The sequence below is a fragment of the Sulfuricurvum sp. RIFCSPLOWO2_12_FULL_43_24 genome (assembly GCF_001829605.1).
Lineage (GTDB): Bacteria > Campylobacterota > Campylobacteria > Campylobacterales > Sulfurimonadaceae > Sulfuricurvum.
In genome coordinates this window covers 1-57,334 of the sequence record NZ_MIBT01000093.1, presented here as the reverse complement: position 1 = coordinate 57,334, position 57,334 = coordinate 1, and the positions used below count along the sequence as shown (strand labels likewise).

Annotated in this window: 58 protein-coding genes and 6 tRNA genes (1 of these 64 cut by a window edge); 28 read left to right on the top strand and 36 right to left on the bottom strand. The window is 43.6% G+C overall.

The features are described from left to right. From A3G19_RS08975 to A3G19_RS08945, 7 genes are all read right to left on the bottom strand, one after another. Positions 1-913 carry the 5' portion of an MgtC/SapB family protein gene (locus A3G19_RS08975; protein ID WP_015652500.1) on the bottom strand. Its footprint begins 338 nt before the window's first position, so 913 of the gene's 1,251 nt are visible here — the first part of the coding sequence; it begins with the start codon at positions 911-913; the stop codon falls past the left edge of the window. Between the two features lie 70 nt (positions 914-983). After that, positions 984-2,249: a hypothetical protein gene (locus A3G19_RS08970; protein WP_015652501.1), complete on the bottom strand. Its 1,266-nt coding sequence runs from the start codon at positions 2,247-2,249 to the stop codon at positions 984-986. Next, on the bottom strand, positions 2,242-2,484 hold the full coding sequence (locus A3G19_RS08965) for a DUF2249 domain-containing protein (RefSeq protein WP_015652502.1): 243 nt from the start codon (positions 2,482-2,484) through the stop codon (positions 2,242-2,244). Before A3G19_RS08965 ends, A3G19_RS08970 begins: the two co-directional genes overlap by 8 nt. Further along, a complete protein-coding gene (locus tag A3G19_RS08960) occupies positions 2,484-2,915 on the bottom strand; it encodes a hemerythrin domain-containing protein (protein WP_015652503.1) in 432 nt (143 codons plus the stop codon). The genes A3G19_RS08965 and A3G19_RS08960 overlap by 1 nt, the downstream gene beginning before the upstream one ends. 74 nt (positions 2,916-2,989) lie before the next feature. Next, positions 2,990-5,821 (bottom strand): translocation/assembly module TamB domain-containing protein, encoded by a 2,832-nt coding sequence (locus tag A3G19_RS08955; protein ID WP_294872153.1) that lies wholly within the window; start codon positions 5,819-5,821, stop codon positions 2,990-2,992. Then, positions 5,818-7,512 (bottom strand): outer membrane protein assembly factor, encoded by a 1,695-nt coding sequence (locus A3G19_RS08950; protein WP_015652505.1) that lies wholly within the window; start codon positions 7,510-7,512, stop codon positions 5,818-5,820. Before A3G19_RS08950 ends, A3G19_RS08955 begins: the two co-directional genes overlap by 4 nt. A 45-nt stretch (positions 7,513-7,557) precedes the next feature. Continuing rightward, a complete protein-coding gene (locus A3G19_RS08945) occupies positions 7,558-8,010 on the bottom strand; it encodes a hypothetical protein (RefSeq protein WP_041192359.1) in 453 nt (150 codons plus the stop codon). A 122-nt stretch (positions 8,011-8,132) separates the two neighbouring features. Between A3G19_RS08945 and A3G19_RS08940 the strand changes: the two genes are divergently transcribed. Beyond that, a complete protein-coding gene (locus A3G19_RS08940; protein WP_291750911.1) occupies positions 8,133-8,288 on the top strand; it encodes a hypothetical protein in 156 nt (51 codons plus the stop codon). Here the strand turns inward: A3G19_RS08940 and A3G19_RS08935 are convergent. The 6 genes from A3G19_RS08935 to A3G19_RS08910 are packed head-to-tail and all read right to left on the bottom strand — an operon-like array spanning position 8,275 to position 14,644. Then, entirely contained in the window at positions 8,275-9,069 is a 795-nt protein-coding gene (locus A3G19_RS08935) for a Fic family protein (protein ID WP_015652506.1), read from the bottom strand. The two genes, A3G19_RS08940 and A3G19_RS08935, sit on opposite strands and share 14 nt — an antisense overlap. A gap of 41 nt (positions 9,070-9,110) precedes the next feature. Next, positions 9,111-10,457, bottom strand: a complete 1,347-nt coding sequence (locus tag A3G19_RS08930; protein ID WP_294872149.1) for a cobyric acid synthase — start codon at positions 10,455-10,457, stop codon at positions 9,111-9,113. Next, positions 10,458-11,021, bottom strand: a complete 564-nt coding sequence (locus tag A3G19_RS08925) for a hypothetical protein (protein ID WP_015652508.1) — start codon at positions 11,019-11,021, stop codon at positions 10,458-10,460. It lies immediately after the preceding gene. Then, complete coding sequence (locus A3G19_RS08920; RefSeq protein WP_294872147.1) at positions 11,022-12,815, bottom strand: TonB-dependent receptor; 1,794 nt, start codon at positions 12,813-12,815, stop codon at positions 11,022-11,024. It abuts the gene before it with no gap. Beyond that, entirely contained in the window at positions 12,773-13,021 is a 249-nt protein-coding gene (locus A3G19_RS08915; RefSeq protein ID WP_294872144.1) for a hypothetical protein, read from the bottom strand. The genes A3G19_RS08920 and A3G19_RS08915 overlap by 43 nt, the downstream gene beginning before the upstream one ends. A 51-nt stretch (positions 13,022-13,072) precedes the next feature. Then, positions 13,073-14,644: a methyl-accepting chemotaxis protein gene (locus A3G19_RS08910; protein WP_294872142.1), complete on the bottom strand. Its 1,572-nt coding sequence runs from the start codon at positions 14,642-14,644 to the stop codon at positions 13,073-13,075. 66 nt (positions 14,645-14,710) lie between these two features. On the opposite strand from A3G19_RS08910, the gene A3G19_RS08905 reads away from it, so the two are divergent. From A3G19_RS08905 to tpx, 7 genes are all read left to right on the top strand, one after another. Next, positions 14,711-16,036 (top strand): NFACT family protein, encoded by a 1,326-nt coding sequence (locus A3G19_RS08905; protein ID WP_294872140.1) that lies wholly within the window; start codon positions 14,711-14,713, stop codon positions 16,034-16,036. A 4-nt stretch (positions 16,037-16,040) separates the two neighbouring features. Further along, complete coding sequence (locus A3G19_RS08900) at positions 16,041-16,346, top strand: hypothetical protein (protein WP_294872138.1); 306 nt, start codon at positions 16,041-16,043, stop codon at positions 16,344-16,346. Positions 16,347-16,392: 46 nt separating this feature from the next. Next, positions 16,393-17,151 carry a phosphatidate cytidylyltransferase gene (locus A3G19_RS08895; protein WP_294872135.1) on the top strand — a complete coding sequence of 253 codons (759 nt, stop codon included), beginning with the start codon at positions 16,393-16,395 and terminating at the stop codon, positions 17,149-17,151. Beyond that, positions 17,148-18,224 carry a 1-deoxy-D-xylulose-5-phosphate reductoisomerase gene (gene dxr / locus A3G19_RS08890; protein WP_294872133.1) on the top strand — a complete coding sequence of 359 codons (1,077 nt, stop codon included), beginning with the start codon at positions 17,148-17,150 and terminating at the stop codon, positions 18,222-18,224. Before A3G19_RS08895 ends, dxr begins: the two co-directional genes overlap by 4 nt. Then, entirely contained in the window at positions 18,218-18,748 is a 531-nt protein-coding gene (locus A3G19_RS08885) for an alpha/beta hydrolase (protein WP_294872130.1), read from the top strand. Before dxr ends, A3G19_RS08885 begins: the two co-directional genes overlap by 7 nt. Continuing rightward, the gene (tsaD, locus tag A3G19_RS08880) at positions 18,745-19,722 is read left to right on the top strand and encodes a tRNA (adenosine(37)-N6)-threonylcarbamoyltransferase complex transferase subunit TsaD (protein WP_294872128.1); all 978 of its coding nucleotides are present in this window, start codon (positions 18,745-18,747) and stop codon (positions 19,720-19,722) included. Before A3G19_RS08885 ends, tsaD begins: the two co-directional genes overlap by 4 nt. Positions 19,723-19,825: 103 nt before the next feature. Next, complete coding sequence (gene tpx / locus A3G19_RS08875) at positions 19,826-20,329, top strand: thiol peroxidase (protein WP_015652517.1); 504 nt, start codon at positions 19,826-19,828, stop codon at positions 20,327-20,329. A 51-nt stretch (positions 20,330-20,380) separates the two neighbouring features. Here tpx and A3G19_RS08870 read toward each other — a convergent pair whose 3' ends face one another. From A3G19_RS08870 to recA, 4 genes are read right to left on the bottom strand one after another with little or no spacing between them, the layout of a single operon-like run. Next, entirely contained in the window at positions 20,381-20,998 is a 618-nt protein-coding gene (locus A3G19_RS08870) for an AMIN domain-containing protein (RefSeq protein WP_294872125.1), read from the bottom strand. A gap of 14 nt (positions 20,999-21,012) precedes the next feature. Further along, complete coding sequence (locus A3G19_RS08865) at positions 21,013-21,297, bottom strand: hypothetical protein (protein ID WP_294872124.1); 285 nt, start codon at positions 21,295-21,297, stop codon at positions 21,013-21,015. Continuing rightward, positions 21,297-22,565: a phosphopyruvate hydratase gene (eno, locus tag A3G19_RS08860; protein ID WP_294872122.1), complete on the bottom strand. Its 1,269-nt coding sequence runs from the start codon at positions 22,563-22,565 to the stop codon at positions 21,297-21,299. The genes A3G19_RS08865 and eno overlap by 1 nt, the downstream gene beginning before the upstream one ends. After that, positions 22,562-23,599 carry a recombinase RecA gene (gene recA / locus A3G19_RS08855; RefSeq protein ID WP_294872161.1) on the bottom strand — a complete coding sequence of 346 codons (1,038 nt, stop codon included), beginning with the start codon at positions 23,597-23,599 and terminating at the stop codon, positions 22,562-22,564. The genes eno and recA overlap by 4 nt, the downstream gene beginning before the upstream one ends. Before the next feature lie 177 nt (positions 23,600-23,776). Here recA and A3G19_RS08850 point away from each other — a divergent pair, with 177 nt between their 5' ends. The 5 genes from A3G19_RS08850 to ccoG all read left to right on the top strand — a co-directional run bounded on the left by A3G19_RS08850 (position 23,777) and on the right by ccoG (position 27,888). Continuing rightward, positions 23,777-24,640 (top strand): menaquinone biosynthesis family protein, encoded by an 864-nt coding sequence (locus A3G19_RS08850; RefSeq protein ID WP_294872120.1) that lies wholly within the window; start codon positions 23,777-23,779, stop codon positions 24,638-24,640. Between the two features lie 3 nt (positions 24,641-24,643). Next, a complete protein-coding gene (fliQ, locus tag A3G19_RS08845) occupies positions 24,644-24,910 on the top strand; it encodes a flagellar biosynthesis protein FliQ (protein WP_015652523.1) in 267 nt (88 codons plus the stop codon). Then, positions 24,907-25,704, top strand: coding sequence for a UDP-N-acetylmuramate dehydrogenase (locus tag A3G19_RS08840; protein WP_294872118.1), 798 nt, complete (start codon positions 24,907-24,909; stop codon positions 25,702-25,704). The genes fliQ and A3G19_RS08840 overlap by 4 nt, the downstream gene beginning before the upstream one ends. Before the next feature lie 77 nt (positions 25,705-25,781). Further along, positions 25,782-26,432, top strand: a complete 651-nt coding sequence (locus A3G19_RS08835; RefSeq protein ID WP_015652525.1) for a recombinase family protein — start codon at positions 25,782-25,784, stop codon at positions 26,430-26,432. Positions 26,433-26,445: 13 nt separating this feature from the next. Continuing rightward, positions 26,446-27,888 (top strand): cytochrome c oxidase accessory protein CcoG, encoded by a 1,443-nt coding sequence (gene ccoG, locus A3G19_RS08830; RefSeq protein ID WP_041192472.1) that lies wholly within the window; start codon positions 26,446-26,448, stop codon positions 27,886-27,888. Positions 27,889-27,943: 55 nt separating this feature from the next. On the opposite strand, the gene purM is transcribed toward ccoG, so the two are convergent. Both purM and A3G19_RS08820 read right to left on the bottom strand, forming a co-directional pair. After that, positions 27,944-28,939 (bottom strand): phosphoribosylformylglycinamidine cyclo-ligase, encoded by a 996-nt coding sequence (gene purM / locus A3G19_RS08825; RefSeq protein WP_294872115.1) that lies wholly within the window; start codon positions 28,937-28,939, stop codon positions 27,944-27,946. 57 nt (positions 28,940-28,996) lie between these two features. Continuing rightward, on the bottom strand, positions 28,997-29,197 hold the full coding sequence (locus tag A3G19_RS08820; RefSeq protein ID WP_015652528.1) for a hypothetical protein: 201 nt from the start codon (positions 29,195-29,197) through the stop codon (positions 28,997-28,999). A 160-nt stretch (positions 29,198-29,357) separates the two neighbouring features. Here A3G19_RS08820 and A3G19_RS08815 point away from each other — a divergent pair, with 160 nt between their 5' ends. The 3 genes from A3G19_RS08815 (at position 29,358) to dapF (ending at position 31,560) form a co-directional block, all read left to right on the top strand. Further along, positions 29,358-29,912, top strand: coding sequence for a spermidine synthase (locus tag A3G19_RS08815; protein ID WP_294872112.1), 555 nt, complete (start codon positions 29,358-29,360; stop codon positions 29,910-29,912). 121 nt (positions 29,913-30,033) lie between these two features. Next, positions 30,034-30,642 (top strand): dephospho-CoA kinase, encoded by a 609-nt coding sequence (gene coaE, locus A3G19_RS08810; protein ID WP_294872110.1) that lies wholly within the window; start codon positions 30,034-30,036, stop codon positions 30,640-30,642. A 168-nt stretch (positions 30,643-30,810) separates the two neighbouring features. After that, entirely contained in the window at positions 30,811-31,560 is a 750-nt protein-coding gene (gene dapF / locus A3G19_RS08805; RefSeq protein WP_294872108.1) for a diaminopimelate epimerase, read from the top strand. Between the two features lie 81 nt (positions 31,561-31,641). Here dapF and prfA read toward each other — a convergent pair whose 3' ends face one another. Together prfA and rpsT are read right to left on the bottom strand one after the other, a co-directional pair. Further along, a complete protein-coding gene (gene prfA, locus A3G19_RS08800) occupies positions 31,642-32,709 on the bottom strand; it encodes a peptide chain release factor 1 (protein WP_015652532.1) in 1,068 nt (355 codons plus the stop codon). A gap of 64 nt (positions 32,710-32,773) precedes the next feature. Next, positions 32,774-33,040 (bottom strand): 30S ribosomal protein S20, encoded by a 267-nt coding sequence (gene rpsT / locus A3G19_RS08795; RefSeq protein WP_015652533.1) that lies wholly within the window; start codon positions 33,038-33,040, stop codon positions 32,774-32,776. Between the two features lie 126 nt (positions 33,041-33,166). Here rpsT and glmM point away from each other — a divergent pair, with 126 nt between their 5' ends. From glmM to rplT, 7 genes are all read left to right on the top strand, one after another. Further along, positions 33,167-34,507, top strand: coding sequence for a phosphoglucosamine mutase (gene glmM, locus A3G19_RS08790; RefSeq protein ID WP_015652534.1), 1,341 nt, complete (start codon positions 33,167-33,169; stop codon positions 34,505-34,507). Next, positions 34,500-34,943, top strand: a complete 444-nt coding sequence (gene lspA, locus A3G19_RS08785) for a signal peptidase II (RefSeq protein ID WP_015652535.1) — start codon at positions 34,500-34,502, stop codon at positions 34,941-34,943. The genes glmM and lspA overlap by 8 nt, the downstream gene beginning before the upstream one ends. A 52-nt stretch (positions 34,944-34,995) precedes the next feature. Continuing rightward, positions 34,996-35,071: transfer RNA gene (locus A3G19_RS08780), tRNA-Val, on the top strand. 96 nt (positions 35,072-35,167) lie between these two features. After that, positions 35,168-36,976, top strand: coding sequence for a threonine--tRNA ligase (gene thrS, locus A3G19_RS08775; protein WP_015652536.1), 1,809 nt, complete (start codon positions 35,168-35,170; stop codon positions 36,974-36,976). After that, on the top strand, positions 36,973-37,506 hold the full coding sequence (gene infC / locus A3G19_RS08770; protein WP_015652537.1) for a translation initiation factor IF-3: 534 nt from the start codon (positions 36,973-36,975) through the stop codon (positions 37,504-37,506). The genes thrS and infC overlap by 4 nt, the downstream gene beginning before the upstream one ends. A 176-nt stretch (positions 37,507-37,682) precedes the next feature. After that, positions 37,683-37,877, top strand: coding sequence for a 50S ribosomal protein L35 (gene rpmI, locus A3G19_RS08765; RefSeq protein WP_015652538.1), 195 nt, complete (start codon positions 37,683-37,685; stop codon positions 37,875-37,877). A gap of 94 nt (positions 37,878-37,971) precedes the next feature. Then, on the top strand, positions 37,972-38,325 hold the full coding sequence (rplT, locus tag A3G19_RS08760; protein WP_015652539.1) for a 50S ribosomal protein L20: 354 nt from the start codon (positions 37,972-37,974) through the stop codon (positions 38,323-38,325). A gap of 94 nt (positions 38,326-38,419) precedes the next feature. Here the strand turns inward: rplT and A3G19_RS08755 are convergent, their stop codons facing one another. The 4 genes from A3G19_RS08755 to rsmA form a co-directional block, all read right to left on the bottom strand. Continuing rightward, the gene (locus A3G19_RS08755) at positions 38,420-38,662 is read right to left on the bottom strand and encodes a hypothetical protein (RefSeq protein WP_015652540.1); all 243 of its coding nucleotides are present in this window, start codon (positions 38,660-38,662) and stop codon (positions 38,420-38,422) included. 2 nt (positions 38,663-38,664) lie between these two features. Further along, on the bottom strand, positions 38,665-39,285 hold the full coding sequence (thyX, locus tag A3G19_RS08750; protein WP_015652541.1) for an FAD-dependent thymidylate synthase: 621 nt from the start codon (positions 39,283-39,285) through the stop codon (positions 38,665-38,667). Between the two features lie 127 nt (positions 39,286-39,412). Next, positions 39,413-41,536 carry a ribonuclease J gene (locus A3G19_RS08745; protein WP_015652542.1) on the bottom strand — a complete coding sequence of 708 codons (2,124 nt, stop codon included), beginning with the start codon at positions 41,534-41,536 and terminating at the stop codon, positions 39,413-39,415. A gap of 74 nt (positions 41,537-41,610) precedes the next feature. Continuing rightward, the gene (rsmA, locus tag A3G19_RS08740; RefSeq protein WP_015652543.1) at positions 41,611-42,390 is read right to left on the bottom strand and encodes a 16S rRNA (adenine(1518)-N(6)/adenine(1519)-N(6))-dimethyltransferase RsmA; all 780 of its coding nucleotides are present in this window, start codon (positions 42,388-42,390) and stop codon (positions 41,611-41,613) included. Between the two features lie 156 nt (positions 42,391-42,546). Between rsmA and hisF the strand changes: the two genes are divergently transcribed. Genes hisF through rlmN form a run of 3 tightly spaced genes read left to right on the top strand, consistent with a single transcriptional unit; the run spans position 42,547 to position 44,907 of the window. Beyond that, entirely contained in the window at positions 42,547-43,308 is a 762-nt protein-coding gene (hisF, locus tag A3G19_RS08735; protein WP_015652544.1) for an imidazole glycerol phosphate synthase subunit HisF, read from the top strand. Then, positions 43,305-43,841, top strand: coding sequence for a purine-nucleoside phosphorylase (locus A3G19_RS08730; RefSeq protein WP_294872105.1), 537 nt, complete (start codon positions 43,305-43,307; stop codon positions 43,839-43,841). The genes hisF and A3G19_RS08730 overlap by 4 nt, the downstream gene beginning before the upstream one ends. Then, the gene (rlmN, locus tag A3G19_RS08725; protein WP_294872102.1) at positions 43,834-44,907 is read left to right on the top strand and encodes a 23S rRNA (adenine(2503)-C(2))-methyltransferase RlmN; all 1,074 of its coding nucleotides are present in this window, start codon (positions 43,834-43,836) and stop codon (positions 44,905-44,907) included. The genes A3G19_RS08730 and rlmN overlap by 8 nt, the downstream gene beginning before the upstream one ends. 91 nt (positions 44,908-44,998) lie before the next feature. On the opposite strand, the gene A3G19_RS08720 is transcribed toward rlmN, so the two are convergent. Both A3G19_RS08720 and A3G19_RS08715 read right to left on the bottom strand, forming a co-directional pair. After that, the gene (locus tag A3G19_RS08720; protein WP_294872099.1) at positions 44,999-45,694 is read right to left on the bottom strand and encodes an outer membrane protein OmpK; all 696 of its coding nucleotides are present in this window, start codon (positions 45,692-45,694) and stop codon (positions 44,999-45,001) included. After that, positions 45,672-46,511, bottom strand: a complete 840-nt coding sequence (locus tag A3G19_RS08715; RefSeq protein WP_294872096.1) for a M23 family metallopeptidase — start codon at positions 46,509-46,511, stop codon at positions 45,672-45,674. Before A3G19_RS08715 ends, A3G19_RS08720 begins: the two co-directional genes overlap by 23 nt. Positions 46,512-46,645: 134 nt before the next feature. Here A3G19_RS08715 and A3G19_RS08710 point away from each other — a divergent pair, with 134 nt between their 5' ends. Continuing rightward, positions 46,646-47,866, top strand: coding sequence for an HDOD domain-containing protein (locus A3G19_RS08710; RefSeq protein ID WP_294872093.1), 1,221 nt, complete (start codon positions 46,646-46,648; stop codon positions 47,864-47,866). A 6-nt stretch (positions 47,867-47,872) separates the two neighbouring features. On the opposite strand, the gene A3G19_RS08705 is transcribed toward A3G19_RS08710, so the two are convergent. The 9 genes from A3G19_RS08705 to A3G19_RS08665 form a co-directional block, all read right to left on the bottom strand. After that, entirely contained in the window at positions 47,873-49,273 is a 1,401-nt protein-coding gene (locus A3G19_RS08705) for a diguanylate cyclase (protein WP_294872091.1), read from the bottom strand. Positions 49,274-50,338: 1,065 nt separating this feature from the next. Then, a complete protein-coding gene (locus A3G19_RS08700; RefSeq protein ID WP_294872087.1) occupies positions 50,339-51,211 on the bottom strand; it encodes a hypothetical protein in 873 nt (290 codons plus the stop codon). 3 nt (positions 51,212-51,214) lie between these two features. Then, positions 51,215-51,577, bottom strand: coding sequence for a hypothetical protein (locus tag A3G19_RS08695; protein ID WP_294872084.1), 363 nt, complete (start codon positions 51,575-51,577; stop codon positions 51,215-51,217). 1,835 nt (positions 51,578-53,412) lie between these two features. Further along, positions 53,413-54,858, bottom strand: a complete 1,446-nt coding sequence (locus A3G19_RS08690; protein WP_294872081.1) for a site-specific integrase — start codon at positions 54,856-54,858, stop codon at positions 53,413-53,415. Positions 54,859-55,294: 436 nt separating this feature from the next. Next, positions 55,295-55,379 (bottom strand) — tRNA-Leu (locus tag A3G19_RS08685). A gap of 21 nt (positions 55,380-55,400) precedes the next feature. Continuing rightward, positions 55,401-55,477, bottom strand: a tRNA-Arg gene (locus A3G19_RS08680). Between the two features lie 11 nt (positions 55,478-55,488). Next, positions 55,489-55,565, bottom strand: a tRNA-Arg gene (locus A3G19_RS08675). 53 nt (positions 55,566-55,618) lie between these two features. Beyond that, positions 55,619-55,695: transfer RNA gene (locus A3G19_RS08670), tRNA-His, on the bottom strand. Positions 55,696-55,746: 51 nt separating this feature from the next. Continuing rightward, positions 55,747-55,824, bottom strand: a tRNA-Pro gene (locus A3G19_RS08665). A 157-nt stretch (positions 55,825-55,981) separates the two neighbouring features. Between A3G19_RS08665 and A3G19_RS08660 the strand changes: the two genes are divergently transcribed. Next, positions 55,982-57,325, top strand: a complete 1,344-nt coding sequence (locus tag A3G19_RS08660) for a sodium-dependent transporter (protein WP_294872078.1) — start codon at positions 55,982-55,984, stop codon at positions 57,323-57,325. The last annotated feature ends 9 nt before the right edge of the window (positions 57,326-57,334 follow it).

The following is a 57,334-nucleotide window of genomic DNA, read 5'->3' as shown; positions in this document are numbered from 1 at the left end:
GATCAAACGGGTTTTTAAATTCGATGTTTTGAGGGATATTCTCTCGTTTCGAAGTGAAATAGAGCATCGCGATATATCCGTATCCAAAGAGTGAACCTACCACAATGGGGATGATAAAGAGACGGGTGATACCGGGATTAATGACCCACATCTCTATGCCGGCGCGAATAAGCATCATGGAGGAAGCCAGAGCGATACCTAGTGCCAGATTTTTGGCTAAAAAACCGTTTTCATGGACGCGTCGTGCCATACTCATCGCCACAGCGGTTGATGAGACCAATCCCCCAAAAAGTCCAGCCACACCGATACCGTGTGTGGAGCCTAAAATACGGATGGCAATGTAGCCGAAAAAAGAGATTCCTGCCACCAAAACGACCATAATCCAGATACGGTAGAGATTCACCAGTCCCATAGGATCGATGGTTTTATCGGGTAAAACCGGGAGAATGACAAAGGTCATAATCATAAATAAAATAGCGGCACTGAGGTCTTTTTTGGTGATGGTTTGCTCATACTCTCGGACGGTATCTTTAATGTTGAGGACAAAGAGGACAATAATCGTGATAAAGACGGAAAAGATGGGGAGGGAGTAGTTTAACATCCCACCGATGACAAATGTGACGAGGGCCGCGAACTCGGTTGTCGCCCCTTTTTCGGCGATGGAGACACTATTGACGATATACGCAGCGATGAGCAATAATCCCATCAGCACTGCGGCAATCAAAAAAAAGTAGGGAAAAAAGGTACTAAACCACGCCGATAAATACCCAAAAAGAGAGATCATCGAAAAGGTTCTGGCTCCTCCGAAATCTTGGGTTTTGTTCGAATAGATGGTGTGCATTTCACGTTGTAAGCCGATCACAAAGCCCAAGACAAGCGAGAGAATACTGTTTTGAATAAATAGCGGCTCCATATCATCATCCCTTTATGAACGTTGATTGATTATAGCGATAAGCACTTGAAAATTTTGCAATCTCGCTAAGTTATATCTGCTCGAAGCGTGTTCCGTGAATGAGGGTATGGCGGTAGAGCCGCAGCGCTTTGGTCTGATTGATTAGCAGCAGTATGAACATAGTGGCTCCGCTAAAGGCGCTAAGTCTTAGTAACTCAGGGAAAAATACGCCGCTTAAAGTGAGAACAGCCGTCAATCCAAAGAGCCAAAATAACCCTTTGGCACGAGAGTGAGGGATAATATTCGACATAATCGGAGCATCCATGTATCCGGATGAACTGAGGTGGAACCACACCAAAAAAGGGACGATTTTCCCCATCATTGCCAATATGATTGATAATGCAAACAGGGCAAAAGAGATTAAGGCCATACTTTGAAACGGCGGGTAGTCGTTGTAGGAAAATAGAGCGTATGCGATAATGGAAATCATAAGCAAAGCCATTCCAAATCCCCAAAACAAAATACTCACATCACTAACACGGCGTTTGCGCTCTTTGAGCCGTTTTACCGTAGTAACGATAAACCCGACCAATAACGCCCCCATAACGAGATCAAACATCCAAACAAACGGTAATGCTCCGATCAGCCAGATTGTTTTTAAAACCAAAGAAGCGGCAATCACTTTAAAAGCATTTCGTTTGCACCATGAACTGTACGCGGTTGTGACGTAAAACATCTCGACGACTTGAAACGCTACCGCAATGATCAGGGCCCCGACCCATCCGATCAGACCGAAGGAGTAGTGGATACTGCGGAGGGCATCGTGGGAAGCGCTAAACGCGCTGTTAGCGTATTCGCTCGCCATGATAATCCCTAAAATCGCGGTAAGAGAGAGGGCGATGAGGGCTAGCCGCATCCCCCGAAGCGTGTCATGCGTAACTCCGCCAAAGAGAAGCGGAAGGATAAGATTCGCACTATAGAGGATCGAGGCACCCAAAAAGAGGGATGCAATCACAAAGAGGAGAGGAAGGGTAGTGATAAAAGCTCCGCTCAGGGAGAGGATTCCGATCACGAAAAACAGATGAATCAAAAAAGCATTCCCTGGAGCCGACGGGATAGGGCGTCCCCCCAAAACACTCTGCATCTGAAACAGGGCACCGATCATACTCATGGTGATGATTCCTAAAAACATCAGATGAATCGCTGCAAGAGAAAAGGGATGATTGGGGATTAGAACCGTGTGAGGGTTAAAAAAGATGATTGCGCACAGGACTAACCCAAAGAGGGGAACGGTGAGAAAAAAGCGCATGACCACCGAAAGAGGAGGGGCTTGATCGAGGGAAAGACCATTATACATCGGTGTGCTCCAGTGCGAGTGTGGGACTGCGGGTAATGTAAATATGCCAAAGATCATCTCTCTCCATGACACTGAGATATCGACCGCCGTTTTTGGTAATGATCTCAAAAAGCGGGATCGGTTCACGTCGGTGGATCATATGAATCACCTCTTCACCCTTCAGTTTTTTAAAACGATCTACCGCCATTTCCAATGGGATCGGATGGTCGAATTCTCGGGTGTCGAGGAGGATCATTACGCCATATCCTTAAGTGTTTGAATCATTGACTCTGCATCGTCGCCTAAAGCGCGGTCGATCATCGGATAGAGCATTTGTTCCTCTTTCATGTTGTGCTGCTGGAGCATAATCATCATCGACTCTCCGATTCCGAAAAAATCATCATTGCGGTTTTCACCCAGAGCAAGACGCATCGATTCGAGGAGACTGCGTAACTGCTGATGTTCGTATCGCATCATTTGCGTCGGTCCCCCCATCATCCCTGTCCGTTGTTCAAAGGTGAGAAAGAGTTCACGTTCTTCCATATCGAAATGGTGATTGGTCGCTTGGTAAAACGATTCGAACAATGTTTTGGCTTCGTCAGTTTTTTTGTCTGCAAGTGCATTTTCCGCTTCGGTGTAAAGATGATCGCATGCTCTGTGATCGTCACGCATAAACTCGAAAATCATGGTTATTCCTTTATCATTTTAAGTACGACAGTATAAAAGGATCAAAGCGTATCGTTCTTGACGAATATCAAGAATTATTTTTGAATGACTTTTTTATTGTGCGGCAGGAAATCACGAAAATCTTTGATATAGATCGCGTTGATCCCCTGCCCCAACTCGTGTATATCGGCATCAAGCCGCAGCCATCGGTTCACGGTATATTGGAGTAAAACACTCGATACCGTATCGTTTTTATAGAGAATTCGGAGGTCTTTGTTGAGACGTGCTCCCACTTCAAACCCCATTCCCCCCTCAGCGGTGGTGAGAATATTCATGGTGTCGATCTGGAGTTTTGTTGCACCGCTGATAAGCCCTTTAAGCCCTGCACCGAGCATGAAGTTGGTCGCATCGGCGCGAACGGTTGTTGTTGACGTATCCCCTCCGCTTACAGCATTTGCCGGTGAGCCGAAGAGGATATAACTCATAATATCGTTTTGGCTCATAACCGGATCGGAGCTAAAGAGGAAAATCGGTGAATCGAGCGTATGTGTGACATAGATGAGGATTTTATGGTAATCAACCTCATGTCCGATTGTGAGATTCAGATACGGATTGAGTGGGACATCTCCGCCGAAATAGATCTCGGAAGGTTTGATGGTAAAGTGTTTTCCCGCTGTCGTCGCACTGCCGGTTGGGATACTCACCATCCCTAAAATTTGCATAGGATCGGTCGGTTCTTTCCAGAGAGTAATATCAGGGTTGAGACGTAAATCGAGCTCTTTGGTTTTGAAATGGATCGGTTCGCGTGCCGTGATATGAAGATTTGTAGAGAGCTTAGCACTGCTTGGAGGGCGGACGTCTTGAATGATGATAATGTCATCATCCATTACTTTGAACTGCTGCAGCGGCAAGTAGGTTATGGTCGCATCGAGTATTGTGAGCTCACCGGAGAGATTTTGGTTGGCATTGTTGTCGCGTGTAAAGATGATATCGGCCCGTGCGTGCGCTTCTCCCTCGGGGCCTTTATAGCTAAAACGCTCTGATCGGAGCCGTAAAGCAGCGCTAAGATCATTTTGGATACTTCCTGTGAGGAGCAAGCTATCATAAACCCACAACTCATCGACGATAATGCCACCTACACCATCTAGATGCATGTGCGATCTCTTGTCGCTAAAGATAGGATGATCGGCCACTTCGAAGCGGTAACGATTGAGGGTGATATTTCCATCCCGATAATCGATATTCATACTTCCCTCTGTACCGGCATAGGCGCGTTGAGAATCGAGTACGGCGGCGTACCATGGAATTTTGAGTTCACTTTTGATGGTGAGGGTATCGGTAAAATCGATGTGGGTACGGGCCCGTATTTCCGCATCGTAGTACTCACCCTGATGCAGTTCGATCGGTTCCAATTTGGAGAGGGTAGTGAACAATGAGGGGATAAGAAGATCGATGTCAACACTGTTTTGAGACGGTGAAAGGGAGCCTACGATATCAAAAAAGCCCCCTAAATAATTGCCGGAACCTTTAAGCTGTTCCCCTTTTAGGGTGGCATTAAGGGCTAAAGAAGCTCCGCTTAGCTGCAAACGTGTTGCATTGGCCTCATCATCGAGGGAGAGGAGGAGATGTTCAGGTGGTTTATGGGCCCAATTTCTCCACATCGCGGCATCTTGGGGGAGGATGAGGTTTCCATCCAGGGAATGATGGCCGTTTAGGGTCGAAAAAGTTCCCTCAAAGCGTGCATGATCGTGGAGCGCTTTGATCTCTCCACGTAATCCAGCGGTGCTTAGGAGATACGATCCTTTAGCATCGAGCTGAAGTGTGGAAGAACGGATATGTTCCGGCAATGCTGGGATAAAGGAGAGATTTTGATCTTTACTGCGGAGTGTCAAGTTGAAACGGTCGTAATCACTGCTGAAGAGCTGGAGGATGCTTCTATCGAGTTGAAGCGTTCCGGTGAGACCTTTGAGCGAATCGGTGAACTCTCCGTGCAGCGTGTTGGATGGGAGCGGATGCTCTGAGGTAATAATTCCGTCAAATTCCGAGGTAGTAATCCCTTCCAACGCATAACGGAGGTGTTGTTTGGTGTGTATCGAGTCATTTTCACGTATGAGTTTATAGAGTGCATCGATATCGAAATAGTCATTGTCATAAAGATAACGAAAATTCAGGGTAATTGCTTCGGCTTGAACACGGGCATCTTGTTTAGACTCTAACCGCGCGATTGCGGTTTGTAAGAGTGCCTGATTGGCAGAGAGCTCGTTGATTTTTACCCTCAATACGCGCGGCAATGTCGTGAAGCGCCCGCTATAAGGGGCGAGTTCAGCGGTATTGGGGTAGAGATCACATAACCCTTTGAGGGAATTGTTTCGGACCACACCGTGTATTGCACCGCTCGCATAGCGTGATTTCAAGGTAGCACGAAAGGAGGCAAAATTCAGATCATCTCCGTCATAGGTGCCATTTTTACCGCTAAGATCAAGTTCAATCGGATAGGAACTTATAAGTTGGAGATTGGTGATCGATACGTCACGGAGGCGGAAAGTTGGAAACGGCCAGATGGAGTCGTCATCGCTGATAAAATCATCCAGATGGAGGCGTAAACCATCGATTTTGATCGAATCGATCGTATGCTCCCCCTCCAGCATTTTGACCAGATTGTATTTTAGTACGAGGGTTTTGGCTTCCATTTTGTCACTGCGGACGTTATGGAGGACAAACCCTTCTACGATTGATCCCTCTGCATGGCTGTAGTGGACATCGAAGGGTTCGAGAAAATAGGTATTGACGATTTCCAAACTGTCAGGGCGAAAAGCGATATACAAAGCCGCAGATGCGAGTAAAATGGCGCTATAGAGGAGAAAATGAAACGTTACAAACAAATGTTTGAGCCATCTTAGCCAAGGGAGGGATCGCAGACGCTTCAAAAGAGTTCTCCGATACGAAAATGGATGGCGTATTGGCTGCTGTCGTTCGGATCGATTCCGAAATCGATTGCGATGGGTCCCACCGGTGTTACATAACGGATACCTGCTCCCACCCCCCAATAGGCATTATTGACGTAATCGGGGAGGGTGTTTTGAGATGCAAAGGTGGTATCGCTGAATAATACCCCTCGAAACTCCTGATAAATCGGGAATCGATATTCAAGTGTCCCTTCAGTGAGCGCTGAAAAACCGACGGGGTCGCCGTCGCTGTTTTTGGGACCAAGATCACGGTAGGTGTAGGCACGGTTTGAATTCATCCCCCCTGCATAAAAACGGTATGACGATGGAACTTCTCCATCGTAAAGACGCAGCGTTCCCCATTTGAGTTTAGCTCCAAAAATATGATCCCCGATATGGGTGATATAAGCACCCGAGACGAGGCTTTTAAAATAGGTCGCATCGGAAAACACACTAGAGCGGATCGATCCGGTCAGTTTGGCGTTGAGCCAGTATCCTTCCGTCGGTTCCAGAGGTTTGTCACGGGTGTCGAAATTGAGTTCACCCAATGGAGAGGCGATAAATAAAATCGAATCGGGGAAAGTACTGATATCTTTTGATTCATAGGTTTTTGCCCGATCAAACAGCACTCCAACCATTGCAGAAGCAGGATTGTCTTGATATTTTGCCGTTATTTTCTCATAAATACTTTCGGTTTTATACCCGTCAAAAATTTCGTTCGTATAACCGATTTCACCTCCGAGCAGTCCCCGATTGCGCAGCGGCATGCCAACAGTTCCCGAAGCCTCTTGTTTGATTTGTGAATAGCGCAAATCAAGTGCGAGGGTTTTAAGATCACCGAAAAAATTGCGATGTTTTAAACCGGTTTGCGCTCTAAATCCCTCATCACTGCTGTATCCCAAACCGGCGGTAAATCGGATAGGACGTTCCGCCTCTTCGATGCTGAGGCTGATAGGAACGATACTGCCGTTACGTTCGTTATCGTTTATGAGGACACGGGTAATTCCCTCTTGGGCATAGAGGGCTTCGTAGCTCATGCGGATTGCTTCGACGCTGTAAGGGTCTCCTTCTTCGAATCGCAGCATTGACGCCGTGAGCTCTCCGTCGATGTTTGGGGTTGATTCGACACGGATTGGGCCAAAAGTACACGGTTCACCCGGTGTAGCCTCAAACAGCAAATAGGCGTGATCGGTTTCGATATCGACCCATGCTTTGGTATTGAACTGCGCATTGCAATAGCCTGCTTCACCGTAGCGTTTTTTAATGGCCGATTTGGAAGCGGAAAAAGCTTCTTGGTCGAAGAGTTCGTCTTCATGAAGAGTAATGGCCGATGTGATATCGAGAGGACTGTTGATTTTGATGTCCCCGATGCGTATAGGAGAATTCTCCTGAATTTTGAAGACCACCTCTTTTTCAGTGTTTTCTGAGGTGATTTTGGCGTGGTAAAAACCTTTGGAACGGTAAAAACTGCTCAGCGCCGAGACGCTTTGAGCAATGGCTATGGGCTCGATTGAAGGCTGATCTTCCCACACCTCGATACCGTAGGGTTTCCGTAAGCCTAATACACCGTACAGGGCATCGGATTTAATTTCTTCATTGCCGCTAAATGTGATGGATAGGGGTGTGGCGAGGGTAAGAAGGGCAAATGTCATCAACACAATAATGATACGCATTGCCCCTCCTCAAAATAGTATCCCCTATTTTACCGTAACATTGGTCTACTCTGGATAACCAGAGGATTCTTGGCCCGCTTCACACGGTACTTTTTTCATCATGACAAACCAGTTACGATCGAAAATTTTGCGGATATAACTCTCCTGATGGGGGACGAGACATCCGGAACAGTTTTGGTGGATGGCCGTATCGGTGAGAAAGCGATCCCCGTCGGGACTCTCTATCGAGCAGGTGCTAAAAAGTGTTTTAGCCTCCTCTTGCTGAAACCCTGCATCGTTGAAGCGGAAGTTGGGGCAGGCACAGAGGTAGCAGTTTAGTGTTTCGGTATCATGGCATTTTTTATTTTCTGTATAGAGAGGACAAAAATCGTTTTCATGGATAACCATATTTTCAAATCGAAAATAGACGATCACGTCGTTGTCGCTTAAGTGCGTTAATTTTTCCATCACTTTCGCATGTTTGAGACCGTGGGCATCAAACCATTGTTTATAAGACATAGAAAGTATCCTTGATTAATTTAACTTTATTAACGCCGATATAACAAAAACATGGTACTATTTTCGTTCGTTGAACCAGTGAAACTAATAGTACGTTTTGTAGGGTGCAAAAAGGGATTTTTATGAAAAAAACTATCGCCAATACCAATAAATTTTTCTCTACCGCTAAAAAGCGGGAAACGATGATCGTCAATTCGGTTTATACCTCTGCCAAAGCGGAAGGTTCTAAAACCACCAAAAAAGAGTTGAAAGAACATTATCGACTTATCCATTCCTAATCTCTTTTTCGATTTTATCAATCAATAATTGCTGCAACGGTTCATAGTTGCAGTGATACCCTTCATGTACTTTCTGAATATAATTATCACCGCTTTTGAGGTTTAGCCCGATCATGGGCAATCCGTTTTTTGCCAAAATAATATCGCCTAAAAGTCGGCTAATTCGTCCGTTTCCCTCTCGAAAAGGGTGGATAAACAAAAACTCGCTCAACAAAAGGGATAAATCCGCTGTGATCGATTCTATATCCTCATATCGTTTTTTAGAAACTTCTTTGATTAGAATGTTCAAATCGGGTAGTCCATTGAGAAATTCAAGTCTCCATGTCCACGCTTCGAGGCAATCTCCTTTGCTCATTTCGACTGTTCTAATCTCTCCCGCAAAGGGATAAATCGATTCAAAAACGTTCTTATGCCATTTTTTGACGGTATTGAAACCGAATGATCTCGAAATATCGAAATTTACGACCAAATTGCTGTAAAGTTCGAGCAGTTTTAAATCCTCGTGCTTTTGGATCAAATCGCTATCGGTAGATTTGAGATAGTTGATACATACCCCGTTGGCAGTCATGATCTTTTGAATGTCATTGCTCTCCCAATGATTCCACGGGTTTGAGATAATGTGTTCAGAGATTAATTCGTTACATTCCAGGTTCACTTTATCGAGAATATTTTTTGGTGGCTTCGTTGATTTGAAGTATCGTGTATCTGTTTCGTACCAATATTGGATAGGGGTATTATGGGTAGTTTTAAAAGTATAAAGGAGGTATTTGGATTTAATCATTGTCTGTTCGTTATAAAAATCCTATTCAAAACGGTCGTTTATTATACCGCGTTTATACTCTCAATTACGCGCTCCATATCGATCTCCTCTCTCATCGTCGCAAGAAAACTGTCGATGGTCGTTTTTTTGTAATGCTCAAATTTATCATCGTCGAAAAGCCCATGAACGAACGTCCCTTTGATGTTCCCTTTCTCATAAACAAGCGGATATTTTTCACTCACCCCGTGATGGATCTCAAATCCTCTCACCGTTGTGCCAAAAATCTCATATTCACCCTTGTTCAGCACTTTATCTTTTTGAAACACAATAACGTCGTCGATAAATCCCAGAGCACTTTCGCGACTGGGGAGAGCGGTTTCGACACATTCCTCATCGATGATGGTCTCAAACATCATTTGATACCCTCCGCAAATTCCCAGTATCTCTTTTTTTCTTTTTAGGAGTGCGTCGAACAGTCCCACTTTTTTGAGCCACCGCAGATCCTCTATCACCCGTTTGCTGCCGGGGAGGATGACGAGGTCATAGCTCTCCAGCGAAACATTGGAGGTGATAAACTCGACAAAGATTGTTTCATCGGCGATGAGAGGTTCGAAATCGTTGTAGTTGCTCATCGTGGGATAGTTGATAATCCCGATTTTTCTGAGAGGATGTGGTTTGTTTTGGACGAAATTTTTGAGACTTTGGCTATCTTCAAACCCGAGGTTAAGGGGGAGATAGGGGAGGACACCGAGGACGGGAATACCGAATCGCTCCTCGATGATTCTTATCCCATCGTCAAACAGGGTTCTATCGCCTCTAAATTTATTGACGATCACCCCGATGACATTTTCACGCAGCTTTTCGGGGAGGAGATTGTAGACCCCCCAGATCGAGGCAAAAACCCCTCCGCGTTCGATGTCAGCAACGAGGATAATCTTAGTGTCGTACGTTTGTGCGATGTAAATATTGGAGAGGTCTTTGTCCATGAGATTGAGTTCGACGGGGCTCCCCGCCCCCTCGCATAGTACACATTCATAACGATTTCTCAGATATTCGAAACACTCATCGACGGCAGGTTTAAGGAGATCGAGATCGCGGTAGTATTCCCGCACCTCTTTCTCCTCGACGACATGCCCTTTTACGATCATTGAGGCGCTGTTTCCGTGCCCCGATTTGAGGAGAATCGGATTGAGATGATAACTCGTCGGAAGAGCCAGCACTTCGGCTTGAAAATACTGGGCGATGGCAATCTCCGACCCGTCATCACACACATGGGAGTTGTTGGAGACGTTTTGTGCTTTGAACACCCCGACGTTGATCCCCCGCTCTTGAAGGAGTCTTCCGATGACAAATGTCAGGGTCGATTTCCCTGCATCGGATGAGGTGCCGAAAATGGAGATTGAATGCATTTATTTTCTCCTAAAAGCACGGAGCAGAGCAATAATAATCATCCCCTCCAGCGCAAAGAGTACAAAATGCAAATCATAGACCTGTTCTGTGGCGTTGGTAATCCCATAATGCTCTATGAGTTTGTAAAATCCATAGGAGAGTGCCAATCCCGCCAGCGAACCCTGCTGTTTGGCAACATCGATCCACCCCATCACCCGTGCATGTCGGGCGAAATGGGTTTCGGCTCGTACCAGATACCCTCCGAAGATAAAGGAGAGTTGATAGGCAGCGTAGATGATCAATGCACTCATAATATTGGATGAAAAGAGGAGGTAATAACCCACCATGAGGAGCATGATAAGTTCGGTGGCGAGAGTAAAGCGAAAAAAGTATTTTAGATTCATCAGCCGATGGTAGAGGTATGCCATTCCCATCATCCCCAATGCAAGGAGTATTCCTCCGATCGAGAACGTTGAGGGGCTCAGGGAACTGTAGATGGTAAAAACCGATCCCCCCACCATACCGGTGAAGAGGGCGTTAAAAAATTTGTAGCGGAGGTAGGGGCGAAAAGAGAGTTTAAGCATTTAAAATTTTGCGTTTAGCCCGAGATAGAGACTTCGTCCGGCGCTCCCGTATCCGTCTACTTCCTGATAGAGTTTGTCGCCCAAATTCTCCCCTTTTAGATAAAAGCCGATATGTTCAGTCGCATCATAGTTGACGACCGCTCCCCAGAGCGTATAACGTCCGGTCTGTTTGGTTTGTGCCAGATCATCATAGCGTGTTCCAATATAATGGGTGTTGATTCCTAAATGCAATTTGTTGATTCCATAATAGTCTAATCCACTTCGAAACGTATTTTTTGCCCGTCGTTGAAGGTCTTGATTGTTTTGATTTTTAGCCCAGAGACGGTTATACCCGAGGTCTAATACCAGATCGCTTGCGATGGTATTTTTATAAGAGAGTTCAAACCCTTTGAGTCGTGATTTACCGGTGACTTGCTCGTAGACGTAGGTTGATGGATTGGATCCGATAAGGTTGTCGACCAAGTTATTGTAATAGGTCGCACTTAGATGTTTGTAGGTTCCGGTAATATCAAAACTTTTGGTGGTTTCAGGCTGGAGGTTGGCATTTCCGTAATAGCCAGCATAGAGTTCAAAGAGTGAAGGGGTCCGATAGGCGGTTCCGTAATTGCTGCTGAGTGAAATATCATTTGTAAAATCATATTTTGCCCCAATCTTGCCGGTTGTTTTATCCTTAAATGTATCGTACGCATCATGGCGGATCGATTCGGTAAGGATGAGATTTTCGAAACGGTTTGTATTGGTGAGGAAAATCCCTTTGGAATCAAGCTCTTTGCTGCTAACGGTATCTTTCGAATGAAGAGCATTGCCCCCTACAACCAAAAATCCGTCTGGAGCATAGTGATAGTTTCCTTGGAGCGAAGCTTCTTTGTGCGTTCCGCTAAAAGCTTTGGTGTATCCGAGCGGATCTTTTTTGTCGAAGCTGGAGATACTGTAAGCGGCGCTGATCGAATCTTCTTTATTGAGACGGTGCTCGTAAGAGATGCTCCCTAAACGGTTGATTTGATGGATCTCATTGGATTCACTGTTTGGTTGGGCGTATGCATCGTATTGTGTTTTTGCATCGATAAAAGTAAATTGAGCACCAAGCGTATCTGATGAGGTCACATCGTAGCTGAGTTTGGTGTTGAGAGTCTCATTTTTATAGCCGTCATCTTCGTAATCTTCAGGATTTCCCCCTTTGGGGGTTGTGGCTGAAAATCCATTTGATTTGATTTGATTGGCCCCGAAATAGTACGATAAGGCTCCGATTTTTTGAGAGATATTAGCCCCTAATTTGGTTGTAGCATAGCTGCCGTACTCAGCGGTACCACTTATTTTGAGTTGCTCGGTTGCTTTTTTGGTAATGATATTAATAACACCGGAAACGGCATTCGCTCCCCAAATCCCGCTTTGTGCCCCTTTTAAAATTTCAATCCGCTCAATATCATTCACCATGAGGTGCTCTAGCTGTGCCTGTCCTTTGGTGGTAGTCGGATCGTTATAGCGAATGCCATCAACCAAAACAATGGCATTTTCAGAACTAAATCCGCGAAGAAAAAAGGAACTTTGATTCCCTATTCCTCCATTTTGGGCCATTGGAATATTGCTGAGTGTTTTGAGCGCATCAATAACTGAGGTTATGTGTTTTTCTTCGAGTTCTTCGGCCGTAATAACATCGATGTTAGCCGTAATGTCTTTGAGGGATTGTTCAGTTTTGGAAGCAGAAACTACAATTGGATCAAGTGTGAGGGCATTGGCCTGTGCTGAGGCGACTAATGTTGCTGCGGCAACAAGTGATAGGGTGTGTTTAAACATGAGTGTCCTTGATTAATAGTCGTAATAATGGATGAGAGGAGGACACTCTTAGGAGGAGAAACAGCTGAATAGATGTAGATGGGGCAAACAGGAGCGACGAGCTCTATGCGGGTGATGTTTTGGAGGAGGCGAACCTCAGAAGCGTAGGCTTGGATAGCGACCAGTGAAAAGTAGCTTTTACCGAATCCGCGTGGTGAACGCATCACTATCCTCCCCAATTTTTTTGGGAATTATAGCGAAAAAGGGAGGGTAGTAATTTAGGATTTGAATTGATTCAGTTGTGCGTTTAGGCTTGTTGCGGCATTGTAGAGTTCGGCAGTAATTTTAGAAATTTGTTTGATCTCCTCTTGATTGCTTTGGGAGAGATCGGACATTTCAGAGACCCTGCTGATAATTTCATGAATTTTATGCGCCATATTTTCGGCTTCTTGAACACTTTGTTGGCTTGCATCTACGTTTGAACGCAGTGCAGTCGAAGCGGAATCAATTTTGACGTCGATCTCTTCACTCCGCTCCGCGAGACGCTCGATATTGTCGCTGTTGCTGCTCATCATATCGGAAGAATCGGAGATTGACTGGATAACGATAGAGATTGTAGAGTTGATTTCGGTGAGACTTTTTTGGGTACGTTCGGCGAGTTTACGTACTTCATCGGCAACAACGGCAAATCCGCGTCCGTGTTCCCCTGCACGTGCTGCTTCAATCGCGGCATTGAGGGCGAGCAGGTTGGTTTGATCGGCGATATCAGAGATGATACTTAATACGCCGCTGACACTGGCCGCATCAGATGAGAGCTGGGTAAAACGCTCACCCAACTCATTACTCATTTGCGTTGCACTGTGAATTTCACGGGTAATAGCGTTGGCAATCTCACGTACGTGAGAAAGCTCTTTTTCGGTGGATTGGCTATTTTTGAGTGTCGTTTTAGCCATATCAACGCTTTGCTCTAATGTTGCACCGATCTCAGCGGCAGTTTTGTTAGTCGTTTGTGCGATCATATTGGTTTTTTCTGATTGGGCAGAGAGGTTTGTGGCCGCCGAGTTGAGTGTTGAGGTAGAACCGACAGCTGAAGTGGTGATTTGCTTGGTATCGTTGATCGTATTTTGGATTTTGGCAATAAATTGGTTGAGATAGTTGCTGGCGATACCGATTTCATCATTTTTATTGAGAATCGGAAGACGTTTCGTAAGATCTCCGTTGCCGTGCGCTAAATCGCTGGAAACATTATCGAGTTCTTCAATAGGGCGGAGGATACTGGTGCCCGAAAAATAGTTGATAGCGATCAAAATCGCGGTTAAAACGGTTCCTAAAATCAAGAACCATTTGAAAAAACTCGATTGCAGCTCATCAAAATAATCGGCTTTATTGATTCCGGGAATAACCCACATATCCCATGCAGGGATATATCGGTAAGCGGCAATTTTGTCTTGACCCGTTGTTGCAGAGACATACTCGTAAACACCGCCCGCTTTGTCGGCACGGATGTGATCGATGTAATCATGTCCCGCTTTGTTCTGCCCTTCATCCTTCGGGTGAATGGTCATTACCCCCTCGGCGTTGATAAAATAGACGTAGCCGCTTTTACCGATCTTGATACTTTTGATTTCATCTTTAAATTTTTCATCTTCATACCCTTTCGGTTTGAGTTCCGCGACAAAGACAACATTTTTTTCGAGAACATCGGCAACCGTATTGAGATCACTGATCATGATCGTTTTGATCGACCCTACCGCAATGAAGTATGCTACAATGACACTTACGAGGATGGCACTTATGGCTGCCACAAGATTGACAATAAATTTGGCTTTAATCGTGTTAAAAAGAGGCATTTTTAATATCCATTATTGGTTAGATGATGTCATTGTAGTTTTCTTTTTCTAAAGCGAAGGTAAAATATGAGATTTTCTTATTTAGAACAAATTGCGAAGTATATGGAACGCTTCACCCATATCGTTGCTGCATACCGTTATGATGACACCGGGATACGCCTGATTTTCGATCGAGAGAACAGTTGGAATTTTGAGATGCAGAGGGGGAATTCGACGATCAGTATCGGTGAAGCAGCCAATCGCGGGAAAATGTATCAAGCTCCGTTTGATATTTTGCTCGCGAAACGGTTTAACCGCTCAACCCTACACACCGTCGAGCTTTATAATAGCGATAAAATTATCCGCCTCACCGCAAGTACCAGCGGTTCGTACAAATCGGAAACCACGATTTTACAGTTTGAATTTACCGGTAAACATACGAATGTCATTATTATGGACAAAGATGAGATCGTATTGGAAGCGTTGCGCCATATCGATGATGACGTTTCTACCCGCAGTGTTCGCGTTGGTCAAAAACTAGGAGAGATTCCCAAACCTCATTACGAACCGCAGCATTACCCGTTGGCGGATGTGAGAGCATTTTTACTCGAAGAGTTTCGTCATCGAAATCGTGATCGGCTTGATCGGCTGAAAAATGAGAAGAAAGCCCTTTTAACTAAACGCTTAGCGACACTGCAAAAACATTTGAATGCCCTTGAGAGCGAATCAGTGTTAAGGGAAGAGTCTCAAAAGTCACAAAATTCAGGGCATTTGGTTCTGGCAAATTTAGAAATTATAAAACCGTATGAGAAGAGCGTCGATTTGAGTGATTTTGACGGGACGATCATCCATCTAGAACTTCCAAGCGGTTGCAGCAGTGCTTCAGGATGTGCGGAGAGTTTTTTCAAACGTTCCAAAAAAGCGAAACAAAAAGCAATCGGATTGCATCAGGAGAGGGGTAACCTCGAAGCCAAAATCCGTCATCTTGAGCTTTTTATCCAGACCGTATCTGAGGCATCCTCACCTGAGGAGATAGCCCTGCTATTCCCCGCGAAAACACCCAAGTCAAAACTTAAAACCTCTGATTCGATTGCCGAGTTTTGGATTGAGGGGGTAAAAGTCTCCCTTGGCAAAAGTGAAAAAGGAAATATCGAACTGCTCAAAAATTCCAAAGCCCGTGATATTTGGATGCATCTCAAAGATCGACCTTCGGCCCATGTGCTCATCAGTACCGATAAACAGCAGCTCCCTGAGCGTCTTCTCGAAGCAGCAGCAAAACTGTGTGTTGATTTTTCGGTATTTGAGAAAGGGCGTTACTTGGTCGATTATACTCCCCGAAGAGAAGTGAAAATGGGGGAGGGCGCAAATGTCCTCTATACGAATTTTAAAACGATAAATATCCAAAAAGGGTAATCTTATGGCAATCGGACCCATTGGCAATACGATTTACGTCAATCAGCAAATGGCAAGCGTGGCAAGTGAAAAGAACGCTATTTTAAACCGATTCGAACTTCAAACACTCGCTGCTGCCTCCGCTTCGCAAGAGACACAAAAAGAGATCCAAGAGGTGCGGCCGACCGAAGAAAATCAGGGAGTTGATGCCGATCGTGAGCATACCAAAGAACAGGCGGAACAAGAAGAACGGCGTTCCTCGCATCATGAGGAAAAGGAGGAGGAGCCTCCGCCGCCAAAACCGGTCCATATTTTGGATATAAAAGTGTGATTTTCGCTATAATTTCAAAATTCTAAAACCATTGGTTAACCAAACTATGCAAACTGCAAAAAATTCAACGCAAGAACGTATCGTTACTGCGGTATTTCTGGTTATCGGCGTCTTGATCGTCGGGCTTATCAACAACTTTTGGCTCATGTGGGCAGTGATGGGTATTGTCTATCTTCTGGCATTTCATGAAGCGACCCGTTTGTTTGGGATTAACAACAATTCTTTGTATGCGTATGCGGCTATTTTGTGGCTTGCTGCGGCACTTTATCCGTACGGTGAAGATTTGTTTGTTATTGCGGGGCTTATTTTTGCAGGGGCAGTGGCGTATACTCAGAATATTTCCCCTAAAAACTTTCTCCCCTTTATCTACCCGACGGCGGGGATGCTTTTTATGCTCAGTATGTACCAAGAGTACGGGATGGGAGCTATGTTATGGCTTCTCGTGGTTGTAGCTTCGGCAGATGTGGGGGCATATGTGGTCGGACGCAGTATCGGCAGAACGCCCTTTAGCGTCTCCAGTCCGAGCAAAACCCGTGAGGGTGTGTATGGCGGTATTGCCGTTGCGACGGGTGCGGGATTTTTTATCGGCATCACGATCGTTGATATTACCCAAGCGATTATTATCTCTATGGCGGCGGCAATCGGTGCGGTTTTCGGTGATTTGTTTGAGAGTTATCTTAAGCGTCAAGCGGGGGTAAAAGACAGCGGTTCAATCCTTCCGGGTCACGGCGGTGTTTTAGATCGAATTGACGGTTATCTTTTCGCCTCTGTTATTATGCTTGTTCTCCTTCGGGGCCTTGTTTGATCCTACTGGGCTCCACCGGTTCGATCGGAGTCAATGCCCTCAATATCGCGCAACAGTTTAATCTGAGCGTCGATACTTTGGTTGCCGGGCGTAATATTGATCTTCTCAACCAACAAATCCTGAAACATTCTCCCAAACGTGTCGTTGTCATGGATCAGGATGATTGTTCTCGTGTCAATCATCCTGATGTTCGCTCGGGAGAAGCGGCGATTCTTGATGCGATCGAAGAATCCGCTTCACAACATGTCGTTAATGCTTTGGTTGGATTTGCAGGTTTTCGACCGACTCTCAAAGCGCTGGAATGCGGTAAAAGAATCGCTTTGGCGAACAAAGAGTCTTTGGTGGTCGGCGGAGCGTTTGTCGATACTTCCAGCGTTGTCCCTATCGATAGCGAACACTTTGGATTATGGTATCTCAACCAAGGAAGCCGAAAAATTGATCGGATGATGATTACCGCCAGCGGCGGAGCATTCCGAGACTGGCCGCTGGAGCAACTCTCCGCCGCCACTTTGGCAGATGCTCTCAAACATCCCAACTGGTCCATGGGGCAAAAAATCACCATTGACAGTGCCTCCATGGTCAACAAACTGTTTGAACTTCTCGAAGCGAGGTGGCTGTTCGGCGAGGGGAAATACGATGCCGTGATTGAGACTAAATCCCTCATTCATGCCATGATCGATTATGCGGATGGCTCTACAACGGCCCATTTTGCCCATGCCGATATGCGTCTTCCGATCGCGTACGCGCTTATGGGTCATGTGGATACTCCGATTGTGGATCGGATTGATTTAACCCGCGTAGGAGCATTGGAATTTCGTCCTATTGAGAGCGTACGGTATCCGATTTGGCAAATCAAAGAAGATTTGCTCCGTAACCCTGCGCGAGGTGTTATCGTTAATGCGGCGAATGAAGCGGCGATTGAGCGTTTTGTCGCGGGCGATATCCGCTTTATCGATATTTCTACAATGATCCTTCGTGCGTATGAGACGTTTAGCACAGCACCTGAATCCATCGATGCTATTTTCGATCTTGATCATGAAGTACGCGCATTTGTCCGAGGGATACAATGTTAAAAGTCCTAATGTTACACGGATGGGGCGGATCGGATGACCCTCATTGGCAGGCATGGCTCTCTGGTGAGATCGCGAAAAACTATGGCACCGTCAGCTTCCCTCTTCTGGATAACCCCCATTTCCCGAGTAAAAATCGCTGGATGAAACAGATCAAATCGATCCTGAGTGATTTTCAGCCCGACGTCGTTATTTGTCATTCACTTGCTAATATTGCATGGTTTCATCTATGCAATGAAGGCGAGATCGCTTCAGTAAAACGGCTTTTATTGGTTGCTCCTCCGAAGCTGACGTGTGAAATCGAGACACTCAAAACTTTTTTCCCGCTCGAAGCCCCTAAAAACCTGTTTGCCGAAGAGGCACTGTTGGTCACATCGACCAATGATCCCTATATGAGCACAGAAGAGGCTTTATCGCTTCAAAAGGCTCTGGGGATAGAGATGAGGGTGATTGTGGATGCCGGACACATTAACACTGCTTCAGGGTTTGGTGAGTGGCCCTGGGTCAAAGAGTGGGTATTGCAATGATCCTCAGTATTGAAAGCAGCTGTGATGACAGTTCAATTGCAATAACAGAGATTGCAACCAAAAAACTGGTCTATCATAAGAAAATTTCTCAAGAGTTAGAACATTCAGTGTACGGTGGAGTTGTCCCCGAACTCGCCAGCCGTTTGCACGCTGAAGCATTGCCCCGTATTTTGGCGGAGTGCGAGCCGTGGTTCGATCAGCTCAAAGCGATTGCCGTCACCAATGAACCGGGATTGGGTGTAACGCTGATCGAGGGGGTTACGATGGCAAAAGCGCTTAGTATCTCTTTGGATATCCCGATACTTCCGATCAACCATCTGAAAGGGCATATTTATTCCCTCTTTATAGAGAAAGAGGCGATTTTACCGATCACCGTTTTACTCGTTTCCGGTGGTCATACTCAGTTAATAGAAGTTAAATCGTATACTGAGATGGAGACGATCGCTACTACTATGGATGACAGTTACGGGGAGAGTTTCGATAAAGTGGCGAAAATGATGGCGTTAGGGTATCCAGGAGGGCCGTTGATTGAACAGTTGGCCCACAGTGGTGATTCGAGTAAAGTGAGCTTTACCGTCCCATTATGGCAATCTCCGCTGATAGCGTTCAGCTATTCAGGACTCAAAAATCAAGTGCGCCTTGCGATAGAAGCCAATGGTGTTGCTGCCTATCCCGATATCGCGAGCGCTTTTCAGAAAACGGCAACCGAACACCTGCTTCAAAAACTCAAAAAGTATTTTAAATCCCATTCGCCAAAACGTTTCGCGATTGTCGGAGGGGCGAGTGCAAATCTTTACCTCAGAGAGAATATCACAAAAATACTCGCCCCCTATAAAGCCGAATTACTCCTTGCAGAATTAAAATTTTGTTCCGATAATGCAGCTATGATCGGACGCGCGGCAATTGAGGCATATCTCTTAGGAGCAATGCAACCTTATAATAGCATTGCGATCAATCCCCGTTGTAAACTGTGAAATAGCTTAAGTCAAAACACCTCTTTCATAATTCAGAGTCAAATTATCCGATTTAAAATATACTTCCCACATAAAATAAAACAACACAAAAGAAGGAGCCAATATGGCAACGACTAAATTCAAGGGTACTGACGTAGAACTTTTAGGAAATACCGTAAATGTAGGGGATAAAGCACCTGAAGTTACGGTTGTTAATTCAGCAGGTCTTGGTGATGTTACGGTTGGTGGCGCGCAAGGCAAAAAACAACTTATTATTGTTGTTCCGTCATTGGATACAGGTGTATGTGCGACTGAAACACGTAACTTCAATGCAAAAGCTGCTGGTCTTAAAGACGTTATCACTACAATCGTATCTCTTGACCTTCCGTTCGCAGCAGGGCGTTTTTGCCAAGCAGAAGGAATTGACAATTTGACAGTATGTTCAGATTTCCGTAACAAAGATTTCGCAAACGCGTATGGTGTATTACTTGGCGGTTCTGTTCTTGCAGGTGTAACATGCCGCGCAATCTTCGCAGTAAACGAAGAGGGTGTTGTTACTTACAAAGAAATCGTCCCTGAAATCACTGAAGAGCCAAACTACGAAGCTGCATTGGCTGCCGTAGCATAAGTTCTTATTCTCTCCCTATGGAGAGAATTTTCTTCCTTCTCAAATCTTCTTCTATTTACACGTAATACTAATCAACTCACCCGTTTTATTGAGCGCATAATTGTAACGACCATCAAGGGTAATCGTCGCACGGGCAAATTTGCCGTGATTTCCTAATGATACACTGAGATAAGGGGCTGAATTAAGTTCTTGTTGCGTCGATTGGAAAACCGCATCATGTTTGAAATCTAGGACAATACGGTTTGGACTGCTTAAAACAAAATGGCGTACCAAAGGATCGGTTGTTTTGATGGCAAGGTATTTTCCTTTGGTATCAAAGCGTATAAATCCAAAGTTAGCCGAGGAAGCACTATTATGACTGAATGAAGGTGTTGCAGCAGCGTTACTGGATTGAGATATGGTAAGAGAACGGTGCCAGTCGATACTTTGATCTATCTGCATTTTTTGCTTTTCGATACTTCCATCGATGTTTTGAATGGTAAACGTGACCTCTTTTAAAATACGGGCCTGATTGGGCAGGGTATAACTGACACTGCTTAGCTTGGGTTTGGTATCAGGGATGTTGGAGGTTACTGCTTGCATTTCAGAGGGCTTTGCCGCAAAAAAAGGATTTTCACGCGCAACTAAGGGGGAAAGGAGCAAAAGAGAGAGGAAAAGTGAACGTTTCATATAATCTCCCATGGTTACTGTGAATCAGCATCTAGCTCTTTAAGCTCAAAATATTGCTTTTGCAAAGCAGCATTTTCAGCTTTAAGGCGTTCGATATCTTCACTCAAATAATCTTGGTGCTCTTCTAAATCGAGAAGAACACTCAGTGAGTTGTTTCCGAAAAAGATGAATCCCATATAAATACCGACAACGAGAACAATCCCTGAAGCAAGGAGAAACTTGTGCGTTGGGAGACCGAAATAACGCTCACTTAAGCTCTCTTTTTCCTCGCCTATCAGTAATTGATCATCGTGTTGCATTAGTTAAAGAGGGCACTCCCTAAATATTCGCCGTACATTACTTCGGTTTCAATTTCCAACAAACGGTTGTATTTAGCCGTTCGTTCACCGCGCGCTGTTGAGCCTGTTTTGATCTCACCGCAGTTGAGTGCTACTGCAAAATCAGCGATAAATGCATCTTCACTTTCGCCGGAGCGGTGAGACATAACACATTTGTAGCCGTTGCGCTGTGCAAGACGAACTGTGAGCATCGTTTCTGATACTGATCCGATTTGGTTTGGTTTGATCAAAATCGCATTTGCGATCCCTTTTTCGATCCCCTCTGCCAAAATATTGGCATTTGTTACGAACAAATCATCGCCAACAAGCTGTACTTTGTTTCCTAAACGCTCAGTCAAGATTTTCCATCCCGCCCAGTCATCTTCGCTCAAACCGTCTTCGATCGATACGATAGGGTATTTAGAGCAAAGGTCAGCGTAATAATCGACGAGTTGCGCAGACGTAACGGTTCGGTTTTCAGAATCGAGACGGTATCCACCCTCTGTTACGAGTTCAGATGCGGCAACGTCAAGAGCGATTGCGATTTGTTCACCTGCTTTGTATCCCGCTTTAGCAATCGCTTCCATGATCACTTGGATCGGTTCTTCATTCGAGCTCAAATCCGGTGCAAAGCCACCCTCATCACCGAGTGCCGTGTTAGCACCGCGATTTTTTAGGATTGATTTGAGGTTGTGATAGACCTCGGCAGAAGCACGAAGACCTTCGGAAAAATCACTAAATCCGACCGGCATAATCATATACTCTTGGAAATCAACGCTGTTATCGGCGTGGCTTCCTCCATTGATGATGTTGAGCATCGGTACCGGAAGAACCATTGCATTGGCACCGCCGAGGTAGCGATAGAGAGGAATTCCGAGACTTTTTGCCGCCGCACGTGCTACCGCCATGGATACACCGAGAACGGCATTTGCACCGAGATTTCCGTAGTTTTCCGTTCCGTCAAGCTCTTTCATGACCGCATCAACCATCGCTTGGTTAAACGGGCTGAGGCCCATGATCGCATCTGCGATATCAGTATTGACATGTTCAACTGCTTTTAGAACCCCTTTACCCATGTAGCGAGAATCGCCATCACGCAGTTCTAATGCCTCACGTTTACCGGTACTTGCACCGCTTGGAACGATCGCGCTTTCACGTGTTCCGTCACTTAACTGTACCGTTGCTTTTACGGTAGGATTCCCTCGAGAATCCATTACCTCGATTGCACTTACTTCATCAATAAAAATCATTCGTCTACCTCACCTATATCAGATTCATCCATAGCAATGATGCCTGTTACACCCATCGCTGATTTAATTTTTTCTTCGACTCTGCGAGCCAATTCCGGCTCATCTTTGAATTTTTGTTTTACGTTTTCACGTCCTTGACCCAGTTTGGTATCCTCGAAACTGAACCATGCTCCGCTTTTATCAATAATGTCGAGTTTAACACCGTAATCGACGAGTTCTCCCTCTTTGGAGATACCTTCACCGAACATGATATCAAATTCTGCTTGACGAAACGGCGGTGCCACTTTATTTTTAATGACTTTCGCTTTAACGCGGTTGCCGATTTGGCTTTCCCCTTGTTTGAGGGTAGCAATTTTACGAACATCGATACGAACCGATGCGTAGAATTTTAGCGCATTCCCCCCCGTTGTTGTCTCCGGTGAACCGTATCCCATTGTTCCGATTTTCATACGGATTTGGTTGATGAAAATAATCGTACAGTTCATTTTATGCATGATACCGGTCAGTTTACGCAATGCTTTCGACATTAAGCGCGCTTGAACTCCCACTTGCTGGTCGTTCATCTCCCCTTCGATCTCCACTTTCGGAGTCAATGCCGCAACCGAGTCGATAACGATTAAATCCACGGCACCGCTGCGAACGATGGTTTCGACGATGTCGAGGGCTTGTTCACCGTAATCGGGTTGTGATACGAGGAGATTTTCAACATCAACACCGAGATTTTTAGCGTATCCGATATCAAGGGCATGTTCCGCATCGATAAATGCACAAATTCCGCCGTTTTTTTGACATTCTGCGGTAATCTGTAAGCTCAAGGTAGTTTTTCCTGAACTCTCCGGTCCATAGATTTCGATAACGCGACCCTCTGGGACTCCGCCGATCCCCAGTGCTAAATCCAGACCGATAGACCCGGTGCTGATCGCATTGATCGGTTCGATCTCTTTGTCGCCTAAACGCATCAACGTCCCTTTTCCGAACGTTTTATCGATTTGTTTCATCGCGAGTTCAAGCGATTTAAGTTTGTTTGGATCCATCATGCTGTGCTCTCCTGAGACTAATATGTTTTAAAATTACGTCATAATATGACAAATTGAAATATATTTAAAATATATGGCAAATTGCAATATTAATAATTCGCATTCTGGAATAGAGATATTTTAGCGTTATTTGGTTAAAATTTAATTGATTTGTCATTATGAATAGGATTTTAAGTGAAAAAAATGGTGATTGCCCACTCCCCCGATGCTGATGATATCTTTATGTATTACGCCATCAAATTCGGTTGGGTGACGAAAGAAAATACTTTTTTTGACAATATCGCTTTGGATATTGAAACCCTTAACACCGAAGCGTTAAAAGGGACATACGATATCAGTGCGATTAGTTTCGGACTCTACCCTCATATCCGGAATGATTACGCATTGCTTCGAACAGCGGTGAGTTTTGGTCAAGGTTATGGCCCTAAACTGATCCGCAAACGTGAAACGGTTCTAAAAAAGCGGTTCAAAGTTGCTCTCAGCGGAAAATATACCACTAATGCGTTGCTCTTTCGGATAGCCTACCCCGATGCGAAAATCGTTTATATGAACTTTTTAGAGATTGAGCAAGCGGTATTGGACGGGGTTGTCGATGCGGGTGTTTTAATCCATGAATCTATTTTGGGATACGATGAGTCACTCGAAGTGGAGCGCGAGCTTTGGGATGTATGGTGTGAACTCTCCGGCGGTGATTTACCACTTCCTTTGGGAGGGATGGCCATTCGCCGATCACTTCCGATTACTTCGGCTATTTCGTATGAGAATCTTTTAACCAAAGCGGTACAAATTGCTCGTGATCACAAAGAGAACCTTTCTAAAATGTTGATGGAACGTAATCTCGTCCGCATTGATGCTCCGACACTGGAAAAATATCTCGAACTTTACGCCAATGACGAATCTATTACCCTCAATGAAACACAATATAAGGCAATCGAACTCTTATTTAACCTTGGATATAAACACGGCTTTTTTGACGCTGCAATTAATCCGAGAGATTTTATGATCCCACTCGAATACACCGAATTGAGGTACTCGTAAATGATGCAATCGGAGTTGATCGGTTTGGGGATTGAGACGTTTAAAATTGCTCTCATTTTATCGCTGCCCGCACTGCTGGTCGGGATGTTTTTGGGGCTTGCGGTCAGTATTTTTCAGGCAACAACCCAGATCAATGAGATGACCCTCAGCTTTATCCCTAAAATTATCGGGATTGTTGTCGTCATTATTCTGACTATGCCGTGGATGATGAACGAAATGCAGGACTTCACGATTCGTATCTTTAATATGATTCCGACCTTTATGCAATGAATACGAAGCGCATCGATTTTTCCAAATTCAGTTCTATTCGTATCGGCCCAATAGTCGAAGTTGCACTCATCGAAAATGATGTTGTTCCGCAGGGGCATTTTATCGTCGGTTCTGCTAATAATGTTCTTATTTCCCCAACCCCGCCATCGCTTATGACCCTCTCTAAAGAGTACGATTTCATTCGTCTTGAAACAGATGGTCTCCATATCGGTGCCGCTACGCCGGGGGGACGTGTTGTGTCGTTTTGCAAAAAGAATGATATTGCCCATTTTGAGTACCTCTCTAAACTCCCGGGAACCCTCGGCGGTATGCTTAAAATGAATGCAGGACTCAAAGAGTATGAGATATTTAATTATCTCATTGCAATCCGTACCCAGAGCGGCTGGAAACAAAAAAGCGAAATCGAATACGGCTATCGTAAAACTTCTATCGATGAAGTGGTATTCGAAGCGGTTTTCGAAGCACAAAACGGATATTCTGCCGAGCGATATGAAATGTTTGCGCAGATGCGTTCCAATCAACCGAATGATCCGAGTGCCGGAAGCTGTTTTAAAAATCCTCCGGGTGATTATGCCGGACGCCTTATCGAAGCGGTTGGGTTAAAAGGTCAGCGTGTCGGTGCTATGGCTTTTAGTGAAGTTCATGCCAATTTTCTCGTCAATATGGGCGGAGGTACTTTTGCGGATGCCTTGTCTTTAATACATGAAGCGCAAACACGGGTAAAAACAGCATTTGACCTGGACTTACAATGTGAAGTTGTGATCATTGATTGCGAAAATATGACGAAAAAATAATCTATTCTATTGACTTTAGTCGTCACAAGTGTTAAAATGACGATGAAATTCTAGATTGAAAAGGATTTAAACATACAATGACCGTTAGTTATATCCGTCCCGATAAAGATTTCGATGGTGTTTATGAACAGCTTAAATTGATTAATGGTTATGCTGATCAAAAAAAGATTGCGATTCAAGAAGAGTTTGTGGATCAAACATCTCAAAATAAACGGCTCAGTGAACGGCATGAAGTAGTCCGTTTTTTCCGATCCTTGGATGGCGATACTTTGATCGTTTATGATACATGGACATTGAGCAGCTACATCGAAGATGTCGTTCAAATGTTTAGTTGTCTCCTTAAAAATAATAATACAATCCATTTTGTCAAACCGGGCGTGATAATCGACCGCAAAAGTGATACAATGGTTGTCTTAGGTCTTATCGATCAGCTCCGTCAGGTGCTTCAAGATGATGCCAAAAAAGGGATCGGCCGTCCGCGCGGATCTAAATCATCGTCAAAATTTGATAGGTATTTGGAGCAGATTATCGATTTGTTGAAAAAACGGCGCAGTGTAAGTGAGATCGCACGTATCTTAGGAGTGAGTCGAAGCTCTCTCAAAGATTACATCGAATCGCGTGAACTTAAAGAGGTAGTGAGTGGTGTCATCGGTATCGGAGACGATACGGATGCGGAAGCAACGGTGATTGGAACGATTCAGTGCCCAATCGATGAATCAACTATATGATGGAGGTCGTATGATGAGTGAAGAGACAGTGTCCCCAAAAGGAAAAGAGTATTTGTCGGGGTGGACCCCGTGGCGTATTATGCGGTATTGGTTTTATGGCCTTGTAACCATTTTTGCATTGGCAGTGCCATGGATTACCATCGAGGGAAATCACCTTTTCTTACTTAGCTTTGATAAATTGAAACTCCATTTGATGTTTATTCAATTTGATATGCAAGAGCTTTATTTGATGCCGTTTTTGCTCATGATCTTGTTTATCGGGGTATTCGGAATTACCGTATTGGGCGGGCGGGTTTTCTGCGGATGGATGTGTCCCCAAACCATTTTCCGTGTCGTTTACCGTGATTTGATCGAAACAAAATTGCTGGGTCTTCGCAAACGTATTAAAAACAAACAACAAGAACCGGATTATTCTAAGTTTGAAAATAAAGTAAAACGATTAGTAGGCATTCTCCTCTGGACAGGATTGTCATTTATTGCTGCGGCCGATCTGATGTGGTATTTTGTACCGCCGGAAGATTTCTTTGCCTATATTCAAAATCCGATGGAACATACGGTATTGATGGGATCGATTATCGGGATTGTTTTATTCTTGGTCTATGACATTATTTTCTTGCAAGAGAATTTTTGTGTCTACGTCTGCCCTTATTCACGTATCCAATCGGTTTTATACGATGATGATACCGTTATGGCAATTTATAACCCGAATCGCGGTGGAGATATCTACGACGAGCATAAAGAGAAAATGTTTATTAAACAAAAAGATCTGCTTGCGGTAAATAGCCATGCTGAATGCACTACCTGTGAGAGTTGTGTGAGCGTTTGTCCTACTCATATCGATATTCGTAAAGGGCTTCAGTTAGAGTGTATCAACTGTCTGGAGTGTGTTGATGCGTGTACTGAAGTTATGGGTAAACTCGGTAAAGCGAGCCTTGTAGAGTGGTCAAGTGAAAAAGAGACCCTTTACATGAAAGGTAAAACGGACTATTTCCGTCCAAAAATCTTGGGTTATGTTGCTATCTTAATTATTGTTAGTGTTATATTGGGGATGATGGGAAGTGAAAAAGAGTATATGCTCCTCAATATCAACAAAGAGAACCGTTTGTATTCTGTTCATCAAAATGATGAGGGTAAAGTGCAGGTTGATAACGCCTATACCTTTTTGTTGCAAAATACGCTAAACGAAGATCATGAATACTATTTCAATATCGTTGCTCCTGAGGGAATGGAAGGAAAAATTAAAATCGCTCAGCCGGAAAAACCGTTCAAAGTTAAACCGGGCGTCGTTAAGAAAAAAGTAGTGGTTCTTTATACGGATGAAGTGCTTGTGAATGATGATCGTAAAGATACGGTTATTCCGATCACGATTAATGCGTATGCGGTGGATGCGAAAGATAAAGTGGCGGTAACACGTCAGTCGACGTTTACTTTCCCGCGAGCGGATATGCTCAAATAAGAGTCTAATGTACTTTTCTGTTTAGTCAGAAAAGTACCAAAAGAAAGAATAGCAATTATACGAGAACTGCTTCGCGTTGACCTACTTCGAGATGACCGATAACGTATCCATCCGTTGAAGAGAGAACATCCGCTACATCCCCTTCTTTAACAACCAAAATCATCCCCACACCCATATTGAATGCGCGGAACATCTCGGTATGTTCAACGTGTTGACCGATCAATTCGAAGATAGGTAGAACACGGATAGAAGATTCGGAGATAACGGCACGTAATCCCTCTGGAAGGACACGTGGGAAGTTCTCAACAATTCCGCCCCCCGTGATGTGCGCAAGGGCTTGAATCTTATCTTTGAGTGCTTTAAATGTTTTGACATAGATACGTGTCGGAGTAAGAAGCGTTTCGATGAGAGGTTTTCCCTCAAATTCGTCTTCGAATTTCATTCCCATTTTTTCAAACAACACTTTGCGTGCCAATGAGAATCCGTTTGAGTGAAGACCCGAACTTGGTAATGCGATGAGGATGTCTCCCGCAGCTACTTTGTTTGAACGGTCAAGTTCGCTTTTTTCTCCGATACCGACGGCAAAGCCGGCCAAGTCGTAATCATCTGAGTGGTACATCCCCGGCATCTCAGCCGTTTCACCGCCGATAAGGGCACATTCGGCTTGACGGCACCCCTCAGCAATACCGCTAACGACGGCAGTAGCGGCAGTGACATCGAGTTTACCGGTTGCGTAATAGTCGAGGAAAAATGAAGGGGTTCCAAAATTACAAATTAAGTCATTGACACACATCGCGACTAAATCGATTCCGACCGTGTTATGAATACCTGAATCAATAGCGAGTTTGAGTTTTGTTCCGACACCGTCTGTTGCGGCGAGCATTACCGGTTCTCGGTATCCAGAAGGTAGTTCAAACGCACCGGCAAATGATCCGATTCCACCGAGTACACCGGCTATTGCAGTCGATTTAACGAGTGGCTTGATATTTTCGACAAAACTGTTACCTGCATCGATATCGACACCGGCGTCTTTGTAGCTGATTTGGCTCATTAAGTCCCTCATCTGTTGTAATGAGGGAATTATAACGAAGGGAGAGTTAGGAGAAGTTTATTTTTCGTAACAAGATCCGAAAACTTTTTTGAATGTCCATAATGAAGGGCAAAAATCGGTGATGGCCCATACGATAACCATCACAATGACGAGAGTTTGAAGAATCATAGCGTAGAGCAATTGGTTATTGGCAAACAAAAGCATTGCTGCGATTAAGACGATAGCCATTAAAAAGCGTTGAATTTTTTCAGCACACATTGTAGCTCCTGAATTAATAAGAATAATTGTTTGAAATTATAGCAAATCAGATCGTGTTAACCTTTAACCTCTGAGTATAAATGGAATATTCAAACCTTTTTAATCTCCGCGTGTTACAATCGCTGAAAAATTTCTGTTACCATAAGAAGAGAAACCCTTAATGAAAACATTTATCTATCCTGAAATGATGACCCATGTTGCGATGTGTACCCATAAAAATCCCCGCACGGTGATGGTGCTGAGCACTCAAAGCGATCTTCTTAAAACAGAAATGGCACGTTATCGTGACACAGAATCGGTGTATGCCGATACCAATGATCTATTGAACGGACTCCGCGAGCAAGCGGATAAAAGCACCGATGTGTTACTTTTGGATACGCTGAGCGATGATAGTGCTGTATTCGCCCATGCTAACCGTATTTTAAAAGAAGATGCTTTGATGGTGTGTAAGCATCCTGCGCTGGATGATGTGAGTGCTAATACCAAACTCATGCAGATTTTAGGAAACTATTTTAAAATTATTATGCCGTATCATCTCGAAGATGGTTCTACCCTCTTGCTTTGCTCAAAAGAGTATCATCCGACGGCTGATTTGATTTTACAGCGCAGTGATTTACTCGAAGGACACCAATACTATAACTGTGATGTCCATATCGCCGGATTCGCGATGCCGCAATATGTTCGAAAAAATTACCTCGGAATTATTCGTAACTAATGGCATTTGAATATCATTTTTTTTATCACGCCATCGGAACCCGTCCCGATAGCTACTCTAACGCTAAGTTCTCCTCGGCGGAGAGCCCACGCGCAGTAAAACCGCGCTATTCGAGATAATTATGGCTTTTGAATATGCTATCGCACTCACGGGAGGGATTGCAACGGGGAAAAGTACCGTTGCTTCATTGCTCGGGTTAAACGGTCTTCGCATCATCGATGCTGATACGATTGCTCACCGTATTTTGGATGAAAACAGTTCTTGGGTAGCGGAACGATTTGGTCAAGAATTTGTCAAAAACTCTAAAGTGGATCGTCCTGCCTTGGGTAAAATAGTTTTTGCCGATCCCAAAGCGAAAAAAGAGCTCGAAAGTTTTCTCCATCCTAAAATCCGTGCTGCGATCGAAGAGCAAAGCGAAAAACAAGACCGCCTCAAATACCCGTATCTGATCGATATCCCCCTCTTTTTTGAGACATCTTCGTATCCGATCAAAAACTCAGTGGTCGTCTATACTCCTAAAACATTGCAATTAGAGCGATTTATGAAACGCAACGGTTTCTCCGAAGAGGAGTCTTTGCGCCGCATCGAAAGTCAGATGGATATCGATGAGAAAAAATCGCGCGCGACATGGGTAATCGATAACTCCTCTAATCTTAAACATTTGCAGAAAGAGTGTGAGCAGTTTGTTGATAGTATTAAATTGCTTTATCCCGCTCCAAAAATAAATTAACTTTCTTGTATAACTTCTAAATTAGATTCCGAATCGAGTTCGGAATGACGAGGATGTTGAGCTTTTGTCATCTAACAAGGTTGTTTGATTTTTGTCATCCTGAACTTGATTCAGGATCTAGGTTTCCTATTATATAATTCAATAAAGACTTATCAAGAGGATATCTTCATGCTCCAAATTGCTAAATACTGTGCCAGCGGCAACGATTTCGTCATCTTTCATGCTTTTCACGGGGCAGATCGCTCAGGGCTTGCACGAACTCTCTGTGATCGTCAAAACGGTATCGGAGCGGATGGCTTGATTGTTGTTCTTCCTCATGAACAGTATGATTTCGAGTGGGAATTTTACAATGCAGACGGTTCTACCGCATCAATGTGCGGAAACGGAAGCCGCGCGTGCGCTCATTACGCGTATCGTTTTGGATTAGCGCACGAGTCAATGGAGTTTTTAACGGGTGCAGGGGTGATAAAAGCCACTGTGGAGGGGGATATGGTTCAGAGTGATCTAACCCCTCCACTGGTGATTAATGACGCGATTTCAGAGCATGAGATGAGATGGTGGCTGATCGATACCGGCGTTCCTCATCTCGTGACATTTGATGCGGATATGGAACATTTTAATATTGCGATGGCGAGAGAGCTTCGCCACAAATATAATGCTAATGTCAATATTGCCCGTGTAGAGAGCAATGGTGCTATTCATGTCCGTACTTATGAGCGCGGTGTTGAAGATGAGACATTAGCGTGCGGAACAGGGATGGCAGCGTGTTTTTATCGTGCTTCCATCGAGGGATTGGTTGCGGATAATGCTCGTGTTTATCCTAAAAGCGGAGAAACGCTCTATTTAGGGCTTGATGAGGGAACGATTACGTTCAAAGGGGAAGTCAAAGGGGTTTTTGAAACCTACTGGAGATTTTAAACGCCATCGGAACGCGTCCCGATTGGCTACGTTAACACTGGGTTTCCTTCGGCAGGAAGCCCAAAATCGCTTGCGATTTTTTTATAAACCCGCTCTCTCCATAATCTGCGCCTGAGTATCGGCAATTAACGGTTCGATAATATCGTCCATCAATCCCCCCTGCATAATCTCTTCGAGACGATAAAGGGTGAGGGTAATACGGTGATCGGAGATGCGATTTTGAGGGTAGTTGTAGGTACGGATACGTCCACTGCGATCTCCTGTTCCTACTTGATCTTTACGCTCCGACATCTCTTTTTCTTTTGCCTCTTGCATTTGCATATCATAAATACGCGCTTTGAGGATTTGCATCGCTTTATCTTTATTTTTATGCTGCGATTTTTGATCTTGGTTAGTGACGACGATACCGGTCGGGAGGTGGGTAATACGTACGGCAGAGTCGGTCGTATTGACACTTTGCCCTCCTGATCCGCTTGAGCGCATAACGTCGATTTTGAGATCATTTTCATTGATAATGACTTCAACATCATCGACTTCCGGCATCACGGCAACGGTAATGGCTGAGGTATGAACCCGTCCTTGGGACTCGGTAGCCGGGACGCGCTGAACGCGGTGAGTTCCCGCCTCGTATTTGAGACGTGAGTAAACCTGTTCCCCTTTAATGAGGGCGATGATCTCTTTAAATCCGCCTGCATCGGAGGGACTGCTACTCATCAGCTCGATTTTCCACCCCTTTACATCGGCGTAACGGACATAGGCATTGAACAAATCCCCGACAAAAATCGCCGCTTCATCTCCACCCGTTCCGGCACGCAATTCGATATAAATGTTTCGTTTGTCATTGGGGTTGCTTGGGATGAGGAGTTTTTTGATCTCGTCCTCGAGAGGTTCAACCATCGGCTCTAATGATCGTAACTCCTCTTTGGCAAGCTCTCCGAGTTCTGCATCAAACGCGAGCGATTTGTTCTCTTCAATATCATCGAGGAGTTTTTTGTACTCAGTCGCTTTGCTAACAATGGCTTGGATAGAAGATTGCTCTTTCGAGAGATCGGTCATTCGTTTGATATCATTGCCGATATCGGGAGAACTCAAAAGTTCGGTTAATTCGTTATAACGGTTGATAAAAGGGGTGAGTTTGTCGGATAACATAAGTGTGTCCTAAAAGAGGCGTTTTGAGAAAATTAAAGAAGGAATTTTGCCCTGAGGGCAAAAATTAGGCTGCGATTGCGTTAACAGCGAGGTGAAGACGGCTAACTTTACGTGCAGCAGTCTCTTTTTTCAAGACACCTTTGCTTACATATTTATGAAGGTTAGCGTTAGCGATAACAAGAGCAGCTTTCGCTTCTTCTTTGTTTCCTGCATCTACGGCAGTACGAACTGCTTTAACAATGTTTTTAATACGTGTGCGATAGAATCGGTTGCGTTCTGTACGCTTTTCCGTCTGACGGATACGTTTCAATGCTGACTTATGGTTTGCCATGGCATTTATCCTTGTCGAATTTTTTTTAGGGTAGAATACTACCTTAAAGATAATTAAATTTAAGTTAAATTTTATGGATTATCTCTCAAAAGCTTGAAAATTATGGTAAAAAGGAAATAAATTATAATGAAACTCTTTGGAACCGACGGAGTACGCGGTGAAGCGGGCTCGTTTTTAACGGCAGAATTGGCGATGCGTGTAGCGATGGCGGCCGGGATTTATTTCAGTGAGCATTCCCGAACCAAAAAAATTTTAGTGGGGAAAGATACACGGCGCAGTGGCTATATGATTGAAAATGCGATTGTGACCGGCCTTACCGCAGTAGGATATGACGTCGTTCAAATCGGTCCGATGCCAACTCCTGCAATTGCTTTTTTGACGCTGAATATGCGGTGTGATGCTGGGATTATGATTTCAGCAAGCCACAATCCCTACGAAGACAACGGAATCAAATTTTTCGATGCCCAAGGTAATAAACTCTCCGAAGAGATTGAAGCTCAGATCGAAGCAATTGCCCACGATAAAGCCCGCCTTGAAGAAGGTCAGGTCACAGGCAAAAAAATCGGAAGTGCAAAACGGATCGATGACGTTATCGGCCGCTACATTGTTCAACTCAAAAACTCATTCAGTCGAGAATTAACCCTTCAAGGGTTACGTATTGTTTTGGATACGGCTAACGGAGCAGGGTATAAAGTGGGACCGACGGTGCTTGAAGAACTCGGTGCCGAAGTGATCGTATTGCACGATAAACCCAACGGATTTAATATCAATGAAGGGTGCGGAGCACTGCATACCAAAGATTTGCGTGAAGCGGTCAAACAGTACCGTGCCGATATCGGTTTGGCGCTCGATGGAGATGCTGACCGCCTTATCGTTGTGGATGAAAATGGTGATGAAGTGGACGGCGATCAGATTCTTGGAGCACTGGGGCTGTTTTTGCATCGCACCGGACAGCTTAAAGGGGGCGGGATTGTCTCTACCGTCATGAGTAATCAAGCGTTAGAAGATACGATGAATGAGAACGGTTTGAAACTCTTCCGCTCTAATGTCGGCGATAAATACGTTTTGGAAGTAATGCGTGAAAACGGGATTAATTTCGGTGGAGAGCAAAGCGGTCATATCATTTTGCACGATTACGCTAAAACGGGTGACGGACTGGTAAGCGCATTGCAGATTTTGGCACTGCTGCTGACCTCCGCGCAAAAAGCAAGTAAAGTGCTTCGTCCATTTAAGCTTTATCCGCAAAAACTGGTGAATATTAAAGTCAAAACGAAAAAACCGCTCGATCAAATCAAAGGGCTGGATGAAAAACTGAAAGAAATCGAAGCTGCACATATGCGTCATCTGATCCGATATTCGGGTACAGAGAATAAACTTCGTATTTTATTAGAGGGCAAAGATGCCAAAGTGATGGAAAAAGCGATGGAGAAACTCGTAGGCTTTTTTGAGAAGGTCTTGAATGGTTAGATCGATTGTCATCTTATTGTTGGTAATGAGCAGTGCTTTGCTCATCGATCAAGCGATAAAATCGATTTTTTTAGGCGGGTTTCGACTTTATTCTCCCTATATCGATCTGATTTTAGTTTTTAATAAAGGGGTTGCTTTTTCAATGTTTGCTTTTTTAGAGGGAGCATTGAAATGGATACAGCTCGTTTTATTAGCCGGTGTCATCGGCTATACTCTCTGGCTGAAAAGAACATGCTACCTGATCCCTGTCGGTATTTTGGCAGGTGCAGGATTCTCGAATGTAGCAGATCGTTTTATGCATGGCGGTGTTGTTGATTATGTTTATTGGCATTACGGATTTAATTTTGCCGTTTTTAACGCAGCCGATGTGATGATCGATATTGCCGTAGTATGGTTATTGATTTTAAACTTCCGACCGCAGTCGTGTAAGGGTTAAGTGACTTTTAACTTCCACGCGGCTATAATTTCGCTCTTGCATTAATTTTGATGGTCTTATAGCTCAGTTGGTAGAGCACTACCTCGACAAGGTAGTGGTCACAGGTTCGAGTCCTGTTGGGACCACCATTTCTCTTTAATTTTCTTCAAAATTTATTTATTTAATCGTAAACCAATCAACAATCCCGTATAATCCGCGATATTTTCTCAACGAGGGACACCCTTATGGATATTATTGCACTCAAGCATGATGATCAAATAATCGATTTACAAACGGCAGAAGCACTTGGAATTACGGGTGAAGAGATCGTTTACGACAACTCTCCCGATTCTCTCGAAGTTCTTCGCCACTCATGTGCGCACTTGATGGCTGAAGCGATCAAGGCACTCTATACCGATGCAAAATTTTTCGTCGGACCGACGGTAAAAGAGGGTTTTTATTACGATTTCAAAGTAAACGAAACGCTCAATGAAGAAGACTTGAAAACGATCGAAAAAAAGATGCTCGACATTGCCAAAGGCAAAGAGAAGATCACCCGTTACGAAATTACCAAAGAGGAAGCTCGCGTTAAATTCGCAAACGACCATTTGAAACAAGCGGTTATGGATCGTATCCCGTCCGAAACCGTAACGATCTATAAGCAAGGTGAATTCGAAGACCTTTGCCGTGGGCCTCACTTGCCGAGTGTCGGTTTGATCCGTTATTTTAAGCTTACCAAAATCTCCGGTGCGTATCTCGGAGGCGACAGTAAAAACGAAATGTTGACCCGTATCTACGGTATCGCGTTTGCTGACAAAGAGTCACTCAAAGCGTATCTTGATCAAATGGCGGAAGCCGAAAAACGCGACCACCGCAAAATCGGTGCCGAGATGAAACTTTTCACTTTCCGTGAAGAGGTCGGTGCGGGATTCCCGATCTGGCTCCCTGCGGGTGCGCGTATGCGTTCACGTTTGGAACAACTCCTTTTCAAAGCCCACCGCAAGCGCGGCTATGAGCCGGTACGCGGTCCAGAGATGTTGCGTAGCGATCTATGGAAAGTATCGGGTCACTATCAAAACTACGGTGAAAACATGTATTTCACCCATATCGACGAGTTGGAGTTCGGGGTTAAACCGATGAACTGTGTTGGTCATATCAAAGTGTACGAACATGATTTGCATTCGTACCGTGACCTTCCCCTCAAATATTTCGAATACGGGGTGGTACACCGCCATGAAATGACGGGAGCGCTTCACGGGTTGTTCCGTGTTCGTGAGTTTACCCAAGACGACGCACATATTTTCTGTACGACCGATCAGATCGAACAGCAAATTATCGAAGTTGTCGATTTCGTTGATAAGATCATGAAAACATTTGAGTTTAACTACAAAATGATGATCTCGACCAAGCCTGAAAAAGCGGTCGGTGATGACGCTGTTTGGGAGATTTCAACCAACGCACTCAAGAACGCGATGGATAAAAACAACCTCACCTATGAGATCGATGAGGGGGGCGGAGCGTTTTACGGTCCTAAAATTGATATCAAAATTACCGATGCTATCGGACGTGAATGGCAGTGCGGAACGATCCAGCTCGATTTCAATCTTCCGGCGCGGTTTGAGCTCGAATACAACGGCGAAGAGAATGTTAAAATTCAACCTGTAATGATTCACCGCGCAATTTTAGGTTCTTTTGAGCGATTTGTTGGTATATTGACGGAGCATTACGCTGGGGAGTTCCCGATGTTTATCGCTCCGACGCAGGTTGCAATCGTTCCGATTGCCCCTTCACACGAAGCATACGCACGTGAATTGGCCGATAAATTGATCGATTTGGGTGCCGATTTTGAGATTTTCGATAAAAATGAAAGTCTTAATAAACGTATCCGTACAGCGGAAAAAGGTCGTGTACCGATGATCATCGTTTTAGGCGATGAAGAGGTAAACAACAAAAGCATTGCAGTGCGTGATCGCAGGTCACGTGAGCAATACAACCTAAGCGAAGAAAATTTCCTCGCAATGGTTAAACAAAAAATTAATGAGGTACATTTTTGATTAAGAAACAAGACCGAGTCCAAATGAACGAGGATATCCGCGTTCCTGAGGTACGTTGTGTAGTAGATGGTGGTGAAGCATTAGGGATCATTACGATTCAAGAGGCTATGGCTAAAGCCAACGAACTGGGGCTTGACCTCGTATTGATCTCTCCGGATGCGAAACCGCCGGTTGCAAAGATCATGGACTACGGTAAGTTTCATTATCAAGAAGAGAAAAAGAAAAAAGAGGCACGCAAAAAGCAGACCAAAGTTGAAGTCAAAGAGATCAAACTTTCGGTCAAAATCGCTGAAAATGATGTTAGCTATAAAGTAAAACATGCGCGTGAATTCCTCGAAGAGGGGAAACATGTCCATTTCCGTGTATTCTTACGCGGTCGTGAGATGGCACACCCTGAAGCTGCTGTTGCGGTTTTACAGCGTGTTTGGCCGATGGTTGAAGATATCGGTATGATGTATAAAACACCTGCTATGGAAGGGCGTTATTGCAATATGATGATCCATCCAATCAAAAAAGAAGATAAAAAATAAAAGATTCTTCTCACATTTAGATCCTGAATCAAGTTTGGAATGACTGCGTTACGAGTCAGCGTCATCCTGAACTCGATTCGGAATCTAACTTCTAACGATAACAAAACATCAGTAAAAGCTTTTTTATGGTATAATCCGCGTCTCGTTTAGAGAATTTTTGCGAAAGGATCAAGCCGATGCCAAAAATGAAATCAGTAAAAGGGGCGGTTAAACGCTTCAAAGTAAAGAAAAACGGCACGCTCAAACGTGGTTCTGCATTCCGTAGTCATATTTTGACTAAACAAGATGCAGGAACTCGTCGCGGGCAAAAAACACCGAAAGTTGTTGCTGCTGTTGATGCTAAAAACATCAAAAAGATGATCGTAGGCTAAAACCTATTAACCCTCCAGCGTAACGTTGGGCAAGTCCGCATAGCGGCACCCCGTCATTTATATTTGAAGTGAACCGGGTCAAGAAAGGAAAAAAATGCCAAGAGTAAAAACTGGTGTCGTAAGACGCAGACGTCATAAAAAAGTATTGAAACTCGCACGTGGTTTCTACAGTGCACGCCACAAACATTTCCGTAAAGCGAAAGAGCAACTCGAGCGCTCACTCGTATACGCGTTTCGTGATCGTAAACAGAAAAAACGTGAATTCCGCAAATTGTGGATTATCCGTATCAATGCGGCATGCCGCCTAAACGGAATGAGCTATTCAGTATTCATGAACGGCCTTAAACGTGCCAACATCGAACTTGATCGCAAAATCCTTGCTGATTTCGCTATGAACGACGCAGCGGCATTTACTGCCCTCACCGCTCAAGCTAAAGCAGCGCTGTAATTCTAAACACTTCGGGGGTAACTCCTCGAAGACTTCTTCTCTTTTTTCATACATCCAAACCTAATTCAAAACGACAAACCGTTCAAAGAACGATTTATTGCTCGATTCTATACCCTTTGTTCTCAAGACATTTTTGACACTCAACTGTGATCGGAGCACGTGAAGCTTCAGTAGCTGCTTTGAGATCATAATAGCGGCACTCTTGAAAATCGGCTTTAATACGCTCTTCGGTTTTACCTGCAGGGCATATAACACCATTCACAGCAATTTGTTTTTCAGCACATCCGCTGACTAAAAGTGTAACAGTGACAGTAGCAAGAAATAGAGCTTTTTTCATAATTAATGTTCCTCTTTGAGTGAATTTTCGAATAAATAGCGGTGTTCAATCGGTAAAGTGTTATAGATCACGTTGGCTAAATCGCGGATTTCCCAAAGTGCGGCTTTATCGCTACGAAGCGAAATAAAGTTCTGTAGACTTCGTGCATTTATTGTCCATGTTAATTCTGTTTTGTAACTCTCAGGAAGGCAGTATTTGGCACGATCGTTACTTATCCCTTCTACGAGTACCAGTCGGAGGTTTTCGAGCGCTCTGATGCTCATTTGATCAACCATCTCTACACCGCTCATAACTAAATATTTTGAAGCCCGCTCGATATCATCAATAGCATAGGGGGCTTCATCTTTCAACTCTTTGAGGGTGTAGCGGGTACTTTTAACCGAGAGACTCGCCATGCGGTGACGTGCGAGCTCTTGGAGCAATGCACGGCTAATCCCTTCTAAATAAAAATTATAGACGAGATGCTCCAGTGTAGATGCGTGTTTGAATTTATTTCCGACACGATCGATAAGGGCACGGTCAGCTTCCCCTCCGTTGTCGCTTTTGTCAAAGCTTTGCCAACACGTACGGATGGCATCGGAACAGATTACAAGAGGTGTATAGTGGTGCAGGGTTACTTTCATGGGTGTGTCTTTGGAAGTAGTTTTGAGAGAGTATAGCGAAGATGGGATTAAAAGAGAATCAGTTCATGGTTTGACAGGCTCATTACGAACGGATAATTTCCGTTCACCCTGAGCTTGTCGAAGGGTGTTACATTACGAAAACGTGTGGAACGATAAGCGGGTATTTTTTCATTTTGCGATAGATGTGTTTGCGCACAACTTGGCGTAAATCATTTTCCAACGCTTTAGGGTTCTCGATAAGACCCGGTTTGAGGTTAATGAGAAAGTGTTCTAATACATCTTCCATCTCTTGGGCGAATGCTTTATCGTGACGATCGGCTACGATACCAAAGCTGGTGACAAGCGGTTTGGAAAGGAGGCGTGATTCTGCGGCGCTGACTTGCGCCACCAGCATAACCATCCCTTCACTTGCCATTTTTTGGCGATCGATAACAATATCGTCTTCGATTTGGTGGTTATTCTGGTTATCAATATACGTTTTACCGGTTTTAACCGTTTTGGCTTTACGCATCATTTTGGTGTTCACTTCGATGCAGTCGCCATCACTCATAAGGAGGATATTACGCTCAGGAACGCCACAGGTGATTGCGGTATCTTTGTGCTTCATAATGTGATTATATTCACCGTGAACAGGGAGGAAGAATTTAGGGTTGGTAAGGCGAAGCATTAATTTCTGCTCTTCCATACTCGCATGTCCTGAAACGTGGATATCGCGGTCATTGGCGACACGAGCTCCGGCACGTTGGAGATAGTTGAGCATTCCTGAAATAGAACCCTCATTCCCCGGAATCGCACGGGCAGAGAGGACGATCAAATCGGTCGGTTTGATTTTGATGTGGCGGTGTTCACCGATTGCCATACGGAAAAGGGCTGAGCTTGGTTCTCCCTGACTTCCTGTGGTAACGATAAGAACATCTTTATCGCTCATGCGGTTTGCCTCTTCGGCATCGATGAAGATATTTTTTGGAATTTTGATGTAATCGTATTGCATACACACTTCGAGGTTACGCTCCATGGAGCGACCGATAACACACACTTTACGGTTGTATTTAATACCGGCTAAAATAGCTTGGTACACGCGGTGAATGTTTGAGCTAAAGGTCGACATAATGATACGACCTTCAGATTTTGAGAAAATACGATCAAACCCAGGCGCTACGGTAAGCTCACTCGGTGTCCACTCTTTATTGTACGAGTTAGTCGAATCTGAGAGAAGACATAGAACCCCTTTTTCTCCATAATGGGCAAGACGGTGCAAATCAGCAGTATAGCCATCTACCGGAGTATGGTCGATTTTAAAGTCACCCGTATGGATGATGGTACCCGCTTTGGTCGTGATCGCCAATGATGAAGAATCGATGATTGAGTGGGTCATGTGCATCCATTCGATATCGAAATCGTTTCCGATGCGGTACACTTGACGTTTTACGATCGGATTGAAATAACGGCGGAAATCACGCATGTGATGCTCGTCGAATTTATTACCGATCATTGCTAAAGGAAGCGGTGTCCCGTAAATCGGGAATTGCATCTCTTTGAAAAGGTACGGTACCCCTCCGATGTGGTCTTCGTGAGCATGGGTAATGATAACGGCTACGATTTTTTTACGAATTTCACGTAAATAGGTAAAATCAGGGACAAGAATATCAACACCGTGCATCTCTTCATCTGGGAAGCTCATTCCGATATCGATGACGATTGCTTCATTTTCGGTTTCGATGACCGTGATGTTTCCACCGATTTCTCCGAGTCCTCCGAGAGGGGTAATACGGACTTTATCGTTGTTATTAAGATCGAGTTTGAAATGAGGGTTGAGACGATTTTTATGAGCGTCTTGGTTTTTCATAACAAAATCACGTAAGTTTCCATCTATCGGCGCACTTGGTGCCCCACGGCGTCCGCCACGTCCTCGGTCGCGACCTGAACGATTTGGTTCGGCATCGGTCGCATTTTCTGATCCCTCTACACGATCCGTGCGCGGTGGGCGGTTGTCTTGGCGTGGAGGACGGTTGTCGGTACGCGGTGGGCGATTATCATGACGCGGAGGTCTGTTATCGGTACGTGGCGGACGGTTGTCTTGACGCGGTGGGCGATTGTCTTCGCGAGGTTCAGCGCTTGGACGCTCAGCTGTTGCTGCTTCTGAGCCTTCTGGACGGTTGGCATTTCGGCTACGGAAAGGGCGGCGGTTGCTGCGGCGTTGGCGATTTTCCCCTTGGGGTTGTGCTGGTGATTCTGTTTGTTCATCGGACATAATATTTCCTTCTGTACGCTCTGGCGTAATAGTTTTTTAGGTATGTTTGGATGCTCTAAAATGCCCAGAAAAGGTTATTTTATAAGGGCGTAGAGCCGGTGAAAGTCAGAGGTGTCAAGCTGATGAGGTCGGATGGAGCGTTCCAGTTCAAGCGTTTCAAAGGCTTGAACGAGAAGAACACCATCATAGCGTGAGGAGAGATTTTTGTGGAGGGTTTTACGGGGCTGTGTAAAGGCCGCTCGTAAAAATTCTTCAAACCCTTCATCATTACGATTCGACCGTTTAGAAATGAGCAGTACGGATGAATCGACTTTGGGAGCTGGCTCGAATGCGCTGGGGGGGACGCTTAACACGATCTCCGCCTCAGCCACACTCTGCGTAATTACGCTGAGCGCTCCAAAAGCTCTCTCTCCAGGTGAGGCAGAAAATTTCTCTGCTACTTCACGCTGTATCATGACAAGCAAGTTTCGGCACGCCGGATCGGCGAGGGCTTTTAGGATGATGTTGGTCGCGATGTAATAGGGCAAATTTGCCACTAAATCGTACGGTTCATCCAAAAGCTCACTCTTCCAATGCTCTAACACATCTCCGCAACGGAGTTCAAGAGTATTGGTACTGATAGCATCGGCAAATTGGTGCTTCAAATGCTTGCACAAGTCGGTATCGACCTCAAAAGCAGTAACACTTTTGACATCAACTAAATACTTAGTTAAATCACCTAATCCAGGCCCGATTTCTGCGATACGATGAGGTGTATCGGGCATCGATTGGATGATTTGTGCTAAAACAGCTTCATCTTTTAAAAAGTTCTGGCCAAATTTTTTCTTGGCGATAGCGGCACGGTCTTTTTGCATTGCCCTGATTGTACCCGATAAAGTGTTAATAGCTTATTAAAGCACAAAAATGTCCGTTTTTAGGTGATTTGAATGAAGGTTATCAATTCACAGCCTTTATCGTTACTTTTGGTAATGCACACTATACTTCCGTAATGATAGTGCTAAAGGGTTTCCATGGATAATTTTTTTGCAAAACGGATCATTCCTTGTTTGGATGTTAAAGATGGCCGTGTTGTCAAAGGTGTTAATTTTGTCGGGCTCAAAGATGCGGGAGACCCCGTCGAAGTGGCAAAACGGTACAACGAAGAGGGGGCGGATGAGATAACTTTTCTCGATATTACCGCTTCACATGAAGAACGCGATACGATTGTTCATATCGTCGAACAGGTCGCGAAAGAGGTATTTATCCCCCTTACCGTCGGCGGTGGAATACGGGTTCTGGATGATATTTACAAACTTCTTGCCGTCGGGTGTGACAAAGTGAGTATCAACTCTGCGGCGATCAAACGCCCTGAGTTTATCAATGAAGGCTCAAAACGGTTCGGAAGTCAGTGTATCGTAGTGGCTATTGATGTGAAAAAAACGGGCGATCAATACAACGTTTATCTCAATGGCGGGCGAGTCGATACAGGGATTAATGCACTGGAGTGGGCGAAAGAGGTTGTTGATCGCGGAGCGGGGGAGATTCTCCTCACCTCGATGGACGCTGATGGAACCAAAGCGGGATTTGATCTCTCCATCACCGAACAAATCAGCCGCGCTGTGAATGTTCCCGTCATCGCCAGCGGCGGGGCGGGGACGATGGAACATATCAAAGAGGCGTTTGAACACGGTGCCGATGCGGCATTGGCGGCGAGTATTTTCCATTACAAAGAGATCGACATTATGGATCTCAAACGCTATCTATCGGCGAATGGGATTCCGGTACGCTTATGATACTCTGCGCAGGGAATAATGAGACGTTTGATTTTGCGATACCGATAGGGGTGGGGCTGATCGACAGTGCGATCAATTTGACCCGCCATTGTTTGGTTCACAAGCCTGAATTTCTCCTTTTCGTGGGGAGTGCGGGAAGTTACGGCGAACCTAAAATCAATGACATCATCGAGTCTAAAACGGCAGCTAACATCGAGTTAGGGTTTTTGGATAAAAGTGCCTATACCCCTATCGATAACGTCGTTTCGGCACAAACGGAAGCGATCAAAGATGTTATTGTAAACTCTTCGAACTACATCACGACGAGTGAGCGTGCAATGGTGCAAATGAGAGCGCTCGGGATGGGGATTGAGAACATGGAATTTTTCAGCGTGATGCGGGTGGCGCAGGTGTTCGGTATTCCTGCGGGTGGGGTGTTTTGTATCACGAACTACTGCGACGCAAACGCTCACCGTGACTTTATCGCCAATCACGGATTTGCCAAAGTGCTATTGCGTGAGTATTTGAAAGAAAAAGGGTTGATCCGTGGATAAAAAATGTATTTTGGATTACACCAAAGCCGAACTTGCGGGGATGGTGAAGCCATCGTTTCGTGCCAAACAAATTTGGGGCTGGATTTATCATCAGTATGCGACAAGTTTTGATACGATGGTAAATCTTCCCAAAGCGATGCGCGAAGAGTTAGCATCTCAGTATGAGATCATGCCCCTCAAAATCGCCCGCAAAGAGTGCTCAACCGATGGGACTATTAAATACCTCTTTGAACTGAGTGATGGAAAAACGGTCGAGACGGTGTGGCTTAAAATGAAAGATGAGTCTATCGATGATGAGGGGAATATTGAACATGAAGCACGCTTTACAGTGTGTGTTTCGACACAGGTGGGGTGCAAAGTGGGATGTTCGTTTTGTCTCACCGCCAAAGGGGGGTTTACTCGTGATCTGAGCGCGGGGGAAATCGTTGCACAGGTATTGGCGGTGAAGATGGATAACAATCTCGCCGCACATCGCCGACTTAACATTGTCTATATGGGGATGGGGGAGCCACTCGATAACTTGGACAATCTCGCCAAAGCAATCACCATTTTTAAAGACGAAGAGGGATTGTCTATTTCGGGTAAACGTCAAACCGTATCGACCAGCGGGCTAAGTACGAAGATTGATAAACTGGGTGAGATGGATTTGGGGGTTCACATCGCTATTTCGCTCCATGCGGTGGATGATGAATTGCGCAGTGAACTGATTCCGATGAACAAAGCGTACAATATCGCTTCGATCATTGATGCGGTGAAACGGTTTCCGATCGATACCCGTAAACGGGTAATGTTTGAGTATCTCGTCATCAAAAATAAAAATGATGATTTGGTCTCGGCAAAAAAACTGGTGAAACTTCTCCATGGGATCAAGGCAAAAGTGAACCTGATCTTTTTTAATCCGTATGAGGGGTCTGATTATCAGCGCCCGAGCCGTGCCGATATGGTCGCTTTTCAAGAGTATCTGATTAAACATGGTGTGTTGTGTACGATTCGTGACTCCAAAGGGCTGGATATTAGTGCGGCGTGCGGGCAGCTAAAAGAAAAAGAATTAAGTGAGGTTGTGTAATGTCGGGTATGGATTGGTTTCAAGTCGGGTTTTTAGTGATCGTTGTCGGTGTCGGTTTGGGCGGCTTTATTTGGGCCGCTCTGAAAAAAGATTAAAACGTATATTTTAGCATTGCCTGAAACACATCATTATCGGTGTGATAACTGTTTTCATGGTAATAATGCCATTCGGTTCCCACTTCGAGTTTCCCCTCTTTAATTCCTATTGTTTGCGTGAGGTCAAAAAGCAGTTGATTTTGACTCAAAATATCGCGTGCCGTCCAGTCGGTAAATCCTTCGAAATGCCATCGATCTGCCAGTGGAGCATAATAGTTTAGGGAGAGCTGGTAGGTATGATCACCGATATTTTGATGCTTTCGATAAAGATTGACTCCAAATACTGAAAATCCCGGAAGCGCCAAATCGCATCCTGCTCCGTAAAGCCATGCGTGATACTTATCGCCGCGATTGTATTGGAACGCTGCATAAGTCTCTTTGAGTATTCCGGTAGAGGTTGAAAATCCACCGATTTTATCCAAACTCAGTCGCGGAGATATTTCACCGTAGAGGTCATTTTTTTTATGGGTAAATTGGAGACCGTCATGAGTATAGGCATAATCGGCAAACATAAACAGATCACCGTAGTCAAACGTCCGGTAATGCTCAGCGGTAACGGTTTGTTTCGCCCCTTGGGTTGTATCCATAAAGGTTGCCCCCTCGAAGTCACCATAGAGGTACTGGATGTTCGTCGTCGAAAAGGCATTGAGCCCAGATCCTAAGAGAAGACTAGCGAAGAGTAAGTGTTTCATCGATTTCCTTTGGAAAAAGTGCATTGATTTGTGTAATCAGATCGAGCGGATCACTCTGGAGCCCTAAAACCATAAGCCCAAAATGCAGATGAGGTCCGGTGATACGTCCGGTTGCACCTGTGAGCCCGATACTTTGACCCCGTTTGACACCATCACCTACTTTGACATCAAATCGGCTCATGTGAAAATAGCAGCTGTAAATCCCCTCCCCGTGATCGATGATGACGGTACCTCCGGCGTAATAACGATCTTTGACCAGAACAACGATACCATCATTGCTAGCGAGTATGGGAAGGGGAGTCCGGGCACGAAAATCGACTCCGCCGTGATAGCTTTTTAAAACACCGTTATAGGTGCGCGCGGAGCCGTAAAGACTCGTGATATTGCTCTCCATTGGATGAATAAAGGGTTTGTTCCAATAACGAGTTGGGGTAAGGGTGTTATAGATTTTTTCGGCTTCGGCTTTCTCCTGTGCAATTCGCTGCAATGCTTCGGGGGGAGGTGTTACTTTGGAACTCTCGACATTTAAAACTTCAGTAGGGTAATCAAAGGAACGGATCTCAATAGGTATATTCAACTCTCCCAGAGGATTAATCCATTTTATGTCAATCTCTTGCGCCGGTGAGTGATAATCGGTAGGAATAATAGCAAACCCTTGAGCGGGATTAATGGGATGCGGAAGAACGCTGATGTTTCGTTCATTCATTAGGAGTGTTCCTGAAGCGGAAGAGAGGGGGAGGACGAGACTTTTTCCATTGTACCCCTCAATTCCCGATAATGAAAGAAAACTACCCAATAAGCAGAGCAAAAGACGCATAAAACTCCCTATAAATTTTCGTGCTGCTATTGTAGCATTAAGGGGTTTGAAACTAGTTTTAGCGGTTTTATTATGAATTGTGTGTTACTATCAATGATTATATTGGCGGTGAGAAGAGTTAGAGAAAGATAAATATGGGAAGCAGTTATATCGGTCGTCAGCCTATCGTAAACGAAAGAGGTTCGCTCGTAGCGTATGATCTTTTTTATTCGGGGCAAAGCAGTGATGCACATACGACGGCCACGTTAATTAATGATCTGCAAAGTGCCTTTGGAATTGATCGTATTTTAGGGAAACGGATTGGATTTATACGTGCCGATCACCATTTTATTTTTCATGAATTGCTAGAATTACTTCCGAAAGATCGGGTCGTATATGCATTGCTCGAAGAGAGTGTGATTGATGAGCGATTGAGTACTCATTTGAAGAGACTTTTTGCCCAAGGGTACCGTTTCGCTCTGAATGATTTTGCCTTTACTCCTGAAAACATTGAAAAATTTTCCCCTATTTTCCCCTATCTGGAATTCGTTAAAATTGATATTACCCGGAGCGGACGGATTAAGCGTGATGATATCGAACGGCTGAAGCAGTTTGGCTTGAATGTTATCGGATCGAAAATAGAATCGCATGATATCCATGCAGAGTGTCTAGCAAAAGGTTTTTTCTATTTCCAGGGCTATTTTATCTCCAAGCCAAAAGTGCTAGAAAATCCCTCTTTTTCGCTCAATCAAGAATCCGTTATGCAGTTGTGGAATATGCTCCAGTGTGAAGTGGAAATCGATGAACTGGTACGGGCTTTTGAGCTCAATCACATGGTCAGTCTGAAATTAATCCGTTTTATCAATTCGGCCATTTTTTCGCTTCGTAATCCTGTTTCCTCCATCCGGCATGTTCTGACATTGATGGGGCGAGAGCCGCTGTCGCGATGGATAATGCTGTTGATGTTCTCTGAATCGCAAGAATCGGATCAAAACAATATCCCGCTTTTGCTCATGGTGGTCAATCGAACAGAGTTAATGACAAAGCTTTTGAACCTGATTGTTCCGCACCCGACCAAGGCTCAGAGTGCTGCCGCCTATTTTGTCGGGATGCTCTCGTTGATCCATCTGCTTTTTCATATTCCCCATAGAGATGTTTTAAAGCGGCTCAATGTTGCTCCTGATATCGAGCGGGCGCTGTTTGAGGGAGACGGTTTTTACGGTGAATTGCTTACGATGGTGCGCTCTATCGAGATGTTGGATTCGGAGGGGATTGAGAAGTTTTTAGCAAAACACTCTTTAGACTCTTCGGTTTTGGAACCGTTGATAGCCGAAGCGATGGAAAAAGTAAATCAGTTTGATGAGGCAATGGGGTAAACGAGCTTATGAGACTACTTTATTGCGGCCTAGCTCTTTTGCCTCATATAATTTTTCATCAACCCGACGAAGTGCACTGTCGATTGTTTCCTCATAACTACATTGGATGACCCCAAAACTACAAGTTACATTTTGTTGAATGCTAAATGGGTAAACTTCAATTTTCTTACACAATTTTTCAGCGGTTAAAACACTTTGAGAGAGTTCACTTTCGGGAAGAATAATCGTAAACTCTTCTCCACCCCATCTGGAGATATGGTCGCTTGAGCGCAACTGTGCATTCACTAATGCTGAAAGTTCTTCCAACACACTATCTCCCGCATGATGTCCTAGTAAATCATTGATATTTTTAAAATAGTCTATATCAAATATTATGAGGGATAGGGGACGTTTGTAACGCTGACTTTTATCCAGTTCTTCTTTGAATATTTTGGTAAAAAATCTTCGATTACCAATCTGCGTTAATGAATCAATTAAGCTCAAATGCTCTTTCTCTTCAAGAATTCGTATCGTATAACAACGTTGCGCAGTCATCATTAAAATAGAAAATGTGACGGTAAAAATAAATACCTGAAGCATGATCAACGAGAGTCTATGGTCACCTTCAAAGGAAAATTGGCTGTATCCTGATGCCGTTCCCAATATAGCTAAAATAACAACAATGGCTAAAAAAATAAGGTTGATTCCATTTTGTAATCGAGTACTTGCCCAGATAAGCGGGAATAAAATTAGATATTCAATCGGGTAGCGTTTATCGAAAAAATAGCCTGAACCAAAAATAACGATTGCCGAAATAACCAACACCGAAAGAATAAGTGCAATTTCCACAATATGTTCTTTTGAAACAATACTGATATTACGCTGTAAAACATACGCTACAAATATAGGAACAATTAAAATGAATCCAATCAGATCACCAAAAAACCATACTGCCCAACCTAGCATCTGATGCTCTGTGGCTAACATGCCATTAAGATACAACATTGTTGTGCCCATACTGGATGTAATAAATGCACCGATTACACTGTAAAAAATAAATGAAATGATGGTATCGGTATCATAAAAAATATCATCTTTGATCACATTTTTGGAACTTTTCATGATAAACCAATACGCGACTGCCGGACCGATAGTATTGCCGATTGCAATCTCAAATGCCACCATCGGAGAACTCAAAGTCATATTTAAAAAGAAAGCACCGATAAAAATACCGGGTAAAACGACATAGCCCCGAAAAAATAAAAATGAGAGAGCAACACCGGTTGGGGGCCAAATGGCAAAGATACTTGATGATTCACTTAAAGAAAGAGGTGTAACCAGTTTTGCTGAGAAAAAGTAGACAAAAGATGTTACAACGGCATAAAAAAATATCTTAGAAAGTGTTTTTTGATTGATTAAACTATCCATTGGCAACCTTTCCTCAGATTTTAATAATACACTTCAATGCATTTGATTTCAAGAGCGGACTTTATCTTAATATCGACAAAAGAGCTTTTTTTGTGTTATAAAATAGATCATACTGGAAAGTTCTTTAGATTGATTGTTGAATTGGAGAAAAAGTTTGGTAAAAATGGAAGAATTTGTTGTGTAAGTCTATCGAAGCCCGTATAAATAAGGGTTTATCGATGGTGCGGATGAAAGGATGGAACCTTTGCACAAACAACCCAAACAAAACCCGTCAAACCCGACTCTTGACAGCGGATGTTCTAAAACGGTGCAACCAATGGTGCAATGAATTTATAAAAGTATAACTAATATTTTCTGCATTTTTATCCCAACTACACTGGATTATTTGAAAAACATCGCTTATAATATTTCCATAAAGCTTTTTTCGTGTGATTTTTATAAGAGAAAAGAGAGAGTCGAGGTCTTGATTCACAAAGTCATTACCTCACCCGTTAAGTTTAACGGTTTGTTGGTGGCAAGTGCTACTCTCTCTTTTCAAAAAAACCACATAGCAACCTTATAAAAAAGGTGTTGTTCCTATTCCACCTAAGTCGCTAAAGTCGATATGGTGGAGCGGAAATGCCTCATAGTAATATGAGGACGATGGGAGAAAAGGTTAGGTGGCTTGTGGTTACGTCCTTCATGTGTTCGAGGAATCGGCACCCCGTTTCTATTATTCGTGTCGTTGTGGGCATGAGATAGCAGTTCGCACTTTGAGTTCCGAAAGGAATCTGTTGTTGTTTCAGGAAACCCAGCAACAGGACGTAGAAGTGACCTCTTTATTCTTCCAAGGAGGTGTATAATAGCTCATTTGAGCCGTTATCGTGACGAATGCCCCAAATTGATGGGGCTTCGTCTGCCTTATTTTTTGGGTGTTATATAAGGCATAGGATAAAAAAATATAGAAAAAGTTTGAGAGAATCTTGATAGGATTGATAAAGGCAGACGAATAAAATGGGGAAAAAATATATACTTAAAGAGATAGATATAAGGATATATAGCTATTCTCTAAGTAAAGTCTCGAAATTATGCCTCTATCGTTCGAGATAAGTAATAATCGGTTATCGCTTCTCGTTTATGGTTCAACTCTTCGCTGACCTCTAGTTTTGCTTCCTGTTCGCTCATACCATCAGCTATTTTTTCCTCATAAGCATCCCTAGCATAGGTAAAACGAAAATCATGGGAACTGATACCATAATCTTCCAAATCACGGTGATATGTGCTTTTATCTATCAATTCACCCTCATAACCTAAAATCTTTTGTTCAAGCTCCAAAGAAATTTCCTTTGGCTCATAGGCGTGATTTCCCTTGCCTATCAAATCCGAGACCATTCCATCATTGATATAGTGTTCAGGATTTCGAATCAGCTCATAAGCCTCTGATTGTCTAATGCCTAATTCATATTGGGTTTCCGCTATCAGTCCCGAAATGTATCTGTCCTCATAAAGATTGCCTATGACGGTCTCCACATTCTCAATATACCTGTTTTCGATTGGGGAGGGGATAGCCTCATCTTTCAGGTGTGAGACGGTTTCATCAAAGTAACCGCTATTTTCATGGTGCAGGGGTATATGTATGTTTTGTTCCTCTAGTCCTTTGAGCATAGAGGAAAATCCCCTGTAATAATCCTCCTGTGTTTTGGTGGCTAACCCTTCGAGCCGTTCGGTGAAAAACGATTGTAGATTTTCTTGTGTAAAAAGGGCGTTGAGTTTTCCGTCCAGTTCGTGACGTTCAAAGTGTTCTGTAATGTCTCTTAGGTACATTTCCCGCTTTTCCGCCAGTTTATCGGAATGGGTGAGATGGTCGTCTTTGCCGACCCTCCCTTTTCCAAATGCTTCTAATCTATGAAAGGCATCCTTCGCTTGTTTTTGGAGACTTCCCCCTTTCAAGTTCGCCATTGCTTACAGCCCATTTTGTTTATAGAATTTTTCTATTGTTCCTCGTGATACTTTGACACGGTGATTTTCAAACAGGTGCTTAACGATGGATTGCCCCCCGTTCCCTTTCGTTCGTAAGTCCAATATCTCTTTTGCATATTTTTTGACATGAGGATTTTTGATACCGTCATAATTAATGAGGTGTTGATTTTGTAGGGTGTGTTTTTGAATGTTTAATAGGATAAAGAATCCCGACATAATTCGGTTTTTGGTGAGAGGTTCTTTTTTGAGATAGAAAAAGAACCTTTTAGTAAACAGCTCAAAATCAGCTGTATTTTTGAATCCTAGAACTCTTGCATAGTAATCTTTTTTCTTTTGGGTAAACATTTTTTCTCCTTGGGTTTGGTTTTGACCAGTGACCCTGAAAGGGAGAGGATGAGTTTTATTTCTTGACTGGAAGTTTAGACCTGTAATTTGTTTAGAGGCAATATTACGAAATGCCAAAGGTATGACGAGTGTCATAAGGCGGTAGAAGTAGAAATAAGATACTTGGTTTAACCGTAGGGGGTGTGGCAATGGCAGAGGTTAAAGAAATCCAAGAATGTGTCAGGTTTTGAGCTGATAGCTCCTAATCAGTTTATATGCGGATTGTCGGCACTTTTCAACAAAACTAGGCATCATGTAGTTGCCAGTTTTTCGATGTTTTATCGTGATAAAGTGCCATTTCGATGCGCTTCCTATCTCTATTGCCAAAATTTAGCAATAGAGATGGAAGCTCCTTCGAGTCAATATAGCCAATACGAGCAGACAAAGTGCCACCTTTGTTTTTTGAACCTGTTAGCAAAACAGTTTCAAAAATTGCTCGACATTGACTATCACCGTTGTTACAGAATCCAGAACCACTAGCGTGGTTAGTAAAAACGATTTTGTAATCATGTGAAGCTCCTATAAAAATTAACACTCATTTAGAGCGATGAATTGTTATAGGAGGATTTTTGTAGATAATTCAATTCTTGATAGCTACTTTTGTAATATAAATTATTATTATTATAATAATTATAAAACCAATCAACCTATATTGATTGGAATTTTTTACATCGCCATAGTTCTGCACATCTTTTAAACCCTTGGAGTTTTTTATTCTTACACAATCCACACAATCCACACAATCTTCACAATGAAAGCTATCATGGCAATTTTGGCAGTCTTCGCAATTTTGACACTCTTTACAATTATGGCAATCTTCACACTCATGACAATAATCGCATTTTTTGCAATCTATACAATCCATACAATTAACAGATTTTTTACACTTCTTACAATCGTCACAGGATTCACAATTATGACAATCTTTACAACGTCTGCATTGAATGCAATTTTCACAATTTTCACAATTTTCACTATTTTTACAATTATTCATTTTTGCACAGTTACGACAATTTTCGCAAGATTTGCAATTCTGACATTGGTAACATTTATTTGAAGTATAGCAATGAAGACAATATTCATTATCAATGCACTCTTCGCAATTACTACAATAAGTACAATTTTTGCATGTGAAGCAATATTTACAATCTATGCATTTTGAACAACTATAGCAATCTTGGCAGTTAGTGCATTGTATACAATCTTTACAGTTATTACAATCTTTACAGTTATTACAATCTTCACAATTATTACAATTTGATAAGCTGTTTAACCATTCTATAGCTGTTTTTTTATCATATTTAACCAAACTAACTCTATTGAGCATATTATCTTGTAGATATAAGTGACCTGTTATTTCCACTTCCTGAAACTCTTCTACTAACTCTTCATCTTCAATTGTGTGTTCGGTACCATCAAGGTTTTCACAAACTTCACACTTAATGCATTCCTTGCAGTTATCACAATTTACGCATTCATAGCAATTTGTGCAGTTGTAGCAACCAACACACCATATACACCCTTGGCACTCAAAGCATTCAACGCATCCTTTGCAGTCATAACAATCCACACAACCCTTACATTGTTCTAAACTATCCAACATTTTTTTTGCTTCATCAAAAGTAAATATATCCAAGCTAACAACATTGTTGTCTTTATCTACAAGCCACTTTCCTCCATCTTCGAATATTTTTTCTATGTATTGTTCCATGTTTAATAATTCCTCTATGTCTTAGCAATATTCTATCTATATTTTTCAATTAATATTATAAATTATTAATTGAAAACAGTACAAGTTATTTAGTAAACAGTAAATTTAATGTTGTTTTTAAATCACTCAAATCCAAATCAGGATACTCTGACTTACTAATCATTTCAAATTGTAGTTTGGGTCTGAATTTCCCATATCGTTTTTGCGCCTCACTGTTTTGCTGATGTCCTGTAAAGTGGTCGAGAAGTCCATCCTCGATTAATCCTTTGAGCGAACCCGAAAAATTATGACGGAACGAGTGCAAGTCCAGTAAAATGGTTTCTTCTTCCAGTAGCTTTATGGTGGATTCATCGAGCCACTCTTTTTTAAAATCCCTGTCGTTGAAATGTTTGGAAAAGGCTTGTCCGTATCCTTTGCCCGTCGTGTGATAGAGTTCTTGGAATAGACGAGTATAGCCTTTTGCTTTTTGTGATTCTACAAAATCTAAAAATCCAAGTTCGATTAGTGTAGGATGGATAGGGATAGTACGCCTACTGGTAGGATTTTTAAGTTGTTGCTCAGGGTGTGTTTTGCGAATCATAATGAAATGTATACCTGACCTGATTTTGATTTGGTCTATATAGAGTTGAGCAATCTCATTGAGACGGCAACCTTGGAACAGGAGGATAAGGGGAATCCAAATTTTGCTAGGATAGTTTTCCAAATTACTTTTTAGTTCGGTTGTGTACCATCGGCTTCGGAAAAGGCTGTTAAGCTGTTCATCATAATATTCTTTCCGTTTATCATCTGCACCTTTTGCGCTGAGATTCGATTTTCCTTTGAGCCGATTTTTATCGAGATATTCCCTTTCTATCGCATAATCTAAAAAAGCGTTTATATTGATAATTTTATTGGCTAGGGTGCTTTCGGATAGGGGCTTAAGTCCTTGTTGCTTTGAAATCTCGATAACCTCTTTATAGGTGTGTGCTTTGAAAAGCTTTTTATTTTTGTTTTGGTCAGGTAGGAATAAAAAATCTTCGATGAAGTCCTCTAAATCCTCATGGGTCATATCTATAAGGTACTTTACATCAACAAGTTCCAAAAAGATTCTAATAGGGCTTTCATAGCGTTTTGGCTCTTCAACCTTATCTTTTCCAACGGTTGTTTTGCTTTGCATGAATTGAGTTAGGATTTCTTCGGCTGTTTTTTCGTAATAGCGGTGCTTTCGGGGTGTGATAGGTTGTATTTCTTGGGGTGCAACGTATAGGGGGGGATTGGTTTGCGTAACTACTGCAAACTCTTCTTGTAAATATCTTGGCGAAGTGGGAATTATAGAAACACGTTGAGCGTTCCGTTCTCTATCTAAAGCCAATAGTTCTATTTCGCCCTTGATAACTTCATCCTGAAAGCGGATTCGATTAGATGGGGATAATTGGGCTAAAACGGCTTCAAACTCTTGTTTCATATTCCCGTATTCGATAATTTGGTTGAAAAGGGCGGTTTTGTTGGTGGAATAGAGGGTATCGGTTAGTTTTTTGATTGCTTTTTCCAATGCCTTTGGATGGCTTCCTAAAAGCTCATCCCCTTTTTTATTGGTGAATTTGTAGCGTTCTTCCCTCAAGTCGGCGTAATAGCCGTAATCTTCTTTGGCTTCTTGAATATATTTTCTAATGGTCGTTTGTATCAGGTCAAGTTCTTCGTTCGGTGTCAATTTCAAATCCTGCAAAAATAATGATAAACGAGCATTGATTATAGCAATTATAAAATTAGCTTCATGCTTATTTGAGGTTTGAAGAGAGAGGACTAAATTCTTTTTTGTGTTGGGAAGTCGTTTTTTGAAATAGTAGGTATCTCTGTGTTTTATGAGATATTGCATGGTTTTTGCCTTGGAGTGCAACCAAAAGTGCAACATTTTAGGAAAAACTATCAGGATTGTTTTTGAAGAAGTTTACCGATGCCCATATAAATAGGGGTTTATCGATTGTTGTTGGTGCGGATGAAAGGACTTGAACCTTCACACCTTGCGGCACCAGATCCTAAGTCTGGCGTGTCTACCAATTTCACCACATCCGCGCACGTATAAAAAGTCTAAGGTGGTACGCCCTAGAGGATTCGAACCTCTGACCGATGCCTTAGAAGGGCATTGCTCTATCCAGCTGAGCTAAGGACGCATGAGTATATATGGTGCGCCCGATAGGGTTCGAACCTATAACCTACGGATCCGAAGTCCGTTACTCTATCCAGTTGAGCTACGAACGCACAATCGCCTTCTAAAACATCGTGTATCAAAGGTGTTTCAAACCAGAAACAAATGGGGTGGGTGATGGGGATCGAACCCACGACCCTCAGAACCACAACCTGATGCTCTAACCGACTGAGCTACACCCACCATCTGTAATAAAGAATCTGTTTGAAATAATACAAAAAAAAGAAAAAAACATGGTCGGGGCGAGAGGACTCGAACCTCCGGCCCCTTGGTCCCAAACCAAGTACTCTAACCAGACTGAGCTACGCCCCGACCTTCATCTAATTTAAACTCGAGTGAGCTAATTAGTGAGGCGAAATTATAGTTGAAATTTGCTCAAATGTCAATACTTTCTTCAATTTTGCTATAATTCATTCAATCAGGAATCAATTTAACGAATGATTCAATAAGAAAGAGGATAAGGGATAGTATGAAAATAGCACATTTTAGCCGGTGGGGGTTTTTGATGGCCGCCGCAGGTTCGGCAGTAGGACTCGGTAATATTTGGAAATTTCCATACATTACGGGTGAATACGGCGGAGGTGCATTTGTCTTAGTCTATTTGTTGACCGTTGTATTGGTTGGATTTTCGGTCATGATCGCCGAAATGTTGATCGGATATTTGGGACGACGTGACGGAGTCGGTGCATTTGAAGAGTTGGCACCGCGTCATAAAGAGAGATGGAAGTATGCGGGGTTTATGGGGCTTTCCGGAACGCTGGTTATGTTTTATTACTCCGTTGTTATCGGATGGATTTTTTACTATATCACACTCTCTTTTGGAACATTGCCTGCCACCATACCTGAGGCAGAAGGGATTTATAATAACCTCATGACACAAGGGGTCTGGACGCAGATCTTTTTTCATACGTTGGCGTTTATGATTACGACAGCAGTATTGATTCGAGGGATCAAAGGGGGGATTGAGAAATTCAATCTCGTGTTGATGCCGTCACTTATTTTGATTATTGCGGGGATGCTGATCTATGCAATGAATATGGAGAGTTTTCCAAAAGCGGTGAATTATATGTTTAATCCCGATTGGAGCAAACTCACCTCTGAAGCTTTTGCCGTAGCAGTGGGACACGCGTTTTTTACCCTCTCTTTAGGAATGGGGGCGATTATGATCTATTCGGCATCGCTACCGAAAGATAGCAATTTGGTACGTGCTTCGATTTTTGTCATTGTCACCGATACGCTGATTGCTTTAGCGGCAGGATTGGTACTTTTTACCTTTTTATTTCAATATGGAGCGGAACCGGCAAAAGGTCCGGGGCTTGTCTTTATCTCCTTGCCTGCTGTTTTTCATGCAATGGGATTGGTCGGAAATGTATTGGCGGTTCTATTTTTTATGGCTTTAGCCTTCGCAGGTCTTACTTCGGCGGTTTCACTCGTTGAGCCGATGGTGCAGTATCTGATTGACCGATGGGATATGAGTCGAACGAAAGCGGCGATCAGTATGGGAACATTCTTTTATCTGTTTGGAATTGTTGCGATCCTTTCCCTTAGCATGGAAACATCGGCGTATTTAACGTGGGGTGGGAAAAGTTTCTTTGATTGGTCTGATTATCTGACTTCCAATGTCTTTTTACCGCTTGCGGGACTTGTGATGGCAATATTTGTCGGTCATGTGATCGAAAAAGAGCGTGTCGCATCGGTACTGAAAGATCAGATGGGTTGGTTCTATCCGATCTGGCGAGTTAGTGTACGTTATATCGCGCCTGTGGCGCTATTGGTTGTGATGCTCAATTTAGTGGGCATCATATCGTTTTAAGAGGGAATT

What these genes read in the sequence shown, in the direction of transcription:
- fliQ (WP_015652523.1), top strand. Translation starts at nt 24,644, where the DNA reads ATGCAATCGGAGTTGATCGGTTTGGGGATTGAGACGTTTAAAATTGCT.
- A3G19_RS08885 (WP_294872130.1), top strand. Translation starts at nt 18,218, where the DNA reads ATGTTAAAAGTCCTAATGTTACACGGATGGGGCGGATCGGATGACCCT.
- A3G19_RS08930 (WP_294872149.1), bottom strand. Translation starts at nt 10,457, where the DNA reads ATGCATTCAATCTCCATTTTCGGCACCTCATCCGATGCAGGGAAATCG.
- A3G19_RS08870 (WP_294872125.1), bottom strand. Translation starts at nt 20,998, where the DNA reads ATGAAACGTTCACTTTTCCTCTCTCTTTTGCTCCTTTCCCCCTTAGTT.
- coaE (WP_294872110.1), top strand. Translation starts at nt 30,034, where the DNA reads ATGGCTTTTGAATATGCTATCGCACTCACGGGAGGGATTGCAACGGGG.
- A3G19_RS08745 (WP_015652542.1), bottom strand. Translation starts at nt 41,536, where the DNA reads ATGTCCGATGAACAAACAGAATCACCAGCACAACCCCAAGGGGAAAAT.
- A3G19_RS08730 (WP_294872105.1), top strand. Translation starts at nt 43,305, where the DNA reads ATGATACTCTGCGCAGGGAATAATGAGACGTTTGATTTTGCGATACCG.
- tsaD (WP_294872128.1), top strand. Translation starts at nt 18,745, where the DNA reads ATGATCCTCAGTATTGAAAGCAGCTGTGATGACAGTTCAATTGCAATA.
- A3G19_RS08905 (WP_294872140.1), top strand. Translation starts at nt 14,711, where the DNA reads ATGAGATTTTCTTATTTAGAACAAATTGCGAAGTATATGGAACGCTTC.
- A3G19_RS08835 (WP_015652525.1), top strand. Translation starts at nt 25,782, where the DNA reads ATGACCGTTAGTTATATCCGTCCCGATAAAGATTTCGATGGTGTTTAT.
- A3G19_RS08660 (WP_294872078.1), top strand. Translation starts at nt 55,982, where the DNA reads ATGAAAATAGCACATTTTAGCCGGTGGGGGTTTTTGATGGCCGCCGCA.
- A3G19_RS08970 (WP_015652501.1), bottom strand. Translation starts at nt 2,249, where the DNA reads ATGTATAATGGTCTTTCCCTCGATCAAGCCCCTCCTCTTTCGGTGGTC.
- A3G19_RS08865 (WP_294872124.1), bottom strand. Translation starts at nt 21,297, where the DNA reads ATGCAACACGATGATCAATTACTGATAGGCGAGGAAAAAGAGAGCTTA.
- lspA (WP_015652535.1), top strand. Translation starts at nt 34,500, where the DNA reads ATGGTTAGATCGATTGTCATCTTATTGTTGGTAATGAGCAGTGCTTTG.
- A3G19_RS08925 (WP_015652508.1), bottom strand. Translation starts at nt 11,021, where the DNA reads ATGCTTAAACTCTCTTTTCGCCCCTACCTCCGCTACAAATTTTTTAAC.
- A3G19_RS08910 (WP_294872142.1), bottom strand. Translation starts at nt 14,644, where the DNA reads ATGCCTCTTTTTAACACGATTAAAGCCAAATTTATTGTCAATCTTGTG.
- A3G19_RS08720 (WP_294872099.1), bottom strand. Translation starts at nt 45,694, where the DNA reads ATGAAACACTTACTCTTCGCTAGTCTTCTCTTAGGATCTGGGCTCAAT.
- tpx (WP_015652517.1), top strand. Translation starts at nt 19,826, where the DNA reads ATGGCAACGACTAAATTCAAGGGTACTGACGTAGAACTTTTAGGAAAT.
- A3G19_RS08695 (WP_294872084.1), bottom strand. Translation starts at nt 51,577, where the DNA reads ATGTTTACCCAAAAGAAAAAAGATTACTATGCAAGAGTTCTAGGATTC.
- A3G19_RS08945 (WP_041192359.1), bottom strand. Translation starts at nt 8,010, where the DNA reads ATGTCTTATAAACAATGGTTTGATGCCCACGGTCTCAAACATGCGAAA.
- purM (WP_294872115.1), bottom strand. Translation starts at nt 28,939, where the DNA reads ATGAGCCAAATCAGCTACAAAGACGCCGGTGTCGATATCGATGCAGGT.
- A3G19_RS08700 (WP_294872087.1), bottom strand. Translation starts at nt 51,211, where the DNA reads ATGGCGAACTTGAAAGGGGGAAGTCTCCAAAAACAAGCGAAGGATGCC.
- A3G19_RS08965 (WP_015652502.1), bottom strand. Translation starts at nt 2,484, where the DNA reads ATGATCCTCCTCGACACCCGAGAATTCGACCATCCGATCCCATTGGAA.
- A3G19_RS08715 (WP_294872096.1), bottom strand. Translation starts at nt 46,511, where the DNA reads ATGCGTCTTTTGCTCTGCTTATTGGGTAGTTTTCTTTCATTATCGGGA.
- A3G19_RS08710 (WP_294872093.1), top strand. Translation starts at nt 46,646, where the DNA reads ATGGGAAGCAGTTATATCGGTCGTCAGCCTATCGTAAACGAAAGAGGT.
- A3G19_RS08950 (WP_015652505.1), bottom strand. Translation starts at nt 7,512, where the DNA reads ATGCGTATCATTATTGTGTTGATGACATTTGCCCTTCTTACCCTCGCC.
- A3G19_RS08705 (WP_294872091.1), bottom strand. Translation starts at nt 49,273, where the DNA reads ATGGATAGTTTAATCAATCAAAAAACACTTTCTAAGATATTTTTTTAT.
- A3G19_RS08940 (WP_291750911.1), top strand. Translation starts at nt 8,133, where the DNA reads ATGAAAAAAACTATCGCCAATACCAATAAATTTTTCTCTACCGCTAAA.
- ccoG (WP_041192472.1), top strand. Translation starts at nt 26,446, where the DNA reads ATGAGTGAAGAGACAGTGTCCCCAAAAGGAAAAGAGTATTTGTCGGGG.
- prfA (WP_015652532.1), bottom strand. Translation starts at nt 32,709, where the DNA reads ATGTTATCCGACAAACTCACCCCTTTTATCAACCGTTATAACGAATTA.
- glmM (WP_015652534.1), top strand. Translation starts at nt 33,167, where the DNA reads ATGAAACTCTTTGGAACCGACGGAGTACGCGGTGAAGCGGGCTCGTTT.
- eno (WP_294872122.1), bottom strand. Translation starts at nt 22,565, where the DNA reads ATGATTTTTATTGATGAAGTAAGTGCAATCGAGGTAATGGATTCTCGA.
- rsmA (WP_015652543.1), bottom strand. Translation starts at nt 42,390, where the DNA reads ATGCAAAAAGACCGTGCCGCTATCGCCAAGAAAAAATTTGGCCAGAAC.
- A3G19_RS08935 (WP_015652506.1), bottom strand. Translation starts at nt 9,069, where the DNA reads ATGATTAAATCCAAATACCTCCTTTATACTTTTAAAACTACCCATAAT.
- thrS (WP_015652536.1), top strand. Translation starts at nt 35,168, where the DNA reads ATGGATATTATTGCACTCAAGCATGATGATCAAATAATCGATTTACAA.
- dapF (WP_294872108.1), top strand. Translation starts at nt 30,811, where the DNA reads ATGCTCCAAATTGCTAAATACTGTGCCAGCGGCAACGATTTCGTCATC.
- A3G19_RS08920 (WP_294872147.1), bottom strand. Translation starts at nt 12,815, where the DNA reads ATGTTTAAACACACCCTATCACTTGTTGCCGCAGCAACATTAGTCGCC.
- A3G19_RS08755 (WP_015652540.1), bottom strand. Translation starts at nt 38,662, where the DNA reads ATGAAAAAAGCTCTATTTCTTGCTACTGTCACTGTTACACTTTTAGTC.
- A3G19_RS08840 (WP_294872118.1), top strand. Translation starts at nt 24,907, where the DNA reads ATGAATACGAAGCGCATCGATTTTTCCAAATTCAGTTCTATTCGTATC.
- A3G19_RS08815 (WP_294872112.1), top strand. Translation starts at nt 29,358, where the DNA reads ATGAAAACATTTATCTATCCTGAAATGATGACCCATGTTGCGATGTGT.
- A3G19_RS08960 (WP_015652503.1), bottom strand. Translation starts at nt 2,915, where the DNA reads ATGATTTTCGAGTTTATGCGTGACGATCACAGAGCATGCGATCATCTT.
- rpmI (WP_015652538.1), top strand. Translation starts at nt 37,683, where the DNA reads ATGCCAAAAATGAAATCAGTAAAAGGGGCGGTTAAACGCTTCAAAGTA.
- rpsT (WP_015652533.1), bottom strand. Translation starts at nt 33,040, where the DNA reads ATGGCAAACCATAAGTCAGCATTGAAACGTATCCGTCAGACGGAAAAG.
- thyX (WP_015652541.1), bottom strand. Translation starts at nt 39,285, where the DNA reads ATGAAAGTAACCCTGCACCACTATACACCTCTTGTAATCTGTTCCGAT.
- hisF (WP_015652544.1), top strand. Translation starts at nt 42,547, where the DNA reads ATGGATAATTTTTTTGCAAAACGGATCATTCCTTGTTTGGATGTTAAA.
- A3G19_RS08900 (WP_294872138.1), top strand. Translation starts at nt 16,041, where the DNA reads ATGGCAATCGGACCCATTGGCAATACGATTTACGTCAATCAGCAAATG.
- A3G19_RS08820 (WP_015652528.1), bottom strand. Translation starts at nt 29,197, where the DNA reads ATGTGTGCTGAAAAAATTCAACGCTTTTTAATGGCTATCGTCTTAATC.
- A3G19_RS08895 (WP_294872135.1), top strand. Translation starts at nt 16,393, where the DNA reads ATGCAAACTGCAAAAAATTCAACGCAAGAACGTATCGTTACTGCGGTA.
- rplT (WP_015652539.1), top strand. Translation starts at nt 37,972, where the DNA reads ATGCCAAGAGTAAAAACTGGTGTCGTAAGACGCAGACGTCATAAAAAA.
- recA (WP_294872161.1), bottom strand. Translation starts at nt 23,599, where the DNA reads ATGGATCCAAACAAACTTAAATCGCTTGAACTCGCGATGAAACAAATC.